Source organism: Synechococcus sp. A15-44 (assembly GCF_014280115.1).
Lineage (GTDB): Bacteria > Cyanobacteriota > Cyanobacteriia > PCC-6307 > Cyanobiaceae > Parasynechococcus.
Genome location: NZ_CP047938.1, coordinates 601,706 through 657,366 on the forward strand (window position 1 = coordinate 601,706; position 55,661 = coordinate 657,366).

The window sequence follows — 55,661 nt, forward strand, 5'->3', positions numbered from 1 at the left end:
GCAGGTCCATCACTCTGGGAATGCCGAGATCGGCCGTGCGTTCCTCAAGAACCTGCTCAAGGTTGAAGCTTTCGGAGGCGTCTCTGGTTTCATTGGCGCACCCTTCGAAATTGCCAAATGCCAGACCCGCCAGGCCCTGCAAGCTGCCATTCAGCCTCCACTGAGTGAGCATCCGATCAATGCGGTAAGGCGCTTCACCCACGTCCTCCAGCACCAGAACGGCTCCCTTGAGGGGGGGCACGAACCGGCTTCCCAACAGGTGGGTGGCCACGGTCAGATTGGCCACGAGCAGGGGACCGCTTCCAACCCCGCCGCCGCCACGCCGACCTTGCAGGTCAGGAATGGTGTTGCCGAAGAGCAGGTTGCGCAAGCGGTCACGGCTCCATGGCGGCTCCTCCGCAAGTGTTGTGAGCAAGGGGCCATGGATGCCCCCCGCAAACCCTGCTGCCTGGCGGGCCCAGAGCAGAGCTGTCACGTCGGAAAAGCCCAACAGCCAGCCGCTCTGCCAGCGGATGGGCTGCTCCAGCAGCCGAGCAGCCCCCCATCCACCGCGGGCACAGGCGAGCAGCGCTGCCGGTTCTGCCGGATGCAGATCGGCATGGCGCGTGTCATCGCGCCCTGCGAAGTAGCCCCAACGTCGGCTGGCCAAGGTCTGGGGTTGAACATCGAGGCCCCAGCTCTGCAGGACCGCAATGCCCTCCTGCAGCTTGATGTCGTCCTGCAGGGCTGAACTGGCGGCCACACAGGCCACACGGTCTCCAGTGCGGAGCGGAGGAGCCGGGGTGATGCACATCAGGCTCCCCATCCCCTGGCCAGAACCAGGCCGAGCCAGAGCAGCGTCCCTGCCTGCACCTGCTGGGCAAAGTGCTTCCCGTAGGTGCCCATGGAGGCATCCTGTTTGTTCAAGGGGTTGCAGCTGAGCTGCATGAAGACGGCGGCAAGCAACCAGAGAGGCCAGAACGGTGCTGGGATCTGAGCCGACCATGCCGCTATGGCAAGGGTGATGGCTGTCACGAGGTAGCAGCCCCGAACCACAGGAACCACGCGGGATCCGAGGCTCAGGGCGCTGCTGCGCAGGCCGAGGTTGGCATCGTCACGTCGGTCGGCCATGGCATAGACCGTGTCGAAGCCGAAGGTCCAGACCACGGTTGCCAGCCAACTGCACACCAGTGCAGGACTCCCGCTCAAGGAGGACGTTGCTGCGGCCCAGGGGATCAGCACCGCGAAGCCCCAGCACAGCGCCAAGACCGCCTGGGGGAAGGCGAACCACCGCTTTGCCGATGGATAGCCGAGGATCGGCAGCACGGCCGTGCATGCCAAGGCGAGACAGAGCCCGAGGCTGGTGGCCGGCAGACTCAGCACAACAGCCAGGCTGAGGCCCAGCAGGATCAGCAGCAGAGCGAAGGCTGGCCCTCGCTGCAGCGCACCTCTGGCCAGAGGCCGATGTTGTGTGCGTTCCACCTGGCCGTCGAAGCGCTGGTCCCAGAGGTCATTGGCGATGCAGCCTGCTCCGCTCACCGCCAGGCCCCCCAGCAGGATCTGCAGGATCAGCACAACACTGGGGGGAGCGCTTGGATTCAGCCAGAGGGCCCAGCCTGCTGGGATCAGCAGAATCAGCCGGCCGGTGGGTTTGTTCCAGCGGAGCAGTTCGATCCAGGGCTGAAGACGGGCAGAGCTGCTGATCACAATCAACGGGATTTGAAGAACCCTAGTCAGGGTCTGATGGCCTCGGCCGTCAGTGGCAGAGTGGATTTCATTGCCGCTCTGACGTTGATGCTGGATGCCAAGGCCCCAGCCCAGCCAACGGAACAGAACAACAGCGCGTCGCATGCAGTGAACGCTGATCAGCGTCCGATCGCCGCCATCGATATCGGGACCAATTCCTTTCATCTTCTGGTGGCAGCCGTTGATCCGAAGCTGCGCACGTTTCGAATCATCCAGGCCGAAAAGGCCACCACGCGTCTGGGGGAGCGTGATCCTGAGACCGGTGAGCTGACCGCGGCGGCGATGCAACGGGGGCTGGAAACCCTTCGCCAGTTCAGAGATCTCGCCGCCAGTCACCGGGTTGAGCAGATCGTCACAGCGGCGACGAGTGCCGTTCGAGAAGCACCCAATGGTCGCGATTTCCTCCAGACCATCCTTGACGAGCTGGGGATGGAGGTGGATTTGGTCAGCGGCCCCGAGGAGGCACGGTTGATCTATCTGGGCGTCCTCTCAGGAATGCCGTTTGGAGACCGTCCGCATCTTCTGCTCGATATCGGAGGAGGCTCCACGGAACTGATCCTTGCCGATGGTCGTGATGCCCGCGCCCTGACCAGCACCCGTGTGGGGGCTGTGCGACTCCAGCGGGACTTTGTTCGGGATGATCCGATGCCCCCTCAACGGCGGTCATTCCTGCAGGCCTTCATTCAGGGGTCGCTTGAACCTTCGGTCGACAAAGTGCGTCGCAGGATCAAACCCGGTGAAACTCCTGTTTTGGTAGCCACCAGCGGCACGGCGATGGCGATTGGCTCCCTTGCGGCGAGTGAAGAGGAGCGCCCACCCCGCAAATTGCATGGGTACCGCGTCACCCGGCAGAGCCTGAATCAGGTGGTTGATCGTTTGATCACGATGACCCCTGCGCAGCGACGGGAGTTGGCTCCCATCAACGATCGTCGGGCCGAAATCATCGTTCCCGGTGCGCTGATCCTGCAAACCACCATGAAGATGCTGGGTGTGGAGGAGTTCGTGCTCAGTGAGCGGGCGCTCAGGGAAGGTTTGATCGTTGATTGGATGCTTCGCCAGGGTCTTCTGGAAGACCGCTTCAGCTTTCAGAGCAGCATTCGGCAGCGCACTGTGCTCCATCAGGTGCAGCGCTTTGCGGTGAACCAGATCAGGGCTGAACGGGTTGCCAGCCATGCCCTAAGCCTCTACGACGCCACGCGAGGCGTGATGCATGACGACAGTGGCGAAGGGCGTGAACTGCTTTGGGCTGCCGCCATGCTCCATACCTGTGGCCAGCACATCAACATCAGCGCTTACCACAAGCACACCTGGTACTTGATTCGTCATGGTGAACTGCTGGGCTATTCCGAGGCGGAGCACTTGATGGTGGCGGCCATTGCCCGCTATCACCGCCGCAGCCTGCCGAAGAAACGCCATGAGTCCTGGCAGCTTGTGGCCACCCGAGACAACCGTCGCTGTGTTCATCAGATGGCCCTGCTGCTGCGCTTGGCCGCGGCTCTGGATCGCAGGCCTGAGCCGGTGATCTCAGCACTCCGCATTCATGCGGTGAAGGGAAGTCTGGATCTGGAGATCGTGCCTGAGCGGGTCAACCAGAACGTCAGTCTTGAACAGTGGAGTTTGGAAGGCTGCGCTGAGGTGGTGAAGGAGGCGGTTGGCGTGAATCTGCGCGTCAGGGTGCAGGGCTGAGCGGGATCCAGCGGATGTCATCCACAGCGCCAAGGGTGCGTGTCTCGGCGTCGGGAGAACTGAGCTGCACCAGATCGGGCCGGCCGGCGTAGATCTCCACCAGGTCGGGATTGTCAATCCTGCGCTCACCGTTCAGCAGCCCTTCGAATTCCACAACTCCCTCACGCCGTAGGGCGATCCAGCTGGGTTCGCTGCTGCTGATCGTGAGGCCCAGGTCTGCCGTTGGTGGCGCTGGAACGATGAGGGCATCGCGCTCATCTGCAACCTTGGTCACCTCCAGCTCCAGATCGGTTTCGCTTGGCTCAAGGGTTGGATTGGCAGGCTTCAACCCCTGGGCGAAGCGCGTCAACTCGGAGGCGTTGCTCCACACAACAAAGCCAAGGCCAGCAAGCCCGGCGAGGGCCACGAGGGGAAGTGGATTGAATGTTCTCCGGTTCTGAGGAGCGATGCCCCGCGGTGTTGCCCCGGGAGTCGCCCGTTTGGGCGGTCTGGTGGTGAGGGGGCCGAGGGTTTGAACCATGGCATCAGCATCCAAACCCAGATGCGAACTGATCCGGCGCACCATGGCCTTGATGAACACGGGTTCAGGCAGTTCGGTTTGATCGCCCCGTTCCAGTGCTGCCAGTTGCTCCTCGCCCATGTGCAGCTGGCTGGCGAGTTGGTTCTGGCTCAGGCTCGCAGCAGCCCGCGCCTCGGCCAACTGTCGCCCTGCTTCAACCAGGCCCGTGGCTTTGCCTTGGTCGTCCGCAAGACTCCGCTGGTTCATCAATGGGTCGATCGACCTCGTTCAAAGCTGAACCTAGGCCGATCCAACAGTGCAGTCAGCAACTAAGGGAATAAATCCCACCAAAAAATATGGGCGATACTGGATTCGAACCAGTGACCCCTTCCGTGTGAAGGAAGTGCGCTACCACTGTGCTAATCGCCCGCACAAATCGATCTTAAACCACCGCCTATTGGGGTTTCGGACGGAACAGGTGGTCGTGGTCAGGCGAGTAAAGCCGTGAGCGCTGGGGACCACCGGCAAGGGCCGGACTCACCACATAAAGCGTTGTGCGAATCAGATTGCGTTCCCGACTCACCGCAGCCATCTCCCTGAGAGGGACAACGGTGAGCATCTGATCAGGCCAGCTCACCCGATGTCCGATGGCTACGGGCGTGTCGGCGGGGTAGTACTCCAGAAGGGTGGTTTGCACCTCTTCAACGTGTCGTGCACTCAAATAGATGCAAAGGCTGGCGCGCAGGGCGGCCAGCCGATCCAGCTGTTCCCGTTCCGGCACGCCGGTGCGACCCCCAGCGCGACTGAGAACAATGGTTTGCACCACGCCTGGCAGGGTGAGTTCGCTGGCGAGTCCGGCGGCTGCCGCTTGGTAGGCGCTGATCCCGGGAATCACTTCCACAGGGATGTCGGCGTCGCTTAGGGCGCAGATCTGTTCATTGATCGCGCTGTAGAGCGCCGTATCTCCATCGTGGAGCCGCACCACCCTTTTGCCCTGGCGCTGCCGTTCGATGAGCAGCGGGATCAGCTCTTCAAGCGTGGTCGTGCTGGTGCGGATGCGTTCGCAATCCGCCGGCGCCAGATCGGCGATGGCTGGACAGACCAGGGAATCCGTCCAGATCAGCACGTCGGCTTTGTTCAGACGGTCAGCCGCGCGAAGAGTGAGCAGGTCTGGAGAACCGGGGCCTGCGCCGACGAAACTGACAACGTGACTCAACTGCGTTGGCCTGATGGATCAGGCAGGGGTCGCTTCCGTTGATATAGCCACCAAAGCCCCAGGACGCCGAGCGCGACCAGGGTGCAACTCATCAATTGGGCGATGCGGATTCCCCCGTTGCAAGCCGGTGGAAGCGAACCGATGCAGAGAGGATCAATGCGCAGACCTTCGATCCAGACACGGCCAAGGCTGTAGCCCACCAAGTAAACACAACTCATGGCGCCCGATGGGAGCATCCCAGGAGCTTTGAGTCCGCGGCGAAAGAGCAGCATCAACAGTCCGAAGAGCAGCAGGTTCCAGATCGATTCGTAGAGGAACGTTGGGTGGAAAAATTCCGACGTGCTGTACATCACAGGGCGGCTCTGCGCCGGGATGAACAGCTTCCACGGCAGGTCAGTTGGAACCCCGAAGGCCTCGGAATTGAAGAAATTCCCCCAGCGACCGATGGCCTGTCCCAAGGCCACGGAGGGAACCAACACATCCAGCACATCCCAGAAGGGTTGCCGGCGCCAGCGGCAGAACAGGATCAGCGTGATTGTTCCTGCCAGCAAAGCACCGTGGATGGCGATCCCTCCTTCCCAGATGGCGAGGGCTTTGAGCGGGTTCGAGGCGTAGTTGTGCCACTCGAAGGCCACGTAGTAAATCCGTGCTCCGATCACGGCAAACAGCACGAGCACGGGCAGCAGATCGCTGACCAGGTTGTTCTCCAGCTGTCGAAGCTTGGCCAGTCGGCTGGAGAGGTTCAGTCCAATCAAGACGGCTGTTGCAATCAGCAGCCCGTACCAACGCAGGGGAAGGAACCAGTTGTGGGTGTGAGGCAAAAATTCCCCTGGCGACTGGAAGGTCGCCAGGGGAAACAGGGCTTCAACAGCCATAGCGATCAGAAGTTGCCCTCAGCGGCCTGAACCTTTTCGATCTGCTTCTTCTTCAGCACCAGCATGATCTGAGCCAGAGCCACCGCCGCGAAGAAGGCGAGCAGGCCGTAGATCCGAACGGGGTTCTGCAGAACAATCTCTGCGTCCACCTGGCCGAAGCCGCCCACGTTGGGATCGTTGGTCAGGGCAGCACCGGCTTCGATGCTGTCGCCAACGCTGACCAGAACTTCAGGACCAACCGGAATGGTCTCGCTCACGCTGCTGCCGTCAGCAGCCTTGATGCTGACCACGCTGGCGCCGTTGTCGCCGGGTTCGATGGAGGCAATGCTGCCGCTGGCAGGAGCCGTATAGACGGTGTTGTTGCTCTTCTCACCGGTGGGATACACCTGGCCACGGCCGCGGTTGCCACCCACGTGGATCTGGTATTTGCCGAAGTGGATGTTGCTATCGGTGGCGGGATCAGGAGACAGCACAGGGAAGACGATCTCTTGGTGCTCATCACCAGGGATCGGTCCCACCAAGAGGATGTTGGGCTGGTCGTCGCTGTACTGGGTGAAATAGACGCCTTCTGTTTCTTCCTTGATCTCGTCGGTCCAGCGCTCTTGAGGAGCCAGGGTGAAGCCGTCAGGAAGCATCACAACGGCGCCCACCTGCAGGCCCACATCGCTGCCGTCCGCACCGATCTCCTGCAGGCCCTTTTCGTAAGGGACCTTGACGCTGGCGGTGAAGACGCTGTCGGGGAGGACCGATTGGGGAACTTCAGCCTGGGTCAGCTTTTTGGCCAGGTGGCAGTTGGCGCAAACAATCTTGCCGGTGGCTTCCCTGGGGCTGTCGTAGTTCTGTTGAGCCCAGAAGGGATATGCCCAGCTGGCAGCCGGAGCGATCAGCAGAGCCAGTCCGATGACCAGCGATCCAAGGAAAAGCGAGAGGTGACGACGCATGGGACGGTGAGGGTATGCAGGCGTAGGGAAGGGAAAGATCAGGCCCACCAGGGCTTATCACCAGTTCGGAAGTCGGTCTCGGTCCACTGGCTTACGAACACGTTGTCGTTCTCCACGCTGACGTTCGCCAGGGCCAGGGAGAGAGGGGCAGGGCCACGGACCACTTTGCCGGTGGCGTCGTACTGACTGCCGTGACAGGGGCACATGAACTTGTTGGCGCCGCTGTTCCAGGGAACAACGCAACCGAGGTGGGTGCAGATGGCGTTGATGCCGTAGCTGCCGATGGCGTCTTCACCCTCAACGATCAAATAGGTGGGATCGCCTTTGAGGCCCTGCACCAGGCTGCGATCGCCCTCGGGGTGGCTGGAGAGCCAGCCGCTGGCTGTGATCGGGTTGCCCAGCTCATCCTTGGCGCTGGTGCCACCGCCACTGCCTGCGGCCTTGGGGGGGATGAAGTAATTCGCCACCGGGTAGAGGGCTCCCAGGGCCACACCGGTGACGGAGCCGAACGTCAGCAGATTCATGAACTGCCGACGACCCATTCCGGGCACATCGCTCGAGGAGAGTTGGGTCATGGCGGACGTTCATCCAGCTCGGATTGGCGACCATTATGGATGCTTAAGTGCCTGTCAAGCTTTGCAACGACAGGCGTCTTCCTGCCCCTGCCGCCCCTGCTTCTGTGCTTGATATCGCCAACGCCGTGCCCGAGCCGCCGCTCAGTGTTGACGAGGTGATGGCCTGTCTACGCCAGCGCTGGCGGGCGACTTACGACCTTCAGCTGGTGGTTCGACGCCGTCGTTTGTACCTCCAGGTGATGTGGGCCTATCTCGAGCAACAGTCGTTTCCGATGGACCTTGAGGCCTATCGGCAGCATCTCGGTGAGGTGCTGGATGTTGTGAATCGTCTTGGTTTGGCGGGTGAGGTGCGCCAATGGCTCGGTTCCACCCGTGACAAACCCCGTCTTGGCAAGGCATTGAGTCTTCCGCTGGAGGCGACAGGGCCGGAAGCGGAAACGCTGATCAAGGAGTTTCTGGTCTGAAGGATTCGGTCAGGGCCACCAGGCCGACGCCGATCAGGAACAGTGCTGTGATCGCTCCAGCCAGCAGCAGCATCGTGATCGGATCGGTGGATGGCGTCAGCACAGCTCCAGCCAGGGCTGAACCCAGCACAACCCAGCGCCAGGCCCCAAGCATCGGCCTCCAGCGCACCAGCCCCAGGGCCCCGAGGAGCAGTTGCAGAACAGGGAGCTGAAACGCCAGCCCGGTGGCCAGCATCAGCAGCAGAACAAAATCCAGATAACGCTCGATCGACCAGAGCGGCTCCACCACATCGGCGCCGTAGCTCACCAGAAAACGAAGGGCGGCTGGCACCAGGGCCCACCAGGCAAAGGCCAGGCCCGCCATGAACAGAACCGCGGAGCCGGCGACGGCAGGGGCGATCAGGCGTCGTTCGCGGATCGTCAGGCCCGGCAGCACAAAGGCCAGGATCTGAAACAGCACATAGGGCAGGGCCAGGGTGAGGCCGGCGTAACCGGCCACCTTCAGCGAGACGAATAAAAACTCTCCCGGTGCCAGTTGAAGGAAATGAATTCCGCTGGCTGGCGCTTCCAGCAGGCGCACCAGAGGTTTAACTCCCAGCAGGCAGGTCAGCGCTGCAACAACAACGGCCAGCAAGCTGCGCAGAACCCGTTGACGCAGTTCCTCAAGGTGATCCACCAGAGGCATTTCCACCTCATTGGGCAGATCGGCATCACCAGGTGCCCTCCCAATGCGAATGGGCGGTGGTGGCTGCAGAGCTGGGGGACCTTCGGGGCGCTCAGACACGGACGCAGGGCGGGCGGCGCAACAGGTCAGCCCGAATGTGGGCTCAGGCTAGGGGCAAGCAGCCGCTCTTCCGCACCCTGGGGATCCCCCCAGCGGATTTCAGCTTGTCCATGACGCACGGTGCCCGGGCCGGCACCGGGAATGCGCTGCAGCTGATCGGTGGGCACCATCACCACCGCCACCCGCGTGTTGCCCCGTGCGCGGCTGAAATAGGCCGCCAGATCCGTTGCCATCGCCAGGTCGGATTCCTCGGCCAGCCCGTTGGAGCTCTTCAACACCACGTGACTGCCTGGGCATTCCTGGGCGTGAAACCAGAGGTCACCACTGCGGGCCTGGCGCAGCGAGATCCAGTCGTTCTGGCGGTGATTCCGCCCCACCTGCACCTTGAGACCTCCGGGTGTGTTCAGTTCCAGCGGCTTGGGCTGGTCCCGTTGACGCTGCTGACGCGTGCTGCGACGGCGTTCCTTGGGCTGTAACAGCTCATCGAGTTCCTCCCGCAGATCATTCAGGGCGGCGAGGCGCGCCGGGCCGTCCTGCCAGGTGGCACTCAGTTGATCTTCGATGAAGGTTTCGCTCGCGCTGATCAGCTCAAGCCGTTGCTGATGGTGCTCCAGCCGCTGCTCAAGGATCGGGCGCGATCTCCGCAGTTTTTTGGCCCTGCGATAGAGCGACTGGGCTTCATCGACCTGGTCGCGGCTTGGGTTTCCGAGGCAGAGGAGAGCGTCCGCCTGGCGTTGAAGAGCCTCGTGCCCTTCGGTGGCCTTCAGGCGCTGGTGTTGGTCCTGCTGGGCTGCCTGTTCTTTGCTGCGCCAACGCTCCAGGCGTTGACGCAGATCTTGGCTGACCCGTGCCAGGGCCCGTTGCTCTTGGGATTGCTGGTGCAGGGATCCCAGGGTGAGCGCCAGAGCGGGCTGTGGATGCACTTCACCCTGGGGACACCCCCAGACCCGGTAACGACCGTCGTTCTCCACCACCAGGGCGAACTGCTCATGCTCGAGCTGGTCCAACCAGAGCGACCAGCGTTCAAACAGGTGGCACCAGTGGTGTGCATCCAGGCTGTCCACCGGGGTGTTCAGATGGTCGCCGGCGAGCTGTAGAGCAAGGGCTGGGCTGATCCCCTGATAGGTCTGCTGCAGGGCCTTGCGCAGCGCGATTGGAACGAGAGAGAGCCGCTCCTTCCAGCGTTCAAAGCCCTCCGTTGGATCCGGTGCCAACCCCTGCAGCATCGGGGGTGGGCTGTAGGAATCACCGGTGGAGAGAGGGCGCACGCGGGACTGATGGTCGCGGACCTGTCGCCCCAGGGCAATGATCCGGCGCTGCTCATCCAGCAGCAGCAGGTTGCTGTGCCGTCCCATCAGCTCCAGCACGAGCACCCGCTGGATCGGTTCCCCAGGGCGTTGGGCAAAGCGGAATTCCACCACCCGTTCAAAACCGCTCTGGTGGAGCTCCACCAGGGCCAGCTGGCGGAGGCTGTGTTGCAACTGCTGGGCGAAGGTGCTGCCGCTGCCGCTGCGCGGGGGAGGGTTGACCTCCACCAGCCGAGGGGCCTCGGCTTGCCAGCTCAGTTCCAGCCACACCATCCCCTTGAGGCTGCGGCATCCCAGTTGAATCGTTGCCGGGTCCGGTTGTTGGGCCTTCTCGAAGCGGCTGGGCACCAGCTTTGGGCGCAGATCCCAGAGCACCGCGCGCAGCGTGGTGAGATCCATTGGCTGCAGGCTGGTGGAGGCGATCACCTGGAGCACCGGGTGGGGCATTGGGGCTTCCTACTCTGCTGACCCACGCAGACGCCGCGATGTCCACCAGTGGAAAGCTCACCTTGATCACCGGCCCCAGTGGAGTCGGCAAGGGAACGCTGGTGAACCAGCTGCTGGAACGGCACCCCCAGATCTGGCTGTCGGTGTCGGCCACCACCCGTTCTCCGCGCCAGGGCGAGCAGAACGGCATCAACTACTTCTTCCACAGCCGTGCGGGGTTTGAGGCCTTGGTGGAGCAGGGAGGTTTTCTCGAGTGGGCGGAATTCGCGGGGAATTGCTACGGCACCCCCCGAGGTCCTGTGGAAGAACAGATGGCGGCGGGGCGCCCCGTGCTTCTGGAGATTGAGTTGGAAGGTGCCCGCCAGGTGCGTCGCAGTTTTCCGGACGGTTTTCAGATTTTTCTAGCTCCCCCCAGCTTTGAAGAATTGGAGCGCAGGATCCGTGGGCGCGGAACCGATGCGGAGGATGCCATTCAGCGCCGCTTGACTCGCGCTCGCGAGGAACTCGAGGCCCAACAGGAATTCGATGCTGTCGTGATCAATGACGATCTCGAAGCAGCGTTGAACCAGGTGGAGACGCTGATGGGTCTGGGATAAAGCAGAGCTGCTTTTTGCAACGCTGATCGTCGCAACCCTGACTTTCGCAACGGGGGCAGCCACAAAAAAAGGGAACCCGAAGGTTCCCTTGCCTCATGATCAACCCAGATTTACATCGGGTGGAAGAGAAGATCGGGGAAGAAGCGGTTCCACTCGATCAGGATTCCTGCGGTGGCGGTGAACCAAATGGCTGCAACCACTGGAGCTGCGGTCAGAAACTTGTTCATTGTTGAGGGAGCAATGGTTGAAGTCGTTTGAATCAGCGTGGTGAAACAGTCACCTTGCTGTCGTCTTCGAGCAGCTTGCCGCTGGTGAATTCACCGAAGGCAGCCAGGGGCCAAGTGGCAGCAGCCAGAAGGCTCTTGATGGCGATGCTGCGATCGATGAAGATTTCGTACTGGGCAGCATTCTTGCCGCGAGTTGCTTTCAGGTACTCACGACCGGCCCAGCCGATGCAGCCGGCGACGTACAGGAACATGATCCCGGGATACACAAAATCACCGGCGTGGCTCCAGCGGCCATCGACGATCAGGTGGGGAAGGCCATCCTCACCACAGGAGGCCTGGCTGTACATCTCGAAGCGAGCTTTGGCCTGAGGCGTGGTGGCAGCGGCAGCACGCTGCTGGAAGCGGGCGCTTTCTGAGCAGGGGGTGAGGCCAGCCACATCCGCCTTGGCGACGGGGGCGAAGCCGAACACCAGGAGTGCTGAAAGCACGACGGCGAAGAGACGACGCATCGGAACAATTCCTCTGAACGGTGCCCCGAAAGGGCAAGATGTCACAACTCGGACAGTAGGGGAGGCGCATCGCTTCGATGCATGCAGTGCTTGCCCTCGAAACAAGTTGTGACGAGTCCGCTGCAGCGGTCCTGCGCCGTCACGCGGATGGGCGAATCGAGGTTCTGGCGTCGCGGATTGCATCTCAGGTTGAGGAGCATGCCCGTTGGGGTGGTGTGGTGCCCGAAATCGCTTCGCGCCGCCACGTTGAGGCCCTGCCGGGGCTGGTGGAGACCGTGGTTGACGAGGCGGGTGTCGCTCTGGGGCAGCTGGATGCCATCGCGGCCACGATCACTCCAGGTCTGGCCGGGGCTCTGATGGTGGCCTCGGTGACGGGTCGCACCCTTGCTGCGCTGCATCAGCGCCCCTTTCTCGGCGTTCATCACCTGGAGGGCCATCTGGCCTCGGTGATGCTTGGAGACGCCCCACCGCAAGCTCCTTACCTGGTGTTGCTTGTGAGCGGGGGGCACACGGAGCTGATTCTGGTGGCTGACGACGGCGGGATGACGCGGCTCGGCCGAAGCCATGACGATGCCGCTGGAGAGGCTTTCGACAAGGTGGCCCGCCTGCTTGGTCTGGGATACCCCGGAGGTCCTGCCATCCAGGCTGTTGCCGAAACGGGTGATGCAACGCGCTTTCGCCTGCCCAAGGGGCGGATTTCATTGCCGGGCGGCGGTTTTCACCCCTACGACTTTTCCTTCAGTGGTCTGAAGACCGCCATGCTCCGCACTGTGGAAACTTTGCGGCAAAACCCTGATCCGCTGCCTCTTGCCGACCTGGCCGCCAGTTTCGAACAGGTGGTGGCCGATGTTCTGGTGCAGCGCAGTCTTCGCTGTGCTGAAGACCACGGTGTTCAGCAACTGGTGATGGTTGGGGGCGTCGCAGCGAACCGTCGCTTGCGCCAAAGCATGCTCGAACAGGGGAAGCCGCGGGGCATAGCGGTCTCCATCGCTCCCCTGGCCTTCTGCACCGATAACGCCGCCATGATCGGAGCTGCGGCCTTGCTGCGTCTGGGCCAGAACACGGAATGCACCTCTCTTGAATCAGGTGTAGCCGCCCGCTGGCCCTTGGATCAGGCCGATGCGCTTTACACACCAGACCCACCCTTCTAGGTAAGCCTCTTAGGCTTGAAGGGATTCTTCGGTCTCTGCGTCGTGGACCAACCGGAAACCAGACCCGATGCTCCGGAGCCCGTGGAGGCTGATGAGCTGAACGCCTGGAAGCGTGGCTTCACTCCACAGGCCGAAATCTGGAACGGCCGTCTGGCGATGATCGGCCTCTCCGCAGGGATCGCTGTTGTTCTTTTGGTGCGTGTGTTCAGCGGTGGCTGATCAGCTTCGGCCCCGCAGGGCCTGAGCCAGCTCGTTGGGTTTGAGGCTGACGGCAACCGCTTGATCGCCGTCAATGCGACCCGCCTCCACCAGGGCCAGCAGCGATTGATTGGTGGTCACCATCCCATCGAATCCGCTGCGCTCCATGATCTCTTCCACCTCATCGAGCGCCCCCCGCTGGATGTAGTCCTTGCAGGCGTCGGTGTTGATCAGGATGTCGTGAAACGCCGTCCGTTTTGCATCTGTTGTCTTGATCAATCCCTGGGCGACCACCCCCAGCAGCGACTCGGACAACGAACGGCGCACACTCTCCTGCTCTTCAGGCGGATACAAGCCGAGAACCCGTTCCACGGTCTTCACTGCAGAGTTGGTGTGCAGCGTTCCGAACACCAGGTGGCCGGTCTGGGCCGCTTCCAGGGCCGTTGAAAGGGTTTCCTGATCCCGGATTTCGCCAACCAGAATCACATCGGGGTCTTCCCGCAGAGCAGCCCTCAGGGCGTTGTGGAATCTGAGGGTGTGCAACCCCACTTCCCGGTGCCGGATGAGGGACTTGCGGCTCTCGTGCACGAACTCGACGGGATCCTCGATCGTGAGGATGTGGCGTGCCTCGTTGCGGTTGATCCAATCGATCATGGCCGCCAGGGTTGTGCTTTTGCCGGACCCTGTCGGACCGGTGACCAGGATCAGTCCCTTCGGACGGGCCGCGAGGCTCTCCAGCACGCTGGGGAGATTCAGCTGCTCCATGGTGAGGATCGTCTGCGGAATCAGACGCAGCACCATCGCCGGCCCCCGCAGTGAATCCATCAGGTTGATGCGCACGCGCACGAAGGGGAAGGCATGGGAGCCGTCAAATTCCTTGTCGCGGTTGAAGCCATCGATCTGCTGTGGCGTCAGGATTTCCTGGAGCCATCCCTGAAAGACTTCGGCGCGGGTGACCGGCCAATCCGTGCCCTGCATGTCTCCCCGGGCCCGGTAGCGCGGCACTTCCCCAACCCCTAGGTGGACATCGGAATGGCCGGCATCATGGGCGATGCGCACGATCTCCTCGAGGCTTGGAGAGCCATCTGCAGCGGATCGGGGCGCCGGGTTGTGAACCTCCCGAAGTCCTTCTGGGCTACGGGCGGCGGTTGCGCGCGGCGGGAAGCTGGGGGGGAAAACCGGCTGAGCCACGTTGATGGCGAGGGATCTGTTTTCAGGATCGTCTCGATGCCGGAACTGGCAAGGATTTCTCACTGTTCTCTCCGGGTTAACGCCCGTAAACTCCAGCGGTCCGTCTGGATGGAATGGCTGAACAGCCCCGCGTCACGATCGTTCTGGGAACGCGTCCGGAGGCGATCAAGCTGGCTCCGGTCATCCGGACGTTCCAAGCCTGTGATGCATTGCAGACCCGTGTCGTCCTGACCGGTCAGCACCGCGAAATGGTGGGCCAGGTGATGGATCTGTTCCATCTCCAGGCGGATCAGGATCTCAATCTGATGGCACCCCGTCAGACCCTGACCCATGTCACCTGTGCTGCGCTGCAAGGGCTGCGGGAAGACTTTCAGGCCTACCCCCCGCAGCTGGTCCTGGTGCAGGGCGACACCAGCACGGCGTTTGCCGCTGGTTTGGCTGCGTTTTACGAGCAGATCCCGGTTGGTCATGTGGAGGCCGGCCTGCGCACTGACAATCTTCTGGATCCCTTCCCGGAAGAAGCCAACCGTCGGCTTCTTTCTCAGATCGCAACCCTTCATTTCGCGCCGACGCTCAAGGCTGAATCCAACCTGAAAGCATCCGGGGTGGTCGGGGAGATCGCCGTGACCGGCAACACCGTGATCGATGCCTTGTTGTTGATGGCGGAATCGGCGCCGGATGTTCAGTTTGATGGCCTCAACTGGGATCAACAGAGGGTGATCCTCGCCACGGTGCATCGCCGTGAAAACTGGGGTGAGCGGCTGCACGACATCGCTGCAGGAATGCTGCAGGTGCTTGAGCGCTACCCCGACACGGCGCTTCTGCTGCCGATGCACCGCAACCCGACGGTGCGTGAACCGCTGCAGGCCCTGCTTGGAAGCCATCCCCGAGTCGTTCTGACCGAACCTCTGGACTACGACCGTCTCGTTGCAGCGATGAAAGGTTGCTGCCTGTTGCTCACCGATTCCGGTGGTCTCCAGGAGGAGGCCCCTGCGCTCGGCAAACCCGTGCTGGTTCTGCGGCGAACCACAGAGCGGCCGGAGGCCGTTGATGCGGGCACCGCCCGGCTGGTGGGCACCGATCCCGATGTGATCCTGGAGGAGACCTCGCGGCTGCTTGGGGATGCCACGGCCTATCAAGAGATGTCCCGCGCCGTTAACCCCTTCGGCGATGGTCACGCCAGCGAACGCATCCTTGAACGCTGTCGGCGACAGCTCGGGGTCTGAAGCGTCCCTGAGCAGCGATGGCTGTTACCGCTGGTGGCTGCGGCGCTGCCTGGGTGCCGGCGAAGGGTGCCTCCTTTTCGTGGGTCTGAATCCCTCGCGAGCTGATGGCCAGCGTGATGATCCGACCCTGCGCCGTTTGATCGGCTTCGCCAGGCAATGGGGATATCGGGAGTTGCTGGTGCTGAATCTGTTCGCCCGGATGTCGCCGTCTCCGGCGGCGCTGCTGCGGGTGAAGGACCCCATCGGTGAGCAGAACGACGCGATCTTGAACCGCTGGTTCAACCACTGGTCCCGAACATCTGGGGTTGATCTCTGGTGTGGATGGGGGGCGAATGGGGCGCGATGGGACCGGGCTCAGCTGGTTCTTGGAACCATTCAGCGTTTGCTGCCGCACCGCCGACGCTTCGTTCCCGACTCGCCGCATCCTCTGATGCTCGGGCAGACGGCCTCGGGGCAACCGCGCCATCCGCTTTATGCCCCGCGTAACGCCTGTCTTCGCCCTCTTCTCTGGGCAGACCCGGAACCGATCCGTCATCCTGTGGGGACCGTGATGGATGTCTTTCCGCGCTGATGTCCCGTACGCCCCGCCGCTACGCCGTCCATCTCCACCTTGTGGGAGGGCAAACCGAACGGGTGTTTTTTCCGAAACTCGAGACCTTCCAGGAGTGGTACCAAGGGGTGGTCAATGCCGAGAACCAGGGCGGTTTCGTCAACGTTCCCCTCAGTGATCTGGAGGGCGAATATCTGGTCGTACGCCCCCAAGCGGTGATCGGCGTGCGCGTGGAACCTCAGTTCTCCTCTGTCGATGACGCCTGAGCGTCTGGGCCTCCTCTGGGGCGTCACGGTTTCCTCGGGTGCTGCAGCCCGTTTTCTGGCGGCCAAGTCGGAATTTCCTGGGGTGGTGTTGCTGCTCCTGTCGGGGCTGCTGATCGGTCGCTCGGGTCTGGGTTGGGTGGAACCCCTTGATCTCGGCTCCGGGCTTGGAACCGTGGTGGGTCTTCTTGTCAGCCTGGTGCTGTTCGATGGCGGACTGAATCTGCGTCTGCCTGGAGACACGATCAAGGCCACGGTGCAGCGCATCGCAGCTCTGCGTCTGTTGATCTCCCTGGGAGGCGGTCTGTTGGCGGCCCATTGGCTTGCGGGCCTCAGCTGGTCGCTTGCGGCTGTGTTCAGTGCCATCGTGCTGGCCACGGGGCCAACGGTGGTCACACCCCTGGTGCGTCAAATTCGGCTCGCACCTCCTCTGGGCGAAGTCCTGGAGGCTGAGGGACTGGTGCTTGAGCCCATCGGCGCCGTTTTAGCCCTGCTGCTGTTGGAGCTTGTCCTTGGCAACCTGCATGGCTGGCGGGAGGTGATGCTCGGCCTGCTGTATCGATTGGGCGGTGGTGTGCTGATTGGCGCGAGCGTCGGCTGGCTGCTTTCAGAACTGCTGCGACGGCTCAAACCCGATCAGTTGAAGGGGCTCCCGCTTCAGCTCAGTCTGGGTTTGCTGTTTCTGATGTATGGCGTCAGTGAGTGGCTTCTGCCGGAATCCGCCCTGCCTGCTTCGGTGGCGGCGGGCATCGTTGTCGGTCGACGTCCAGGCCCCCACACCGCTGAATTGGATGGTTTGATTCAGGAACTGGCGCAGTTGGCGATCACGATGCTGTTTCCGCTGCTGGCTGCTGACGTCTCCTGGGTTGAACTCAGTCCGCTGGGTTGGGGCGGCATCCTCTGTGTGCTGTCGTTGATGCTCGTGGTGCGTCCGATCGGCGTAGGTCTGGCCACCATCGGGTTGCCCTACAAACTTGAACAACGGCTGTTCCTGGGTTGGCTCGCTCCGCGAGGCATCGTCACCGCAGCGGTGGCCTCTCTCTTCGCGATTCGCTTGGAGCAGGCCGGCATCCTGGGGGCAGGACGCCTTCAGGGGTTGGTGTTCCTGACCATCCTGATGACCGTTGGTCTTCAGGGCCTCACGGCTCAGCCGTTGGCTCAGGCTCTTGGCCTGGTCAAAGCTGAGGATGACGAGCCTGCCTCAGCCGAGGCAGCGGCGCAGACGCGGCAGGTCCTCACCGATTCGGGCCAGCAATGACCAGGTGGTGATCAGATCGGGGCCTTGAAGACGCCCCAGCAGAGCGGCGCGCATGGACTTCATTACAACCCCTTTCTTCACACCGGCTGCTTTGGCGGCATCCCCCAGCCAAGCCTTGGCTTGATCAACGTCGCTGCCGTCCCAAGGGTTGTTCTCGAGCCGCTGAAGCAGGTCTGCAATGGCTGCCTTGGCTCCGTCGATCGCGAGTTGCTCGAGGGCATCGTCCTGGAGCTCCGGACGATCAAAGAACGGTTCCGCCTGATCGACGCCATCTTTGAGCAGGGTGAGGGATGGCCCCAGCAAGGCGCAGAGGTCCAGGCACCAGCTCTTGTCGCTAGGAGCGGTCCAACCCCGTTCGGTCCAAAGCGGCGTCAGTTCTTCCAGAAGATGGTCCGCCGTCCAGCCGTGCAGAACCTGGGCATTCAGCCAGTTGAGCTTGTCCCAGTCGAAACGCGCCCCGGCTTTGTTGACGCGGTCGAAACCAAAAACGGCTGCGGCTTCACGCAAGCTGAACCGTTCCTCCATGCCCTCCGGTACGGACCACCCCAACAAGGTCATGTAGTTGGCGATGGCGTCAGGGGTGTAACCCATGGCGCGGAAGTCGTTGATGGAGGTCACCCCATCCCGCTTTGAGAGCTTGCGTCCCTCGGCATTGAGGATGAGAGGAGCGTGGGCAAAGGTCGGCAAGGGCAGGCCCAGCGCTTCGTAGAGGAGCAGTTGCTTGGCGGTGTTGGCAATGTGATCTTCACCGCGGATCACATGGGTGATGTCCATCGCGGCGTCATCCACCACCACCACAAGGTTGTAGAGGGGGTCGCCGATTTGATCCGCCGGGGCGCGGCGGGCAATCACCATGTCTCCGCCAAGGTCTGAGCCTCGCCAGCTCATGGCGCCACGCACCAGATCATTCCAGCGAATTTCGGCAGCGTCATCGATGCGAAAACGAATCACCGCTTCACGGCCTTCTGCCTGAAACGCCTGCTCCTGCTCGGGGGTCAGAGACCTGTGGCGGTTGTCGTAGCGCGGGGCTTGATTGGCCGCTTTCTGCGCATCGCGCATGGCCGTGAGTTCCGTTTCGCTGGCGTAGCAGCGGTAGGCCAGTCCCCGATCGAGCAGGGTCTGTATGGCATCACGGTGCTGCCCCACCCGTTCGCTCTGGATGACGGGTTCCTCGTCCCAATCGATCCCGAGCCACTGCAAGCCTTCGAGAATGTTCTGGGTGTACTCGGGCTTGGACCGCTCCTTATCGGTGTCTTCAATGCGCAGCACGAACGCGCCTTGCTCGTGCTTGGCGTAGAGCCAATTAAAAACAGCGGTTCGCGCCGTTCCAATATGGAGCGTGCCCGTCGGGCTGGGGGCCAATCGAACGCGCACCATCGTGGCTCTTGGTGGTGAGAACGGGACCGACGGGATTCGAACCCGCAACTTCCGCCGTGACAGGGCGGTGCTCTAACCGGTTGAACTACGGTCCCAGATCTGATTCAGAACTCGCGAGACGCGCTCCGAAGAATCTGATCTGAGTCGCTTTCGCGACCTGATCAGTATCAACTGTCGCCCTGCCCTCCGTCAACAACTGAGCCATGGATCAGCCTGGTTTTGTCATCCGGGCGCCGCCACAAAAAAATCCCGACGACAGAGTCGCCGGGACATGAGGGAAAACATCGGCTCAACGCCGAACGTCTAACGATTCAGGGACGGAATCCTGCAGGTTCGATGAGCCGAACCTGATTGCCGCGGGCTGTGAATTCACGCCCTTGATCACTCTGAACGACCACACGGCCGCCGGACTTGACGCGTATCACTCGGGCACGGACCCAGCCGAGGGCGGCTGACTCCAACACCTTCACAACATCACCAGGTTGAAGATCCAACTCCATGCTCAGAACCGGGAAACTGCACGAGGGGAACATCGGACGCGCCGTGGAGGACTCGAACCCCCGACATCAGGTTTTGGAGACCTGCGTTCTACCAACTGAACTAACGGCGCAAGGCGATGTACCCCTCAGCCAACGTTGAAGTTGGCAACTGATTGAACGAGGTCGAAACCTCAGCGATCGAAGCGCTGCTTCACGCGGGTGGCCTTGCCCACCCGTTCCCGCAGATAGAAAAGCTTCGCCCTGCGCACTTTACCGCGCCGTTCCACCTTGATGGAAGCCACCTGGGGGCTGTGCAGCATGAACACTCGCTCAACGCCGATGCCCTGGAAAATCCGGCGCACGGTGATGGTCTGGTTAAGGCCACCATGGCGCTTGGAAATCACCACGCCTTCGTAGGGCTGAACACGCTCCTTGTTGCCCTCGCTGATGCGAACACCAACGCGCACGGTGTCGCCCACGTAGATCTCAGGGAGATCATCCTTCTGCTGAGCCGACTCAAAGGAGCGAATCAGAGCTTCAGGGCTCAGTTTCTTGGCAGGGGCACCGGAAGCATTGCTGGCCTTTGCCGCTGCCTCAGGTGCTGTTTCCACAGCCGTTTCAGTGTTGTCGTCGGTCACCGCTGTGTCCTTCGAATCGGCTGCCATCCCAGCTCCGCGTTGAATCGCCAAACTATGAGTGTACCTTTCGACGCCATCGCTCCATCAGGAGCCCTATGCCTGTGATCAGCATCCACATCAGGCCGATGGCGTTGAGAAGAACGACGACCGGTTCCAGGGTGGAACCAAGCCATTCCCCCTCGTGCACGACCATTAACCAGTGAACCTGGTCCCGGCTGGCTCCGAACCAGTCCCGGGCCAGGCGGTAACTGACACCGGAGAACACCGTCACCAACAAGGGCGCCAGAACGAAGGGTGCAACGCTTCGATGCAGTTCCCGCAAGCGCGCAAGCAGCGACATGACCGGCATCAATTCGGTTGCTGTTGATAGCGTGACGGATATTGGGCTGAGCCATGAATCTCTTTGCTGATCTTCTGGCATCCACCCAGGCAGCGCAGGGGCAAGTGACGGCGACGGGCCCGCACATTCAGAAGCGTCGCGGCGTTGAGATCAAATCAGCCCGTGAAGTGAAGATCATGCGCCAGGCCAGCCACATCGTCGCCACCGTGCTGCGGGAGGTGATGGGATTGGTGGAGCCAGGTCAGACGACGGGAGATATTGATGCCTATGCGGAAAAACGCATTCGAGAGATGGGGGCGACCCCAAGTTTCAAGGGCTATCACGGTTTTCCGGCGAGCATCTGCGCCAGCATCAACAACGAAGTGGTGCATGGCATCCCCAGTCCGAAGCGTGTGATCCGCCAGGGCGATCTGCTGAAGGTGGATACCGGTGCCTATTTCGAGGGTTACCACGGCGACAGCTGCATCACGATCTGCGTGGGAGATGCACCCCAGGAAGCACAGACCTTGAGCCGTGTTGCCAAGGAAGCCTTGATGGCTGGTCTGAGCCAGGTCAAAGCAGGTAACACCCTGCTGGATATCGCTGGAGCCGTTGAAGACCACGTCAAGGCCAACGGGTTCAGTGTTGTGGAGGATTACACCGGCCACGGTGTCGGCCGGAACCTGCACGAAGAACCTTCCGTGTTCAATTTCCGCACCGACGAGCTCCCCAACGTCACCCTGCGTCCTGGCATGACCCTGGCGATTGAGCCCATCCTCAATGCCGGCAGCAAGGCCTGCCGCACCTTGCGTGATCAGTGGACTGTCGTCACTCGCGACGGCTCTCTCTCGGCGCAGTGGGAGCACACCGTTCTGGTGACCAGTGATGGATGCGAGATCCTTACCGATCGGGGCGACTGAGGATCCGGCTGTAGATCCGCCGTCCAAGCTCGGTCAGAGGCATCAAGACATACGTCAGTGGGTTTGGTGTCACGATCACCAGGCGAAATCCCCAGCTCGCCTGGCGAAGCACTTGGCTTGCGACGAAATCGGCGCCCATCACCCCAATCGGATTGAGCGATGAGCGAAAGGGCCCGAGCACCAGCTTGCGCAGGATCAGGGCTTCTCGTCCGGTGGCATCAAGCACCGCACCGCGGATGCTCACAAGTTGCCCCAGCATTCGCTTGGTGAGTTCATACACGGGACTGACGGCAGGCTGAATTTCAGCCTCTGAGGTGTTGATCCACACCTCCCTCGGATCAGCCTGCGGCGATGCTCTGCTGATGGCCTCAAATCGCTGCATCAGCCTCCAGCTGCTCAAGGTGTTGATCTCCAGCGCCTGATTGATCACATCAGGGCTTTGGCCGCCTTGAGGATTGATCCCGTGGTTCAGCACCAGAACATCGAGCTCCTCCAGATCGGCGTCCAGGCTGGCTTCGTCTCCGCAGCTCCAGCTCACCCAACGGTGTGGGCCGTCCGCTTGCTCTGGAGGTATGGATCCGTGGGTGAAACCGACGACGTGGGCGCCTGCGGAACGGAAGCAACGGGCCAGGGCTGCGCCGAGGGCTCCACGAGCGCCTGTGATGCCGATCCGTTTGCCGAGAAAGGGGGACTGGGCCATGGGGCCAGCTTGGGGCATCCTTGAAACGAGCGGAGCACGAATCAAGCACCAGCTGTGTCAGATGCCGCCCAACTGGTTCTGTTCGCTCCCTACTGCGGTGGCGTCAGTCGCGAGCAGGATCTATCCGCAGCCCTGCAGATCCTGGGGCGGGGCGCACTGCAGGGGCGGCGTCCGGTGGCCGGAAGCGATGGACACCCCTACGAACTCCGCTGGAATGGGGTTGCTGCACCGATGGAGAGGCTGGACTGTCAGCTTCGTTTTCTCGGTCATCCCGAGGGAGATTTTGATTTCGCCGTTACCACCCATCAGCTGGTGGTCTGGTTGATGGATTGTTCCCATCTGCAGCCATCGGAGCCCGATTTGCCCAATGGGTTCTGGCAGTGGTTGTTGATCGAGCGCGGAGATGCTCCTGAACAGGCCTAGATTCAGTGGTGTCAGCAATCACCTCCATGGGAACGACACTGTTGATCGGATCGTGTGAGCCGTTCAGTGGGAAGTCGGCCCTTGTTCTTGGAATTGCTCAGCAGCTCGCCCGTGCCGGACAGCAGATCAGGTTCGGAAAGCCCCTGGCCACAAGCCTGGACTGGGACCCGAACCAGGGACCGTTGCCTCAACCACTCATCGACGACGACGTTCGATTTGTTGGTGAAACGCTGAATCTGCCGCCTGAGCGTTTGATTCCTTCGATGCATCTGCTGTCGCCGACAACAGCTGCCCAGCGGCTTGGCCAAGGCGAGTTGGACGCTGGCCAAGGTTTTGCGGAGCTGCGCCAGTGCATTCAGTCTGACGATGGACTCACACTCTTGGAATGTGCGGGAAGCCTCCAGGAGGGTTTGCTGTACGGCCTCAGCCTTCCGCAGCTGGCCACAGGTCTGGATGCCAAGGTCGTTCTGGTGCACCTCTGGCAGGACAGCCGCAGTGTGGATGCGCTGCTCGCGGCCAAGCAGACCCTGGGTGACCGTCTGGTTGGAGTGGTGCTGAACGCCGTCACTCCAGAAGAGGTCGACAGCTTGGAGCGACAGGTGGTTCCTGCCTTGCAGGGCCTGGGCTTGCAGGTGTTTGGCGTTATGCCCCGCTCTCCTTTGCTGCGCAGCGTCACCGTCGGCGAGTTGGTGCGGCGCCTCAATGCCCGGGTGATCTGTTGCCAGGAACGGCAGGAACTGCTGGTGGAAACCCTGAGCATTGGCGCGATGAATGTGAATTCCGCCATGGAGTTCTTCCGCAAGCGACGCAACATGGCTGTTGTGACGGGAGCTGATCGCACCGACATCCAGCTGGCCGCCCTTGAGGCTTCAACCCAATGTTTGATTCTCACCGGGGCAGGGGAACCTCTCCCTCAATTGATCAATCGCGCCGAAGAATTGGACGTGCCCTTGCTCAAGGTGGAGCACGACACCCTGGCCACGGTGGGGGTGATTGAGCAGGCTTTCGGCCACGTGCGCCTGCATGAAGCCGTGAAGGCCACCTATGCCTTCCGTCTTGTGGAGGAGCATTGCAAGCTTGATCAGCTCTTCAATGCATTGAATCTGACGGTTCAGCACGCCTGATGGTTGCTAACTTCCGATGAAATCAGGCGGCAAGTTTTCCTTGGGTCAGTCACTGGATCTGCCGGCTCTTGATCGGGTTGACACGCTTGCGCAGGAACTCGCTCTTCTGCAGGACAAAAGCCAGCGAAGGATCGCCATTCTCGGCAGCCGCCATGTGCCCGTCGTGGCGGTTCACCTGATCGAATTGGTCGCCCGGTCCCTGGTGCAGGAAGGCCATTCCCTGATCACATCCGGATCTCAGGGGGTGAATGCTGCAGTGATTCGAGGGTGTCTTGAGGTGGATCCCTCCAAGCTCACCGTGCTTTTGCCCCAGAGCCTCGATCGGCAGGTGCCCGAAATCCGAGATCTTCTCGATCGGGTGTTGCACCTTGTGGACAAGCCTGAACAGGACGACCTGCCCTTGCCGATGGCCAGCAGTTTGTGCAACCAAGAGATCATCAACCGCTGTGATCAGTTGATCTGTCTCGCATTTCACGACAGTGAAACCCTGCTGGCGAGTGCACGAACTGCTGAGGACATGGGAAAGGTGGTGAGCCTTCTGTATTTCGACTGATCAGCCGGCGGCGCTGATCACGGCCCGCAGTCCCTCCACGTAGCAGATGCCAACGGCAGTCACCCCCGTAGCCCAGCAGAGTCCTCTTAGGGGTGGGACGTTGCCGACATAGGCAAACAGATAAACAAATCGGATGCCTGGCCAGATCCACGCTGCTGCGATGGCCGTGGGGCTGCTGACTCCGCTGATCAGACACAACAGCATGGCCGGTGCCCCCAGGGTCAGTGCTTCCCAGCTGTTCTCCTGGGCCCACACGGCGCGCTGCCCGAAGGCGGGCAGCCGTTCAAACATTGCACGAGGCGCCTGAAGATCCGCCATGGTGAAGTTGGCTTTGGCCCGTCCGGCACCGGTGAGCACGATGCTCACCATCACGACGGCTCCCATCAGGCAAAGGGCCCAGGCAAACGCAGGGGTCATGACATCCAATCAATCTCCGGGACCTTAACGGGCTTGGGTGGACAGCACGCTGCTGGAGATCGGTGGGTTTCTAAACTGGAGGATCGACAGGTTTGCGACATGGCCAGCACTTATTCCTTCGATGTGGTCTCTGACTTTGATCGTCAGGAGCTGGTGAACACCCTTGATCAGGTTCGTCGTGATGTTGGCAACCGCTATGACCTCAAGGATTCCGGCACCGAGATCGATCTTGAGGAAACGGAGCTGGTGATCACCACGGCCAGTGATATGACGCTTCAGGCGGTGGAGGATGTGCTGCGAACCAAAGCGACCAAACGCAACCTCTCCCTCAAGATTTTCGAATTTCAAACACCTGAAACCGTCGGAGGCAACCGGGTGAAGCAGGTGGTGAAGCTGCGTAAGGGCCTCAGTCAGGAGGTTGCGAAGAAGTTGAGCAAGATGGTGCGCGATGAGCTCAAAAAGGTGACGGTGGCGATCCAGGGTGAAAGTGTGCGGATCACCGGCAAGAGCAAAGATGACCTGCAAGCCGCGATTCAGCTCGTCAAGAGTAAGGAAGATGAGCTTGATGTTCCTCTGCAGTTTGAGAACTATCGCTGATAAGGAGATCGCAAGGTTTGGTTTTGGGCGGTGTAAACCTAAAAGTGGTTCTGATATTCAACAGGTTCTGTGCTGTTTTTTGTGGTAGCTTGAATCAACTTATTTGGTTTAAGTGAGCAGCTTCGCTATTGCGGTTCGTGTTTTTGATGGCGAAGCTCCTTATTTGCAGTCTTTCATTGATCACCATCGCCGCCTAGGAGTTGATGCTTTCTATCCGGTGCTTGCCCCGGGAGGTGCGCCGTTATGTCGCGAAATTTTTGCGCGAAATGGAATCGCATTTCATGAGTCGGATGGTCAGAGGATCAGCTCTGTTCAGAATCTGATTCGTGAGGATTATGTCGCCGTTATTGATGCTGATGAATATTTGCATCCGGATCTTTTCTCGTTTCTTGGTCAGGAGAAGGTGGAATCGCTCCTGATGCCCTGGAGGTTGACGGCATCAATGGATGATGGTTTTTTTGAAGCTCCGAAAAAGAGGTTTTTTGTTTTCCCTCAAGTGAAGTCGATCGTCAAAACATCGGCCCTTCAACGGCTTCGCCTTCATGCATCAGCCACGTCTGGCTCAGGGAGGTGTCTGGGAATTGAACAGGGGCAGCAATTTCCTGTGCAGCACTACTACCTTCGTGGTCTCGATGACCTTCTGCTGAAAGAGGGTGGTGTGGTGAAGCGAACCTTGGCGCAAAGTTCAGGACGGAAGCAGGTGAATCTGAACGCTGATGAGACTTCGATGGATTTCCCCAGCCGCCATGCTCGTGTGGCCTTCCTTCTGAATGTTCTCAAGTTCATGCCCGAGCAAGCTGACCCCTTCAGCATGTCGTTGGATCGTTCCATGTTGGATCATCTTCGGGGCAATGTTGAGGGTGACCCAGGAGCCGCCAAGCAAGTACTACGTGACAGTGTGGTGAAGATTCAAAATATTTATCGGAATCGCACAATTCGTCGAGAAATTAGAGCCACGCAGCAGCAGCTTGCTGCAGATCCTCTCAAGGTGAGTTATCAGAAACGGGTTTTGAAATTGCTCCGGCAGGATTTTCAGTCTCGTCGCTCATGGTTGGCACGTTTTTTTCGCTGAGAGCTGACGTTTAATTGCTCTGGTCCCGGGCCCGTCGGGCATCGATGATCTTTGCCAGTTCCAGCACATAGCCGGCGGTGCACCAGCGCCCATGGCTGCGGGATCGGTTTTCAGGGTCCGAACGGATTTCAGCGGTCTCGGCCATCACGAGATCCAGCTCTCCCTGTGGCAGGTCATAGAGCTCCTGTAATTCCAGTTCCCGGCTGAGCAGATGGCTGCGAAACCATTTGCGATTTTGTTCCTGGGGCGGGATGTCTTGGCTCAAGGGGCATCACAGCGTGGATGTAATTCAGTTTGACTCCGTGAGTCAGGCAGGGAGTCGCAATGCCTTGTACTTGCAGGGATTTTGAAGGTGACGCTCAAAGATGCTCAGGACCCTCCTGATTGCATAAGCCAGAACCCAAGCCAGAAGGGCGCTGGATCTCATGTTGAGACTTCTTAGGGCTACGAAGGGCTACAGGCTCAATAGATCTGGCTTGGCTTTTCAGGGGTGTCAGATCTAAGCCCGAATCCCATGTAAGGGAGAGGGATGCTGAAGAAGCCACCCAGGGTGAGGGACAACAACGGTGCTCTCCAAGTCAGGTTGAGGTTGGGTGGACGAGACCATTTCATCAATCGGATCGGTCGTTTCGACGATCCAGTTGCCCAAGCGAGGGGGCAAGCCATCTGTGCCGAGATCTGGCGAGATGCCCAGCAGGGGGATTTGGACTTATCCCTAAATCGATATCGCCCACTGGTGGAGGGTCGAGACCAGGATTTGCTCAATGCCCTCAGGTCATTGGCAGATGACAAGAGGCAGGCAAGGGTCACGCATGCCTATCGAGTAGTGAAGAGGTTTGGCTTGCCGCTTAGGACCAAAGCCGAGGTTGATCGCTTTCTTGCGTGGATGAAGGCAGAGGGGTTAGCGGCATCCACTCAGTCCACGATCCTTTGCACGATTCGATCTGTGCAACCAGGCAATGAGCCATTGCGGTCGGTTCAGGTCAAGGTGCCAGCCAGGTCAGTGCAGGCGGAGGTGCTGAGTAGGGAAGAGATCAAGAGTGTGCTGGACGACCTCAGAAGCAATGAGGAGTGGTTTTACCCCTGCTTTGCCTTGTGGCTAGGCACAGGTCTCAGGAATGCAGAAGTCATTGGTCTGACCTGGGACTGTGTGCGCCTGGAAGAAGGCGAGCTGTTGATCAGCAAGACGCTGAAGCGTATTGGCACTGCCACACTTCAACGGGTGTGGTCAGGCACCAAGACAGGCAAGGCGCGTGTGGTGCCGTTGAGCAAGCAGGTCGTTGAGGTTCTGAGGAAGCACAGAGAAACCATGCAGTGCTTGGGTCTGAATACGAAGGATGGCTTGGTGTTTGTGACGCCAAGAACTCATGGGCATCTGTATGACTCAGGGTTAGAGAAGGTCTGGAAGCGGTCGCAGCGGCGTGTGGGACTAGCTCCAAGGCGTCTATATGCCCAAAGGCATTCATTCCTGAGCCATGCCTTGGCGATGGGAAATAGTCCTGCTGATTTGGCAGCAGTGGCAGGACATCGCACTGAGGAGCTGCTCAGGACTTATGCGAAGCCCACAGGGCGAGTGAAGGTGCCGACATGGTGAGGCAGAGCAAAGATCAGTGGATTGAGGAAAGGCGGGAGAAATTCAGATGCCCTCATTGCGGAGAAGTCGTTGCCTGCTCTCAGGAGGGAGTCCTTGGTTTGTATTCAGCCAAGATTTTCAGAAGGCATCAGCATGCGTGTGAGCGAGAAAAGATGATCTACCAATGATTTGACCAGTGCCCTTGCTTTAGGGGGCTTCTGCTGGCTGATAAGGCAGGGTGTGTGCCAATTTTTGGGGCTATATCAGGGGTCTTGAGCTTGCCGATTTTATGCTCCAGAACCATTGGTTTCACTGGCTTTTCTGAGCCGTTTTTTGTCTAGATATGGGGTGCAAAATTGCTGTCACACACAAGGCGGTATTCGCTTCTACGTGCCATATAATATGTGTATCGAAACGAGGGCAAGACGCCTCCTCTGCGATACGAAAATAAAATACTCGCCACCGCATATCTGCTCTGGCGAAGACGATAAACCGTCTTTAAACCCTAGCGGTGAGAAACACCGAGAACAAACAATCTGTACTGTATTGGAGTCTGCTATGAAAAGCTATCAGAAGTTGCATGAAGCGCTGAGCGGAAGCAATAGTCTTATTAAGACGAATGTTTCTGGGACTGGTTTTGCCTTTACTTGTTTTAGTAAAGATTGCCTGAGTTATCGATCTGTTGCTACCGCAATGCGTGTTTGGCTGGAAAGTGAATCGATCAATGTGCATGTTGGCGTTGCGTCTAGTTGTACGTTTGCCGATGTTGAATCTTTTGTCGCGAGCCAACCAGACAAGCATGTGCTTACTTTCCCTGGGTACCTATTTGTGGTTGAAGCAATGCCCCTCTTGACTGGTTTTGATCAGTTTATGGATGGTGTTGTTTTCAGCTGGAATCGACGGGCAGCCCGCCTTGCAGGCGCTTCCCGTTGATGCACCCCCCAGAGCAACTGCTGCAGGGTCTCTCAGTGACTTTGCAGCATCTGGGATGGAGAAAGACTGACAGTGGGGTGTATCGCTTTCGATGCCCCTACTGCCAACACGACAGTCATGCCCCTGGGTACATCCATAAGGGGTATCTCCATCCTGAGAAAGGATCTCCAGGTCGATGGAGGTTTAAGTGCCATCGCTGCGGCATGGCAACGACCTTGCTGGACTTCGTGAGGGAGCATGCAGCTCACCTGCTGCTGCCCTCTCCAAAGGTCTTAGAGGTGTCCTCACCAGAGGCTGTTGATGCTTGTGGTGATGTGGAGAGGTTTACTCGCCTTCCACCTCAGAAGGGCATCTCCGATACTCTCTGGAGGTCACAGAATCTACCGAGACATCTCTACAGGGGTAATTCAAGGATTATTAGCGATGAGCACTATTAGTCCTTATTCCCTTGAGATAAGCCTCAGTTTAATATGACAGCAGGCTACGCATAGCTGTTTCTGACTGAAAACTCTTATACATAGTGGTGAAGATATAGGAAATTCAGACTCAGGACCTCTCTGAATGTGAATCGATTGGATCTTGGTTATTGAGCTTTGATTCCGCACTGCTTCCGCTTTAAGTGCGCTTGAGACCGCTTTAGAGTACTTCTTAATTCAAAAGTGATTTGTTTTAAGGTAGAAACCATATAAATAGATTTAAATACCTTCCATAAGTCAAGTGTGCTTGTTGTCTGAGGCTTCATCCTCTTGGGTTTAGTTTGATTCCTGATCAACTGACATCACTATCTTTTCTATTCAAAAACTATGTATATCACTAAGACCTCCTCTACTAATGTCTCCTTCAATAGACGAGAAGTAAATGCTTTTCGTCAGATGGAGGAAGCCTTGATGCGTAAGACCAGACTGACAAGGTCTGGTTGCTACAAGGTGGCAATGGAAGACTTTTACTTCAAGCACTTCCCAAGAAGATGAATATCAAGCTAGATAAGAAGAGTGAGGCTCGTCTCAGGGAGATGCTGAGAAAGAACTCTCGTTATGGATCAGTAGATCTCATTCTCAATGAGGCAGTAGGAATGTTCTATGCTTCAGAAAGGAAGAAGGGTTTTCGTTAATCCTCCTCGGCAACAGGAGGTTCGAAGCTTAAAAGCTCCTCAATCGCCTGTGGAAGATCAATATCTCTAGAAAAGCAATCAATATATTTCAGAGATTTTGGCAACAGCCACGACCATTTACCGGAAGATGGAGTGACAGCGCTCTCAAGAGTAGTCGAGAAAAACGCAAGCATTTGCTCCTCTACCTCCTGAAGAGAAAGCGCTAGTAGCTTTTCCTTAGCCTCTAAAAAGGAAGAGCATTTTGCTGTAACACCCAATTCCCTCGAATGAACAGTAGGAGAGTCATCCGTTAAAGCAGTGAGAAGAAATTGAATACCACTCACAGAGCGAGACCCTGACCAAGGGAACCAGGTCACCAAACCATCATGGAATCCAAGCACTGAAGTGTCATGGAGACCCAAGAGGTGATATCTCTCTCTAGCCTCAGACAAAAGTTTCAAAGAGGTCTCATCGACATATCCTGGTATTGAATTTGATTCAAGAATCTGCTTCATCTTTTTACGGATCCGAGTATGAATCCTGAGCCTTCCAGCTCCACCAGGTGTGATCCCTCGAACTTGAGCTTGAACAACAGAGATTGACTGAGAAGCCTCGTTGATAGATTTAATTATCCACCTTCTACCAGCAAGCAGCAAATAATCACCTTCAGCCAAAAGGCTGCTAATAGGTATTCTTGCAATCAAATTCCCTGAGTTGAAAACACTGAACTCTCGCTCGGTGTCAAAGACAGTATAAAAATCCATTGAGTGAGTCATTCGCTCACCACGTTCGCTAAGCGTGAGCATTCCGTTCGACAATTGAATTATCAGTTCTTTATCGCCCAATGAATTAAGAATCTCCTTAAAGTAATCCAATGAGCACGAATATGCTTCGGCGGACTGAATCTGGCGCCACAACTTTGAAGCACTCGTGCCACCAGTTTGAGCAAGTATGGATAATATTTGATGAGCAGTAATACAGAGCGATATGCCTTCTATCTCAGGTGGCTCATACCAATCAGAAGCTATGAGCTCTAGGCATGCCATTGAGCGTAAAAGGGACTCTCTAAACATGACCGAATAGTCATTTTGAGCAGCAGGACTTTCTAAAGACTTCTCATTAATATATGCACGTAATACTGGCTGCTTACCACGCCTTCCAGACCGACCGAGCCTTTGTCTGAGTGAAGACACAGATTGGGTAGGACCGACTTGAAATACCGAGTCAACAGCTCCAATATCTATCCCCATCTCAAGAGTTGAAGTGCAAGAAATAGACATCGGCTTGGCTCCCTCTCTCGCCCTTTGCTCCACGTCTTCGCGCACGTCTTTGGACAGAAGACCATGATGTGCCCAGAAACATTTAGGAACGCCAGCTTCAGTACACAGTTGATTCCCAATATCGACAATCACTTCTGTATTGCTTCTGGAATTTGGAAATATCAGATTGGTTGAATTGCGATGTTCATAAATTTGACGCCCAACGTAATGCAGAAAGTCAACAGGCTCCTTGTCGTCTTTATCAGGAATATTTTCATCTGCTTCAGGATCCATCTGAATCTGAACCTCACCTGACTCAAACCCAAAAACTCGAAGCCGAATAGATTGCCCTTCCTGCGATGCCTGGATGTGCTGAACACGGCTTGGCTTGGTCGGAGATAAAAGACGAGCGACAGCACTCCTATCGCCAAGAGTTGCCGAAAGTGCTACTCGCCTCACATACCTCTCTGCAAGAAGCGAGAAACGATCTAAAAGAGACACGAGCTGCTCACCACGATGCTCACCAACAAAAGAGTGGAATTCATCGAGAACAAACGATGTGAGCTTTTTAGCTATCGAGCGAGCCAGCTGAGGACGATTGACTAACATTGCCTCAAGCGACTCAGGAGTAATAAGAATTACCGAACGAAGGGATGAAGAAACTCGTCCCTTAGTAGCTGCAGAGATATCCCCATGCCATGGAATTATCTGAATATCAACCTCCTTGCAAAGGCTCTCTAGACGCTTCCATTGGTCGTTAATGAGAGCTTTGAGAGGTGAGACATAGACAATCAATCCACCTGTTGGAGAATCAGATGCAAGCAATTCCGAGATCAACGGAAGAAAAGCAGCTTCTGTCTTCCCCGATGCAGTCGGAGCAGAGATAACTAGATCATTTTGAGTATCTAAGATTGCATGAATAGACTGAACCTGAGCAGGATTTAATTGCGTCCAACCACGTGAGTAGATCCAACTCTGGATCTTTGGATGAAGCAACGAATACGCAGAGTTACTTCCCGCAGCCATCAACCATTTAGCTGAAAGTCAACAAGATCATCATCAGTGTCTTCATTGAGATGGAGATCAGGGTCCAAGTCAGGTTCAATTTCTGAAGACTGCAAAAGCTCAGTTGTATTGCATGAGGGGTTCCCTTCTATGACATCCCTAAGATTAAGATATCCCCTAATAACATTCCTGGGTGAGGTAAAAAGCTGACTACCAAGTTTACTCCGGCAATGAGCAAGATAGTCGACAACAAGTTGATCATCTCCTTTGTTGGAGATACTATCCCCAGAATCATATATATCTCTTACCCTAGATACCAAATTAAAAATCTCCTCGCTTGTTAGGGGCTTGAGCCTTATTACAGGATGATTGGGATCAAAGAAGCCTTCTTCAAGAAACTCATTCTCTTGCAGTCGACTCTTCAGTGCTTCATAGGTGTATAAGCCCTTACGTTCATCAGTCAAGAAGTCTGGGGTTCCTGAAAGCATCACAGCCATATGACTGCAACTTCCTTGAAGCAAGTCGTTTAGGATCCTCAACAACTGTTCGTAATTATTCTTCCTAGATGAAGTTTGTGTGATTCGCATAAGATTAATCATCTCATCAATACATATCACCAGTCCCTTGTATCCAACCTCGACAACAAGAGAGCTAATCGCTTTTAAAGCATCGAAATAGTTGTCATCATTAATTATGATCCTAACGCCAAGCTCCCTAGAGGCTTCAGTTTTAGTGGAGTATTCACCCCTAATCCACTTCAATGCGCTGTAGCAGACCGAATTATCTCCCGACTCGAAACCAGATTTATACGAACGGAGTACGGATATAAGCTCAAACCCAAGCGAATACTTACTAACACTTTTTTCTAGTTGCTTGAAAGAATTTTCCGTACAAGTCTCAAGAAATTTTTCGACAATAGTTTGGAGCGCATCACCATCAGGCTTGGTCTTGGTTGACAAATTCCTGACAAGTTCAGAGTAAAGAGAACGTGCTTGACCAGAAGTGCTATACAAACGTTTCTCGGGTGCAAGATCTGCATTCACAACACAAAGATCTTTTTGATGCGCGATCTCCTTATTTAAACCTAAAAAGAAGCTCTTGCCCGATCCATATTCACCAACAACAATCCTGAATGAAGTGGATCCGTCCACTACATTATCAAGCTCACTGATTAGTGATTTTATTTCCTTTGCGCGACCTACCTGAATATGGTGCATCCCCTTGCGTGGCACAACACCAAATTTGAGATTGTTCAGGAGTTTCTTACGGTCACGGTTACTAATTTTCAAGGCGAGCAAAAAACTCTAAGCTCTACTCTATTACTAGCTTGAGTAAGTTGTCTAGCGCAATAGGATTGACATATAAGTTGGTGGAATCCTCCTCCTCCAGCAGGTTCTCTCCACACTGGGCAATTGACAGCTCGTTGAGCTTATCCACAAAAGATGCGTACATCACATTTTCTTGTACTGCATAGGTCTTCAGAACTGAAATCAAGATAAGTTCGTCAGTAATATTAGCTCTTAGGAGCGTTACGATGGCTTGCAAATCCAGACCAGCAGATCGCGAAGTTTCAGTTATCGCTGTAACGTCAGACTCATAGGAAATATCATCCTCTTTTTCATCCGAGAAAATTTGATCAAGCTCACGCTTGAGCTCTTGATCCTGAATTCTCATTTTTGCGGCAACTTCAGTATCAAACGAAAAGTCTTTTACAGCAGAAGTTTCAGAAGTTTGACCATCCAGTGCTCGTGGTATCGACTCAGACTCTCCAATTGAAGGCGCCGTCGAATTAATATTTAAGGTGCTAAGATTATCACTATTTTCTTCTGACAGCTTAATATCAAGCCTTGCAAGAGCCGCAAAAAATGAGTTAATTTTTTTGCCCTTAACCTCTTCATCATTAGACCGTTCAAAATAGCGTCTAACACTTTCTTTCGTAATCTCTTCCGTAGAAGCCAACTCAAAGAACTCTTTAATTCTCAAAAACAACTGATCGACTCTTTCTTGATCCCAATAAGTCCGTCCTCCCGGTCCCTCAGCAACTAGCTGATCTTGATAATTCAGACCAATTTTCTGAGCCACATAGCTCTGTCCGCCAAACCTCGTGACAGCACCTCTCACAGCATCTGGAAGAGATACCTGTTTTGGCATGACCTTTGGATTACCATCTGCAAATGCATGACGATAAAGATACTGACTGAGCCTCTCAATATCATTCCAATATCCAGGTCCAACGGAAACTAAACCAGAGCGTATCTGTTCATATTGATAGTCATACTCTTGAGTCGGAATATACCCAAGCCGTCTCTCGACAATCTCTAGTCTTTCTCTAAGGGTTGTGGACTCCATCTCTACACGCAGGGAGTCGAAGCGCAAAGAATCTAAAGAGTTGAATTCGTCAGATGAGTAGCAGGAGATCAGATTCTCACTTAATGCAGTATCTAGATAGCCATTGACTTCATCAATGAATGTACGTGGCTTCAAAAGAAATATTCGGCAAACCTGATCCACTTTTTGTCGAACTCTCTCGCGAGAAATCGGGTGAGCTAAAGACCCTCCTATTCGCTGTAATGTTTCTCCTGCTACGAGGCGGTAAAAGAGGTGAAGTGGAGAATCATTCGCATGCTCACACTGCTTTCTGATATTCCGAAGCAGCTCCGCTGCATCGCCCCTCAAATAACGTCGTTTCAGGATAGAAGAAAGCAACAGAAGCCTCGATATATTTAACTTAAAGATCTCTTCTTTCTGATAAGAAGAGGGATATGTATAGCAGCTTGAAGCAGTATCAATCTCGATCAAGACTGCCTCTAATCCATTGACGCTATTGAACTCATCCGCAAGTTTTAGCAGCCTTTCAACAAATCTCTGTAATTCCAAAGTGCCCATGGAAAGGGCAAACTCATTGATAATTTGTGAGGATCGTTCTGCTATGTGCTCGTAGCCCATAGCATCTGGATTTAAATCCCTAGATCCATCAAAAATCTCGGGTAGAGCTTTTTCAAGTGGTGCAGAAATCTCTGTTTTTCTGTGGTCCGACTCGATGTATTGATCTCCGGCTAAAATCATCCATTTTCCGCTTGTATCCGAATACCCAAGTGCATGTAGTGCGTCTGAGAGTTCCTTGAGCGACCTTTCGCCAAAGTTCTTTATTCTCAGCAGATCGTCAGCTGTTTTGCCATGAAGTCCCGAGATCTTACTTATTCCAGCTCTGTACAAAGAATTAATTACCCTTATTGAACATCCAAGCTCATCAATTGATAGATCACTTTTTTTGCTTTCTGCTTCACCGTTCCATTGCAGGTCTTCGTCAGACGCTTCAATTGATTCTTCAACAGAATCCTCTACATCCTCTATATCATCAATTCTGAAACTTTGCTCTGCAACTTCCTCGCCAATCCAATTATCAGAATCAGGGAAGGACTCTGAATTCGAAACAATTTCCTCGTATGACTCCTTAGAGGCAATTAGTGCTTCTTCCTCTTGGTCTTGGGGAACTTGAACACCTTTTCTTTCAAGTTCTTTTCCCTGAGCCAAAGGAGATTCACGCTTCGATTGCTCTGGCTTAGTAGGCAAGAACCGAAGAAGGCTCACTGCTAGCTCACTAAGCTTGATCAGCAGATTCTTCACGATTGGCTTTTAAGAGCCCCTTCCAGGAAGTCCTTTGGGGTTAGTAGTGGCGATTTTCGCACCTCATAGCCGATGCCTCCTACGCAGACGCGGATTCAATTGGCTGTTATGACGCTGGAATGAGCGAGAACTTGACCTCATATCGATAGAAGTCGATGCCCTGAGCAACCTGTAGTGCTCTTCTGATCCGCTTGTCATCGTCCAAGGCGATGATCACGCCTCGCACCCTCTGGTGATCTTCAGCAACGTCCTCTTTGACGTAACCCATATATCGCTGGATCTGTCCGACCACCGCATCGCTGGCACGTCCTCTCTTCAGTTCGACGACAAGCAACTCCTGCTTGTCCTTGCTGATGGCGAGTAGGTCAATAGGACCTGTATCCGTAGGGAACTGCTGCCCATTCGATTCCTCCGTTTCATAGAGGTCATGGGTTCTACCAAGAGGAGTGCTGGACCAGTTGGCAACCAGAAAGTCCTCAAGGTGCTTCTCCAGAGCAAAGACGGTGGCGTCCTCAACCGTCGGGTCCTGACTAACGAGTGCCTGGGTCTTCGCCTCACCCTTGATCAGTTGCTCTAACTCCTCTCTGTATTTGGAGATGTTGCTGACCGTTCCGATCGACCCTGCCGAGTTCCGCAGCGATTCGCTCATGTCGGATCGATCGACGAGTTCCTCATGCCAGGAAACAGACCGCTGATGCGGTTGGTCGCTGCCAGCGACGAAGCGGTATCCACCCGTTACTTCGCCAACGAAATAACGCCCCTGACCATTTGGAGACCACACGATGTCGCCAACCTGTATCCCCTTTGAAATCGTCCAGAGAGCTCCACAACTCAGACCTGCTGCGATCTTGCTCTTACTGGGATTCACCTCCAGAAAGATCGGGATGAATTCCTGGTTGAACTCACGCCAATTTTCTGTGAGGGAGTCCTTCAGGTCCTGCGTGATGTCGAACCCAGCGCCGATAAACCCCTGCTGTCGACAGACGTCCGCATACATGCTTCCTCTGCCCAGCATCACTCGGTAATAGTTCCTCATGCCGCCTCCACAAGGTCCTCGCCCAAGGTCTCTGCCTGCTGGAGCACCAGATCAACGGCAGTGACCTGCTGATCTGGCGGGTATTTGTATCGCTTGAGCAGCGTCTTGATCTTGAGGCGTAGTTTCGCTCTGACGTTCTCCTTGAACTGCCAGTCGATGGTGGCGTCCTTACGGAGCATCTCTGCCAGTTCCCTTGCCATGGTCGCCAGCACGTCTTCCTTCATCAGTTCCTGTGCTGATGGGTTGTCTGCCAAGGCGTCATAGAAGGACTGCTCGGCATCGGTCAGACCAAGGGCAACACCACGCTCCAGTTCCTCTCGGAACTTCTTCGCCATCTCTATTAATTCAGCGATCACCTGTGCCGCCTCGACAGCACGGTTGGAGTATTTGTTCAGCGATGCCGTCAGCAGTTCACTGAACCGCTTCTGCTTGACGACGTTGGTCTTGAACTTGGTCTTCAGTTCGTCCTTTATCAGGCGCTGGAGCAGTTCCACCGCCAGGTTCTTCTGGGGGATCTTGGCGACCTCTGCCAAGAACTGGTCCGACATGATGCTGATGTCGGGGTTCTTCAGACCAGCAACCTTGAAGACATCCATGACGCCCTCTGCCACCAGCGACTCAGACAGCAGCTGCTGGAGTTCGTAGTTCACGTTGGCGGTGTTGCCAAACCCGCTGCTATCACCCTTGATCAGCGGTGCTCTTACTGCCTGAAGGAACGCCACTTCTTCGGTGACCGCCATCGCCTCTTCAGTGGTGCCACAGAGGGCGAATGCCTTGGTGACCTTCAGAACGGTGTCACAGAAACGCTGCTTGTCATCAGCAATACCAAGGATGTGGTCCAGGCAGTTGGAGATCAGTTCAAGTGCTTTGCCCTTCTCCCTGAACCCGCTCCAATCCACAGGGTGAAGGATGTCCTTGGCGATCTGGAGTTGCTCCCTGAGGATCCGAACCGCCTCACTGGTGTCGAGGGTGGGTTTGCCCTTGCCCTTTGCTGCTGTGTAAGTCGCGAGTGCTTCCTTCAGTTGAGGAGCGATGCCGATGTAATCGACGATCAGACCGCCTGGTTTGTCCTTGAAAACCCTGTTCACACGAGCAATTGCCTGAGCAAGGTTTGCCCCCTTCATGGGTTTGTCGACGTACATGGTCGCCATACACGGGGCATCGAATCCCGTTAACCACATGTCCCTGACGATCACGATCTTCAAGGGATCAGCAGGGTCCTTGAACCGCTTCTCCAGGTCCTTCTTCTGCTGCTTGCTGGTGTGGTGAGGTTGGAGGTGGGGGTCGTCTGATGCCGATGCCGTCATCACGACCTTGATGGCACCTTTGCTGGTGTCGGGGTCGTGCCAATCGGGGCGTAGAGCAACGATGGCGTCATAAAGGCGGGCACAGATGTCCCGACTCATCGCCACAACCATTGCCTTGCCTGGTTGGGTTTTGGATCTCTGCTCGTAATGGGAGACCAGATCTGCTGCCACCTGCTTCAGTCGTGGTTCAGCACCCACCAGTGCCTCCAACGCTGCCCAACGACTCTTCGCTCGCTCAGCAGCAGGGATGTCGTCTTCATCTCTGAAGAGTTCATCCACTTGGTCGTCGACGCCAGAGAGGACGCTCTCCTTTAACCCCAACTTCGCCAGTCGGGACTCGTAGTAGATCGGGACAGTGGCACCGTCTTCCACTGCCTGCTGGATGTCGTAGACGGAGACGTAATGCCCAAAGACCGCCTGGGTGTCACGGTCGTCTTGGGAGATGGGTGTTCCAGTGAAGGCAAGGAAGGTTGCCTCGGGGAGGGCATCCCTTAGTGCTTTTGCCAGTCCATATTTGATCTCGCCCGTCTTGGTGTCGAGGCGACCCTTGAATCCGTATTGGGTCCTATGTGCCTCGTCACAGATCACCACGACGTTGTGGCGGTCGCTCAGGGTTGGGAACTTGTCTTCACCGTCTTCGGTGCCGAACTTCTGGATGGTGGTGAAGATGATTCCACCGCTGGGTCGGTTGGCGAGCAGATCCCGTAGTTCCTGCCTGCTGTCTGCCTGCTGAGGGTTCTCGCCCAGCAAATCTCCTGCTCCAGCAAAGACCCCAAACAATTGCCCATCAAGGTCCTGGCGATCGGTGACCATCACCAGCGTTGGGTTCTGGAGGCGTGGGTCGGTGAGCAACTTGCCTGCCAGACATGCCATCTCAATGCTTTTGCCAGCGCCCTGGGTGTGCCAGACCACGCCACCCTTTCGGTCACCGCCTGGTTTGCTTGCTTCTGCCACCCGCTCGACTGCTGCCCTTACGGCGTGGAACTGGTGGTAGGCAGCGATCTTCTTGATGATCTTGCCGTCTTCCTCAAACAGGCAGAAATAGCGGATGAAGTCGAGCAGTCGCTTCTGATCGAAGAGACCACGGATCAACGTTTCCAGTTCACGGAACTTGCCCAGCGGGTCCAGGTCTTGCTCGGCGTCGATCACCCGCCACTGCTGGAAACGTTCCTTTGAAGCGGATAAGGACCCCACACGGGCATAGGTGCCGTCACTGATCACCATCAGCACGTTGGAGGTGAACAGGTCGGGGATGTTGTCCTTGTAGGTCTGGAGTTGGTTGAACGCTGCCCAGATATCTGCCTTCTCATCGGCAGGATTTTTAAGTTCCAGGACTGCTATTGGTAGACCATTCAGGTAGACGACAACATCAGGACGGCGGTTGTGCTTGGGACCCTGGATCGCCAACTGATTGACCACCAACCAATCGTTTGAGGCGGGGTCGTCAAACCCGATCACCTTGAGGCGGACGCCTACCTCTTGGTTCCCATCCATGTAGGTGATGGGCAGACCCGTGGTCATCCAGCGGTGGAACTGACGGTTGGATGGCAGCAAACCAGGGGTGTTGGGATTCGCCAGTTGGAGGACTGCTGACTCAATGGTTGCTGCTGGAACCCCTGGGTTGAGTTTCGTCAGTGCCGAACAAAGGCGACCCGTGAGCACCACCTGGCGGAAGTCATCACGCTCTGGGGTTTCTCCATCAGGAGCAAGGAGTGGTCCATGAATGAAGGTGTATCCGATCTCCTGGAACCAATCCAGGGACATCCGCTCCAGATCGTCTTCTGAGATGAATGCCATCAGATACCTGCCTCCTCAAGCATCTTCTCGGCATCAGGGACTCGTAGTTCGCCTGAGATGAGGCGGGGAAGAAGAGTATCTCTAAGCGAAGAAAGAGTTGCCGATGTCGCTTCATTTAACCATCTTTTCTCAAATAGGCAAACTGCTGAGGAATAGAAAGCGTGTAAAAGATCTTCTGGAGGCATAACCAATGCCATATCGCCAAGAACTGTTCTAGATAGTTCAGTTTGACCAGTAGAACCTTGTCCAAGTGCTTCTATTTCTTGCTGGCGATTTAGAAGGGCATTGGTCAAATAGAATGTTGAATGCTCACTTGTCCCTCTAACAATCGTGACATGTGAATCAACAATGACATCTCCGAATTCCAGCTCAGGAACAATTGCTACTCGACCAAGGGTTCCGACTCCTGTTGAATTGACAAGGCAGTCAAACCTTGAGATCGTCCTTCCTTCTATCTTCTTGTAAGAAGGATCGTGCCTTCTCGATTTAGAGAAATCGACAGCACCGCCTCTAATACATTTCTGGTTGAGGACCACTACGCCCTCATCATGCTCACAGTATTTTGGTGAGATTCCCCTGGAAAGATAAGAAGACTGATCTTTGATTGATGAAACGCTCCACCCACTCGGAATCTCTCCAAGTTCCGCCTCCTCCAAGGAATCGGGAAATAACTCGCTGACCTCATCGGGTAGTCCAGTCGGTTGCCCTTCTGCCTTTGCCCTTACAGGATCAAAATCCACAAACCAGGACTTGAATAGCGCCGTCGCTATGCCTTCGAGGGTTTTGTTGATGTTTCGATTTAGTTCAATCTTGTCGTCAAGTGTGCCCAGTATATTGACGATTGCTCTTTGGTCGCCTTCGGGAGGCAGTAGGAACGAGTATTCGGATATCTGCTTGGCACTTATATGTGGAACAGCAGTTCCTGTCTGAATGGATAGGACGTGATGGGTAAATGATTTGCTGCCAATTATATATTTCAGCAACCTCTGCTGGACGCCTCCCTTTGCTCTAAGTCGGGCAACTCGTTGAACAAGAAGACATGGAAGGTCATTTTTATTTATTGACGAGTATTTAAGACCCGCTTCTATCCAAGGGCGGTCCATCGCCAGTACGACATCATCTTCTCTCAGGGAGTATTTCGCCTCCAGCGCTCCATCAAGATTATCGGGATCCCATCTCTTAACGCCATCCCATCTCAGCGACCCTTGAATAATGTTATCGCCTCTGACTAAACGGACTCCCGTTTCGTTATCTATGTAATGAGCACTTTTAAAAGGGAAACCAGTCGTGAGGTCACAGCATTCACCGATAGTGATGGGGAAAAAGTCAGAACTCATATCCAACCCTCCTTAGATTCTCGGTGATTTTTTGATCTAATCTTGTCCCTTCTTCCTGCTGCCGCTTGAGACGAGCAGTAAGGCGCTTCATCTTCTGATCAAAGGGTTCATCGTCCTCTTCTAGATCCGCTGCTCCCACGTAGCGACCAGGCGTCAGAACGAAACTGTTCTTCTCGATCTCCTCGAACTTGGCGGAATAGCAGAACCCAGAAACATCTTCGTAGGGGTTCTCGACCTCATCATCACCACGCCAAGAATGAACAGTGTCAGCAACCTTGGCGATGTCCTCGTCGGTGAGCACTCGCTCCACTCGACTAACCATCGCCCCCATCTGGCGGGCATCGATAAATAAGGTCTCTCCACACCTGTTCCGACCACGTTGGGTCTTGTCGTTAGTAAGAAACCAGAGGCAGACAGGAATGCCTGTGTTTAAGAACAGCTGCCCAGGCAACGCCACCATCACTTCCACCACGTCGCCACGAACCATCGCCTCACGGATCTGCCCCTCACCGCTGGTGTTGGAACTCATCGATCCATTGGCGAGCACTACGCCTGCTTCACCACCAGGGCGAAGTTTCCAGAGCATGTGTTGTAACCAGGCGTAGTTGGCATTCCCAGCAGGTGGACGCCCAAAGGTCCAGCGGGGGTCGCTGTCGTATTTCTCCCCGCCCCAGTCCGAGATGTTGAAGGGTGGGTTGGCAAGGATGTAGTCGAACTTCTGGTCGGGGTGCTGATCACGGGCAAAGGTGTCAGCAGGTTCCTGTCCGAGGTCAGCGGCAAACCCACGAATCGCCAGGTTCATCGCTGCCAACCGCCAGGTGGTGGGGTTGCTCTCCTGTCCATAGATAGAGATGTCGTCCCGTCGACCGCCATGACTTTCGACGAACCGCTCGCTCTGGACGAACATGCCGCCCGATCCACAGCAGGGGTCATAAACACGACCCTTATGAGGTGCCAGCACAGCAACCAGGGTCTTCACCACATGGGCAGGCGTATAGAACTGACCGCCCTTCTTGCCCTCAGCACTGGCGAACTGACCAAGGAAATACTCGTAGACCTCACCCAGGACATCCCCTGACTTCTTCCCTTCGCCAAACCCGATGGTGGAGATGAGGTCCACTAGTTCACCCATCCGCCCTGGTTCCAGTTGGGCAGCACCAAACCGCTTGTCCAACTTCCCCCGAAGAGTCGGGTTCTCGTTCTCAATGGCAACCAGTGCTCGGTCGATCAGTTGCCCGATATCGGGTTGCTTTGCTTGGTTCCTCAGGGATTCCCAGCGAGCATCGGCAGGCACCCAGAACACGTTCTCCTGGGTGTAGTAGTCCCGATCTTCCAGTGCTTCCTGGTGGTCTGCTGGGTCATCGCCCAGGTAGTAGTCGGACTCTGGGTTGCCACCGTCTCCAGCACCTTCTGCTGCTGCTCCACGAAGGTGTCGGAGATGTATTTGAGGAAGATCAGTCCCAGGACCAGATGCTTGTATTCGGCGGCATCCATCTGGGCACGGAGTTTGTCCGCTGATGCCCAGAGCACTGCCTTGAAGTCCTTGGCGGGTGCCTCTTTCTTCGCCCGACCTCTTCCACTGGTTGGAGCGGCAGGCGCTTCGTAGCGACTACCACCTTCTATGCCTTCACCCAGGGCGATGGAACCACCACGACCACGCCCCTTCTTGATGGTGCCGAGCAGCAGTGCCTTGTCCCTGATCTGGTCGTACTGCTCTTCGGAGACCTCTTCGCCTGCTGCCTTACTCAGTGCCTGCCGTGCTGACAGGTTCCCCAGAGTGCTGCCATCTGGCGGCAGGACCTCAAGCAGCAGATCTCCCAGTTCGTTGATATCCATAGGTCAGACAAAATGGTTTTGAATGTATTCAACGAGCTTTGGACCCTCAAGCTTATCCGTCGCCGGATTGGTTCTTACATAGAAGTCTTTACCATCCAGAAAACAAGCCTTAGACGAATTCCTCACTTGAACAATCAATACCTCTGCATGATTCACAAAAGCGATTCTATGATCAATAAAAGGATAGAACTCTTCGCCTATCTTGCTTTTCAACTGGTTCTTGAAATGGAGCAAAAACTTGTCAGTCTTGTCCTTATGAAACATCTTAATCTCGCGCTCAAGACCAGGGACTGACCCGTCGTCACTTACGCCAACCAGCAAAGTTCCACCATCAGTATTTAGAAACGCTACGATTGTTTTGAGGCTGGATATCTCAATATACTTTTCCTGGGTCCCCTTGCGGATATCAAGACTAAAAGACTCTTTAAATTCACAATCACCGGACTCACCTTTCCTAATAAGCGACATTACCTTCTCAGCATCAGTGAGTCCGCCAACCGCAGCAAGCATTTTTGAAGACTGCTCAAGAACAGCGTCAGTGTTCATTGGGCTTAATGCCATATTCTTATCTAATTCATCGATGTGACGCCTAAGAGAATCTAGCCGAGCACTTGCATCAATTATATCTTTTTGATTGCTTAATTTCGGGATTGGAATACTTAAATCAGACAGTCCATTTTGCCAATTAAGCCTCAGCATCGCAGATCCAGATGCAACCGCTTTGAGCTTTACCGTGCCAAGTTCAGATCGCAGGAAAATTTCTACATACTTAGCCAGTACAATGTTTTCGTCGAAAATCAGCTGGTATGCATTTTTATGCGAAATCGCCAGCCCCTCAAGATCACATACTGATCGATGGGAACCAGAAAGCGGCATGTATAGAGCATTATCCTTGGGAGCAAAGCTGGACTTGCTCGAGCACGAGTTAACCGTTGCAACAACATCCTTTAGACAATACATTTCATATTGCTTATACTGCTTTGTAAGCCTTTTAACCTGTACTGCAAATGGGGATATATCGACGTAACGATTAACCGCAAGAGAGAATTCGTTAGCCGCTATCTCGTCGAAACTGAATGCACGAGCAGAAGCCAAACCCTCTCTGCTCTCATCGTACTGATCCTTAAATTCAACATAGTATTTTACGATATTATTAATATCTTCTCGACGCAATACCCTGCTTGCCCTTGAATGTACTGCAAAATCGTGGGCACCATCTATAAACAGAACCTTATTCTTTCGCTCTTCTTTTTTGTTTTTATTGATAATTAGCGCAGCTGCTGATATCATTGTTCCTGGGAATAGCCCAGACGGAAGAGAGATGACTGCTTCAACTAAGTCTTCCTCCAAAAGACGCTTTCTGATTTCGCCTTCACTGCCTCCTTTAAATAAAACACCATTTGGAACTATCGTACACATAATACCGCCATTTTTTAATGAAGCGATCATGTGCTGAATAAAGGCAAAATCTGCGCAAGACCTAGGAGGAACTCCAAACTTAAATCTTTGGAACGGATCGTTGCCTGCAATGTCCGAGCTCCAGCCTGACAAAGAAAATGGTGGCGAAGCTAATACACGGTCAAATTTTACTAACTGATGATTTTTCACATGCAGTGGATTAGTCAATGTATCTCCAAGGCGGATATCAAAGTTTTTAATTCCATTAAAAACCATATTCATGATGCATAGCACTCGTGTGCTTACATTTATCTCCTGACCAAAGACATTAAAATCATCAGACTGCTGCGCAGGACCTGCAACATATTTTTGGCAATGAACTAACATCCCGCCTGACCCACATGTTGGGTCATAAACCTTCATGCCCGAATGGGGATTGGCAAGCGCGACAAGTAGAGCACAAACTTCACTGGGAGTGTAAAATTCGCCACCTCTTCTACCTTCCGAGTCTGCAAAAAGCCTAAGTAGAGAATTAAAAGCAGCGCCAAGTACTTCGTGACTCTCAAGATCCTTGTCCTTAAGACTGATGGTAGAAAAATGAGACAGTAATTTCCGAAGCCTATAGTCTTCATCCTGCTGACCTCCCAACCTGGAGATGCGATGGAAATTAATAGCATCGACTATTCCTTCCAACGATTTATTCTTTACCTCTAATTCTTTGACGGCTTTATTTAATTCCTCTCCAATGCTTTCCTGGATGACTTCAAGGTTCTGCCACCTCGCCTTCTCAGGCACATAGAAGGTCTTGTCGTACTCGTCCTGGTCGTCTGCCAGGTCTTCTGCTTCTGACTGGGATTTGCCTTTGCCCAGGTAGTAGGCGATGACTCCTTCCCGTGCCTCCTCAAAGGCATCGGACAGGCGCTTCAGGAACAGCATCCCGAAGATGTAGTCCTTGAATTCAGAGGCATCCATGCTTCCCCGCAGGATGTCTGCGCTCTTCCAGAGGAACGACTCCAGTTGGGAGAGAGTCAGTTTCTGACCGATCTGGAAGGTCGGTTCTGGTTCGGCAGTCGTTGTTGAGCGGCGTCCTCTTCCTGTTGCTGGCGCAGAGGGTGCTTCGTAGCGACTACCTCCCTCGATGCCTTCTGCCAAGGCAATGGACCCGCCACGCCCACGACCTTTCTTGATGGTGCCAAGTTGCAGTGCCTTGTCCCTGATCTGGTCGTATTCCTCTTCCCCGATCTCTCGCTCTGCTGCCTTGCTCAGTGCCTGCCATGCTGACAGGTTTCCCAGGGTGCTGCCATCTGGCGGCAGGATCTCAAGCAGCAGATCTCCCAGTTCGTTGGCGTCCATCTAGCGGTATTGATCCAGCGGTTTCGTCTCTGAGTGAATTTTGCCCTGAGTCACCGAGGTTTGCCCTCCCTCAGTTGAGGGATAAGCCATCTTTCAAGCCACTTTCCCCATCTCCAAGACCCCTCTGCCCCATCCCCGCATCGGAATCTTTCGATGCTCAAGATTGCGTTGGATGTGCGCTGTGATCCCCGGTTCAGCGCTGTTCCAGAGGAGATCCATTTCACGCGTGAAGTGTTGGGGAATTTGGGGTGAGTGGATCTCCGCGGTCTCTGCCATCACGAGATCCAGCTCTCCCTGCGGCAGGTCATAGAGCTCCTGTAATTCCAGTTCCCGGTTGAGCAGATGGCTGCGAAACCATTTGCGGTTTTGTTCCTGGGGCGGGATGTCTCGGCTCAAGGGGCATCACAGCGTGGATGTGTCATTCTCCGGCTATGCAGGCACTCAGCTGGGCCCAATTCGATCAGGCGGTGCAGCAGTTGGCTTCACGCTTTGCCGGTTCTGCGGTGACCGGCGTTTATGGGGTCCCCCGTGGGGGCCTGTGCCTTGCCGTAGCGCTCAGCCATGCCATCGATCGCCCCTTGCTCTCAGCACCTGAGCCATCAGCCCTGATTGTGGATGATGTCTATGAAACCGGACGCACCTTGCAGGCGTTGAAAGGTCAGGTGCCGCAGGCATCCTTTGCTGTTTGGGTCAGCAAGGTGCGTCCTGATTGGTGGGTGGCAGCCGAGGTTGCCGCGTCGTCGGAATGGCTGGTGTTTCCTTGGGAGAACCTTGAACAGGCCCGTGCCGATGAGCAGGCATACCGCGCCTCACGGGGCCTGTGATGAACAACAGCGCGCGAACGATTTATTTGGCGTCTCCTTATGGCTTCTCGGAGCAATGGAAGCGGCTGTTGTTGCCGGAGTTCATCGGGGCATTGGAAGCCCTGGGATTGGAGGTCTGGGAGCCCTTTGCTCGCAATGGTCAGGTGAATCTGGCGGAACCGGGATGGGCCTATCGCGTCGCGCAGCGGGATCTGCAGGATGTGCGTGATGCCGATGCGCTGTTCGCCATCGTGAATGGAACGCCTCCCGATGAGGGGGTCATGGTGGAACTTGGTGCCGCCATTGCCCTGGGTAAACCCACCTTCCTGTTTCGGGATGATTTCCGCAGGTGCACCGATTCCGAGCAGTATCCGCTCAACCTGATGGTGTTTGCCGGTCTCCCTGAGCGGGAGTGGCAGAAGTACGTCTACAGCGATGTGTCTGACATCAATGATCCCGACAAAGCCTTGGCTTGTTGGGCGCGATCCTGATGTTCGGTTGAATCGTGATCTTTTGATGCTGCGCGCTCTTGGAGGAGCGCTTCAGGGCTGTGATGGTGTTGATCAGTTGATGTTTGGTTGTGTCAGCTCAAAGGGAGCAGGAAGGAGTTGTTCGAGTTGCCTTGTGCCTACCCCGTCGATCTGTATTGCTGCATTGGCTGGAAGCAGTTCTTGCATCACCTGACGGCAGGCGCCGCACGGCATGCGGGATCCTGGAGGCGCATCGCTCTGGGCATCGATGCAGCTCACGGCCAGTTCAATCGGTTGTTTGCCCTGGCTGATCGCTGTGAAAAGAGCGACCCGCTCTGCACAGATGCTCAGGCCATAACTGGCATTTTCCACATTGCAGCCGTCGATCACACTGCCGTCATCACACCGCACTGCAGCCCCCACGTGGAAGTTTGAGTAGGGGCAATGGGCACGGCTGGCGGCCCGGCGAGCCCGCACCAGTAAAGACTCAGCGTTGTTCTTGGCAGGAGCCATGGGCCGTTTCCAAAAGGCTGCTGAGGGTTTTTGTCCCAGCTGATTGGGTCAGCCGGGATTGCTGGCTGAGTTCGAATCCCTTTTGGGAATCAATGACCAGATCTCCGCTGACAGCGACACGACTCTCCTGGGCAGGACTGCTGGAGGCGCCGGAGTCATTGAATGTGAGCGCTCCTAACGGGGCTTCGTAGGACCAGTGATAGGTCATGCGAGAGCCCGTGATCTGTTCAACACCGGAACTGCTGAAGTGCTCCACCAGGGGGGTGAGTCTGCTGTCGATCACCGTCCGAGGTTCAATCGCAGGGTTCTCACCCCGCTCAACCCGAAACTGCTGCTGCTTGAGTTGTCGGATGCCTGCAATGGGATGGCCAGACCACCGGGCCTCCACGGTCTGAATGGTGCAGACCAGTGGAGGTGGAGGTGGTGCTGAGGCCAGCACGGAATAATCAGGCCACAGCCGCGAAGCTTTCGCGGAAGGCGTTAATCGTCGCTTCGATGTCGGCGTCGGAGTGCGCCAGGGACGTAAAGCCGGCTTCGAAGGCTGACGGTGCGAGGTAGATGCCACGCTCGAGCATGGCGCGATGCAGTTTGCCGAAACGTTCCGAATCCGTGGTCTTGGCTTCTTCGAAGTTGCGCACGGGGCCTTCGCAGAGGAAAAAGCCGAACATGGCGCTGACGCTGGCCGCTGTGATCGGCATGCCAGCGGATTGGGCGGCGTCCTTGATGCCCGCCACCAGCTTCTGGGTTGTGGCCGTCAACTTCTCGTAGGTGCCGGGCTGCTTGAGCAGTTCCAGGGTCTTGATGCCGGCGGTCATCGCCAGGGGGTTTCCACTGAGGGTTCCGGCCTGATACATGGGTCCAGCCGGGGCCACCATTCCCATGATGTCGGCGCGGCCGCCGTAGGCGCCCACTGGAAGGCCGCCACCGATCACCTTGCCCATGGTCGTGAGATCCGGGGTGACGCCGAAATGTGCCTGGGCACCGCCGTAACTGATCCGGAAGCCGGTCATCACCTCGTCAAACACCAGCAGAGCGCCGTGCTCTTTGGTGAGTTCCCGCAAACCTTCAAGGAAGCCGGGTTCCGGTTGAATGAAGCCGGCGTTGCCGACGATCGGCTCGAGGATCACGCCTGCGATGGCATCGGGGTTCTCGGCGAACAGGGCCTTAACGGCTTCGAGGTCGTTGTAAGGCGCCGTGAGGGTGTTGGCCGTGGTGCTGCGCGGGACACCGGGAGAGTCGGGCAGGCCGAGTGTGGCCACACCGGAACCGGCTTTCACCAGGAACATGTCCGCGTGGCCGTGATAGCAGCCCTCGAACTTGATCACCTTGTCGCGGCCGGTGTAGGCACGGATCAGGCGCAACACAGCCATGCAGGCCTCGGTGCCGCTGTTGACGAAGCGCACCATCTCAACGCTGGGGACAGCGTCGATCACCATTTCGGCCAGGGTGTTTTCCAGGGCACAAGGTGCTCCGAAGCTGGTGCCCTTCTCGATCGCTTCCTGCAGTGCTGCGATCACCTCGGGGTGGGCGTGGCCGCAGATGGCCGGTCCCCAGCTGCCGATGTAGTCGATGTACTTATTGCTATCCACGTCCCAGGCATAGGGACCCTTCACCCGATCGAACACGATCGGCTGACCGCCAACCGACTTGAACGCCCGCACAGGGGAGCTGACACCTCCGGGCATCAGGGCCTGTGCTGCGCCGAAGATGGCCTGGGAGTGGCTGGTGTTCAACGCGGGAGCTGTCACTGGAACCGACGCCAAAGGGCTGATGCAAACCGTGCAACATCCTGACTCAGGAACGACCGGTTCCGTTTGCTGTGTTTCTTAATTGCCCACTTCTCACGCATTTTGATGCGTAGTCTTTGATCAGATCGAGATCGATGTGGCCCACGACTGGTCAGTGCTGGAGAGGGATCTGCGCCGATGTCTGCCCCCTCGGGCCATCGTGGCGAAGCGTCAGGAACTGCTTAGTTACGACTGTGACGGACTGACGCTTGAGCGCCACTGTCCGCCCCTGGCGGTGCTGCCGGAGACCACCGAGCAGGTCGCTGCGGTGTTGCAGTGCTGCCATCAACACGGTGTGCCGTTTGTGGCCCGTGGAAGCGGCACCGGCCTCTCGGGGGGAGCGTTGGTGGATCAGCAGGCGCTTCTGGTGGTGACCAGTCGCATGCGTCGGGTGCTCGACCTTGATCTGGCCAATCAGCGCGTCACGGTGCAGCCCGGGGTCATCAACAGCTGGGTGACGCGCGCCGTTGCAGGAGACGGGTTCTATTACGCCCCGGATCCCTCCAGCCAGGTGGTTTGCAGCATCGGCGGCAATGTGGCGGAAAATTCTGGCGGGGTGCACTGCCTCAAATACGGCGTGACCAGCAATCACGTTCTGGGGCTTGAGGTGGTCCTGCCCGACGGAACCATCACGCAGTTGGGCAACGGGCTGGCCGAATCCTCCGAACTGGACCTACGTGGTGCGTTCATCGGCAGCGAAGGAACGCTGGGCATCGCGACGGCCATCACCCTTCGCCTGCTTCGGGCTCCGGAGTGCGTGAACGTGCTGTTGGCGGATTTCGCCACGATGGAAGCGGCAGGGGAAGCGGTGCGATCGGTCACCGCGAGCGGCCTTCTGCCGGCGGGGATGGAAATCATGGACAACGTCACCATCAACGCCGTCAATGATTTCTTCGGCTACGACGAGTACCCCCGTGATGCAGCGGCCGTTCTGCTGATTGAGCTTGATGGGCAGGAGGCTGAGGTTCAGGCCTCTTCTGAGCGGGCCGAGGTGCTTTGTCGCGCGGCAGGAGCCCGTGGGCTGCGGCGGGCCCAAGACTCCACGGAATGCGCGGTGCTCTGGAAAGGCCGCAAATCTGCGTTTTCAGCGGTGGGAAAAATCACGCCGACCTATTACGTGCAAGACGGTGTCGTTCCCCGCAGCAGCCTTCCGTCGGTGCTTGCGGCGATTGAACGGCTCAGCCAGGAGCACGGCCTGCCGGTGGCCAATGTTTTCCATGCCGGCGATGGCAACCTTCATCCACTGATCCTGTATTCACTGGACCAGCCCAATGTGGAGCGGAGCGTGAAGGAGCTCGGTGCCGCCATCCTGCGGGTGTGTCTTGATGCCGGTGGCAGCATCAGTGGAGAGCACGGCGTCGGCGCCGACAAGCGCTGCTACCTCGACTGGATGTTCAGCCCCGACGACCTTGAAACGATGGGGCTGTTGCGGTCTGCCTTTGATCCAGACAACCGTGCCAATCCCGGCAAGGTGCTCCCCACGCCGCGCACCTGCGGTGAATCGGCCAAACGGATGGTGACGCTCCCCGCCGGCGTCGAGGTCTACTGAACAGGATCAGAAGAACGGTTCATCCCCGTCGTCGTCGGTTGGAGGCCAGTCCAGGTCGACGCTGACAGGGGCGTGGTCGCTGGGTTGTTGGTTGCCGCGAATGCCTTTGTGGATGACGCAGCTGCGGGCGAGTCCCAGCAGCTCGTCGCATAAATAGATGTGGTCGATGCGCCAACCGCGGTCTCGATCCCAGGCACCGCTCCGGTAATCCCACCAGCTCCAGTGACCGGAGTCCGGTTCGAACACGCGGAACACGTCCTGAAGCCGTTCACCGAGGGCGTCACGAAGGGCCTGGCGTTCGGCATCGCTCGCCATGATTCCGCCGGTCTGGCGGTCGGGGTCAGGAAGATCGCGTGCTTCGAGGCCGATGTTGAAGTCGCCGACCATGCAGAGCGGCTCGCCGCGTTGCTCCTGAGCATCGAGATAACGCTTCAGGCAGCCGAGCCAGGCCAGTTTGTAGGGGTATTTCTCCGACTTCAGGCTCGATCCATTCGGGACATAAAGGTTGAGCACGCGAACGCCATTCAGCAGTGCGCTGATCACGCGCTTCTGTGCGCCGAGCTCGTTCGCTTCCGCATCATCCGGGAGCTCCCCAATAAAGCCGCAGCGCACATCCTCCAAGGGCTCGCGGCTGATCAGGGCGACGCCGTTGTAGGCCTTCTGCCCATGGATGTGCACGTGCCAACCCGCAGATTTGAAGGCTTCCAGCGGGAACAGGGGGTCATCCACCTTGGTTTCCTGGAGACAGAGCAGATCCGGTTGCTCGCTCTCCAGCCAGCTGAGCACCTGATCCAATCGCGTGCGGACCGAGTTGACGTTCCAGGTGGCGATCTGCACGGCTGATCCAGTGGCGTCAAAGACCCTTAGCATCAGCCAACTCCGGATTCCGCTGATGTCTCGCCGTCTTGCGGCTGTCGCTCAGGCTCTGCTGTCTTCCCTTGTGGTGACGATGGTTCCGATGGGCGCAGGGGCCCAGGTTGAAGCTCCCTTTCAGAACCGCGAGGAACGCGAGATCTACGGCGACACCAACGGCAGCGGCTCAATTCTGGATGCCGCCAACCCCATGGATTTGTTGAACCAGATCCGACGGGCGACGGCCATGGACGACGCCACGCCTCCCTCCGATGCTATTGATGCGGCCCTCAAGGCCTATCAGAACCCTCCAGCGACGCCGTAGCGCTGGAGGGTTCTGATCCGGTGCTGCGGGCTGCGCTCAATCCCAGCTGTGCTGCCACAACATCGATCAAGGGATGGAGCCTCCCATTGGCATCCCGCCGTTCTCGGGCCTGCTTGAGCAGGGTTTGAACCGCCTCTGAATTGCCTTGCTCTTGTCGCAATAGGGCCAAGGCCAGCAGGGGCCTTGCATCTGTCTTGTTCTCCGTGGCCAGCTGGCCGTACAACCTCATCGCGGTCTGATCGGAACCGCTTTGTCGCAGCAGATCAGCCAAAAGCAAACCGATCTCCAAACGCTGGCCAGGCTCCAGGCCCCTGAACCGGGCCGTGAGCTCTGATGTCACCTGATGCTGACGTCCCTGCTCTTGGTCCAGGAGCACCAGCAGCTGCAGAACCTGCAGATCATTCGGATGCAGCCGCAGCAGATGTTGGAGGCTGCGCCGGGCGGCCTCGGGCTGGCCATTGCGACGTTGCAGATCGGCTTTGAACAGGGTGAGTTCGCGCGGCGTCGAGCGGCCAGACAGCCACGGTTGCAGCACCACTTCGGCCTCTTGCAGGCGCTCCAGTGTCACCAAGCGTTCCAACAGCAGGCCCCGTTCTGCTTCGCTGAGTTCGTCATGATCTTGAAGCTGTTGCATCAGCAGCTCAACCTGCAGATCTTCAGCCGAGCGAGTGCTGCGCGCTCGCGTTTCCGGGGCCATGGATGCCGCGGCGATCCAACCGACCAGTGCAGCCCCCACCATGGACGCCAGCAGCAACAGAATCCGGCGCGGGCTGGGCATCCGATCTCGAATCAGCCACTTCAGTCTGAGGAGATTGCAGTGGGCTGGCTACAGTCTTTACAAGGGCTTTTGACTCCGCCCGGTTCAGCATCAATGCGCGCCCATCCGATTCCCCCGGTCACAGAGCCGTTGCAGTACCGGGCCATCGGTCTTGTGCGCGGCACTTACGCCCCAACCGACCCCGAGCAACTCACCCGGGGCACTTTGACCGATGCCCAGGGGGTCCCCCTGGAAACAGTCGTGCTCGGTCGTGTGCTCACCCTGATGCGGCGGCATCTGCCCCTGGATCAACCCCACCTCTGGGTCGTGTATCCCAGAAGCCGTGAAAGTGATCATCTGCATCTGCAGATTGCTGGGGTCTGGGAACCCAGCACCCTGGCTCCAGACCAAGCCGATGCCTCCGACACCCTGCCGGAAGGGGACGACTTCTTTTCCGTTCGAGGCGAGCTGATCTTCACCAAGCCTGAAACCGGCGAAATGGTGGTGAAGGTGCGGCAGCAGGCCCGTGCCGACGGCCACCGTCCGCTTCCCTTCAAGCTCCAGATCAAGGGAGAGCTTCCCCTCGAAAACCTGCGTCACTTCGTCAGCCTTGACCTGCGCCGCCAGGGCCAGGAACTGCACCTCGAAAATCACGACGTGATTGCTCCGATGCCGACGCGTGGCGGCAAATCCAAGGGAGGTCGTGGCCGTGCCACCTCCCGCGCTCGCAGCTGATGGCCGAGGGGGGGCAGGGCTCCACGGGGGCACTTCGGGCTGGCATTGCCGTTGCCGGCATCACCGCCCTCGGCGCTTTTGGTCCTGCCCTGGGTCTGTCTGCTGCCTGGATCGTTGTGGCGGTTGGGGGTGCCCTGGTCACCCTCAGCGTTGATGCCGCCACCTGGGAAGGCATGGGCGGACACATCCTTGCCGAAGCTTTGCCCGGTGGGCAGGAGCGTCTGCGTCGGATTGCGGTGCATGAGGCGGGCCATGTTCTGATCGCGGAAGCGGAGCAACTTCCGGTTCAGCAGGTGCTGGTGGGAACCCTGGCCTGTGTGCGTGCAGGACTGCGCAGCAGCGGCGCCACTGAGTTCGCCGTGCCGGACAGCGTCCGCATGCCGCTTGAGGATCTACGCCGTTGGAGCCGGGTGCTTCAGGCCGGCATCGCCGCTGAGACCGTGGTTTTCGGCAAGGCCCGTGGTGGGGCCGATGACCGCGCTTTGCTGGGACGACTTTGGGGACTGTCGGGCCATGACGTGGCCACCGCTCAGCGGGAGCAGCGCCGCGCCCGGCGGGAGATTGAGCAGCAGTTGCGTCAGCAGCGGGAGGTGCTTGATCAGCAGGCCGTTGTTCTGTTGGAGGCGGCTCCGCGTCTAGGGCGATGAGCGCGCTTTGGATTGATGCACCAACAGGGTTGGCAGGGGACATGCTCCTGGCCGCACTGTTGGATCTGGGTGTGGACCAGGCCGTGGTGGAGTCGCCTCTGGCGGCCCTCGGTTTGACGGGGCGCTATCGCCTCACTCAGCAGGAGGCGCGCAGTGCTGGTCTCCGAGGCATCCGCGTTGATGTGGAGGGTCTTGAGGATCAGCCGCCCCACCGCCATTGGTCGGGGATCCGTGATCAGATCAATGCAGCTGCTTTAGCGCCATCGCTCAAGCAACGGGTGCTCGCCGTGTTCACCCGTCTGGCGGAAGCCGAAGCCACCGTGCATGGAACTCCGGTGGAGGCCGTTCACTTCCATGAGGTTGGAGCCATCGATGCCCTCGTGGATGTGGTGGGTGTCTGTGCGGCGATTGACGACCTCAATCCAGCCAGGATCGTCTGTTCTCCGTTGCCTGTGGGGAGCGGAACGGTGGCAACCGCCCATGGCCTATTGCCCGTGCCCGTGCCCGCCGTGCTTGAACTGGCACGACGTCACCGCATTCCTCTGCTTCAGGGCGGAGATCTGCCCACAGGAGAGTTGGTGACGCCCACGGGCCTCGCCCTGGTGTCGGTTCTGGCGGATCAGTTTGTCGCTCCTGAACGTTTGGTGGCTGACAAGGTTGGTGTTGGCCTCGGCCACCGCCAACTGGATCGCCCCAACCTGGTGCGCCTTGTGCTGCACACCCCAGCCGTTACTGCGGAGGAAGGTCCCCGTTGGGAGTCGTTGGTGGTGCAGGAAGCCTGGATCGATGACGCCACTCCAGAGGAGATTGCGGTGTTAATGAATCGCTTGCGTGATGCGGGAGCGATTGATGTGGCGGTGCAGCCGTTGCTGATGAAAAAGGGCCGCAGTGGTCAGTTGCTCACGGCGCTGGTGCGGGATGGGGATGCCGACCAGCTCCGCAGCCTCTGGCTCAGTGCTGGCAGCAGCATCGGCCTGCGGGAGCGGCGCCAGGGACGCTGGGTGTTGCCGAGGCGGCAGGGTGTGCTCGAAACCCCCTGGGGTCCCGTCGCCGCCAAACAGGTGCGTCGCCCCGATGGCCGTTGCACCGTCAAAGCCGAGGCGGATGCCCTTGAGGCTCTTCAGGCCAGCACTGGGTGTTCCTTTGATGAGCTGCGGGCTGCTGTTGCAGTAGCGCCGTTCGTCAGCACGGACGACTGGGACTGATGGGCAAGGTTCTCCGGCAACCCAAGCTCTGGATCACGCTGGCCAGCTTGATCTTCATCGCTGTGGCTCTGGCCCAGCAGGCGGGCCAACTTCGCCAGCTGAGCTTGGTGGCCAACGGTTGGTGGTGGCTGGTGCTGGGGCTGGGCCTCACCTGGCTCAG

Annotated in this window: 59 protein-coding genes and 3 tRNA genes (2 of these 62 running past the window's edge); 25 read left to right on the forward strand and 37 right to left on the reverse strand. The window is 57.0% G+C overall.

The window, feature by feature from the left end:
- Positions 1-793, reverse strand: the 5' portion of a protein-coding gene (locus SynA1544_RS03325) for an LD-carboxypeptidase (RefSeq protein WP_186514828.1). The gene continues 92 nt to the left of window position 1, outside the view; the window shows 793 of its 885 coding nt (coding positions 1-793); it begins with the start codon at positions 791-793; its stop codon lies beyond the left edge, outside the window.
- Entirely contained in the window at positions 793-1,686 is an 894-nt protein-coding gene (locus tag SynA1544_RS03330; protein ID WP_255477696.1) for a 4-hydroxybenzoate polyprenyltransferase, read from the reverse strand. The genes SynA1544_RS03325 and SynA1544_RS03330 overlap by 1 nt, the downstream gene beginning before the upstream one ends.
- 87 nt (positions 1,687-1,773) lie before the next feature.
- Between SynA1544_RS03330 and SynA1544_RS03335 the strand changes: the two genes are divergently transcribed.
- Positions 1,774-3,411, forward strand: coding sequence for a Ppx/GppA phosphatase family protein (locus tag SynA1544_RS03335; protein ID WP_186515427.1), 1,638 nt, complete (start codon positions 1,774-1,776; stop codon positions 3,409-3,411).
- On the opposite strand, the gene SynA1544_RS03340 is transcribed toward SynA1544_RS03335, so the two are convergent.
- From SynA1544_RS03340 to petC, 6 genes are all read right to left on the reverse strand, one after another.
- Positions 3,395-4,177 (reverse strand): RodZ family helix-turn-helix domain-containing protein, encoded by a 783-nt coding sequence (locus tag SynA1544_RS03340; protein WP_186514830.1) that lies wholly within the window; start codon positions 4,175-4,177, stop codon positions 3,395-3,397. The two genes, SynA1544_RS03335 and SynA1544_RS03340, sit on opposite strands and share 17 nt — an antisense overlap.
- Positions 4,178-4,267: 90 nt before the next feature.
- Positions 4,268-4,339, reverse strand: a tRNA-Val gene (locus SynA1544_RS03345).
- A 25-nt stretch (positions 4,340-4,364) separates the two neighbouring features.
- Positions 4,365-5,126 carry a precorrin-4 C(11)-methyltransferase gene (cobM, locus tag SynA1544_RS03350; protein WP_186514831.1) on the reverse strand — a complete coding sequence of 254 codons (762 nt, stop codon included), beginning with the start codon at positions 5,124-5,126 and terminating at the stop codon, positions 4,365-4,367.
- Positions 5,123-6,001 (reverse strand): prolipoprotein diacylglyceryl transferase, encoded by an 879-nt coding sequence (gene lgt, locus SynA1544_RS03355; RefSeq protein ID WP_255477698.1) that lies wholly within the window; start codon positions 5,999-6,001, stop codon positions 5,123-5,125. The genes cobM and lgt overlap by 4 nt, the downstream gene beginning before the upstream one ends.
- A 5-nt stretch (positions 6,002-6,006) precedes the next feature.
- Positions 6,007-6,942: a cytochrome f gene (gene petA / locus SynA1544_RS03360; protein WP_186514832.1), complete on the reverse strand. Its 936-nt coding sequence runs from the start codon at positions 6,940-6,942 to the stop codon at positions 6,007-6,009.
- Positions 6,943-6,980: 38 nt separating this feature from the next.
- A complete protein-coding gene (gene petC / locus SynA1544_RS03365; protein WP_006850760.1) occupies positions 6,981-7,517 on the reverse strand; it encodes a cytochrome b6-f complex iron-sulfur subunit in 537 nt (178 codons plus the stop codon).
- A gap of 47 nt (positions 7,518-7,564) precedes the next feature.
- Between petC and SynA1544_RS03370 the strand changes: the two genes are divergently transcribed.
- Positions 7,565-7,981, forward strand: a complete 417-nt coding sequence (locus SynA1544_RS03370; RefSeq protein ID WP_115081687.1) for a DUF3067 family protein — start codon at positions 7,565-7,567, stop codon at positions 7,979-7,981.
- On the opposite strand, the gene tatC is transcribed toward SynA1544_RS03370, so the two are convergent.
- Positions 7,962-8,666 (reverse strand): twin-arginine translocase subunit TatC, encoded by a 705-nt coding sequence (gene tatC / locus SynA1544_RS03375; RefSeq protein WP_170950543.1) that lies wholly within the window; start codon positions 8,664-8,666, stop codon positions 7,962-7,964. The two genes, SynA1544_RS03370 and tatC, sit on opposite strands and share 20 nt — an antisense overlap.
- A gap of 125 nt (positions 8,667-8,791) precedes the next feature.
- Positions 8,792-10,519: an NFACT family protein gene (locus SynA1544_RS03380; protein ID WP_255477699.1), complete on the reverse strand. Its 1,728-nt coding sequence runs from the start codon at positions 10,517-10,519 to the stop codon at positions 8,792-8,794.
- A 38-nt stretch (positions 10,520-10,557) separates the two neighbouring features.
- Here SynA1544_RS03380 and gmk point away from each other — a divergent pair, with 38 nt between their 5' ends.
- On the forward strand, positions 10,558-11,115 hold the full coding sequence (gene gmk, locus SynA1544_RS03385) for a guanylate kinase (protein ID WP_186515429.1): 558 nt from the start codon (positions 10,558-10,560) through the stop codon (positions 11,113-11,115).
- Between the two features lie 110 nt (positions 11,116-11,225).
- Here the strand turns inward: gmk and psaJ are convergent, their stop codons facing one another.
- Positions 11,226-11,342: a photosystem I reaction center subunit IX gene (psaJ, locus tag SynA1544_RS03390; RefSeq protein ID WP_006850741.1), complete on the reverse strand. Its 117-nt coding sequence runs from the start codon at positions 11,340-11,342 to the stop codon at positions 11,226-11,228.
- A 32-nt stretch (positions 11,343-11,374) separates the two neighbouring features.
- On the reverse strand, positions 11,375-11,851 hold the full coding sequence (locus tag SynA1544_RS03395; RefSeq protein WP_114988265.1) for a Photosystem I reaction center subunit III: 477 nt from the start codon (positions 11,849-11,851) through the stop codon (positions 11,375-11,377).
- Positions 11,852-11,928: 77 nt separating this feature from the next.
- Here SynA1544_RS03395 and tsaD point away from each other — a divergent pair, with 77 nt between their 5' ends.
- On the forward strand, positions 11,929-13,002 hold the full coding sequence (tsaD, locus tag SynA1544_RS03400) for a tRNA (adenosine(37)-N6)-threonylcarbamoyltransferase complex transferase subunit TsaD (protein ID WP_186514833.1): 1,074 nt from the start codon (positions 11,929-11,931) through the stop codon (positions 13,000-13,002).
- 42 nt (positions 13,003-13,044) lie between these two features.
- Positions 13,045-13,221, forward strand: a complete 177-nt coding sequence (locus SynA1544_RS03405; protein ID WP_114988300.1) for a chlorophyll a/b-binding protein — start codon at positions 13,045-13,047, stop codon at positions 13,219-13,221.
- On the opposite strand, the gene SynA1544_RS03410 is transcribed toward SynA1544_RS03405, so the two are convergent.
- Complete coding sequence (locus tag SynA1544_RS03410; RefSeq protein WP_370594090.1) at positions 13,222-14,391, reverse strand: type IV pilus twitching motility protein PilT; 1,170 nt, start codon at positions 14,389-14,391, stop codon at positions 13,222-13,224. It lies immediately after the preceding gene.
- A gap of 113 nt (positions 14,392-14,504) precedes the next feature.
- Between SynA1544_RS03410 and wecB the strand changes: the two genes are divergently transcribed.
- Genes wecB through SynA1544_RS03430 form a run of 4 tightly spaced genes read left to right on the forward strand, consistent with a single transcriptional unit; the run spans position 14,505 to position 17,688 of the window.
- Positions 14,505-15,617, forward strand: coding sequence for a non-hydrolyzing UDP-N-acetylglucosamine 2-epimerase (wecB, locus tag SynA1544_RS03415; protein WP_186514836.1), 1,113 nt, complete (start codon positions 14,505-14,507; stop codon positions 15,615-15,617).
- Positions 15,586-16,188: a DUF1643 domain-containing protein gene (locus SynA1544_RS03420; protein ID WP_186514837.1), complete on the forward strand. Its 603-nt coding sequence runs from the start codon at positions 15,586-15,588 to the stop codon at positions 16,186-16,188. The genes wecB and SynA1544_RS03420 overlap by 32 nt, the downstream gene beginning before the upstream one ends.
- A complete protein-coding gene (locus SynA1544_RS03425) occupies positions 16,188-16,433 on the forward strand; it encodes a hypothetical protein (protein WP_115010390.1) in 246 nt (81 codons plus the stop codon). Before SynA1544_RS03420 ends, SynA1544_RS03425 begins: the two co-directional genes overlap by 1 nt.
- A complete protein-coding gene (locus tag SynA1544_RS03430; RefSeq protein WP_186514838.1) occupies positions 16,423-17,688 on the forward strand; it encodes a sodium:proton antiporter in 1,266 nt (421 codons plus the stop codon). The genes SynA1544_RS03425 and SynA1544_RS03430 overlap by 11 nt, the downstream gene beginning before the upstream one ends.
- Here SynA1544_RS03430 and gltX read toward each other — a convergent pair.
- The 6 genes from gltX to SynA1544_RS03460 form a co-directional block, all read right to left on the reverse strand.
- Positions 17,632-19,065, reverse strand: coding sequence for a glutamate--tRNA ligase (gene gltX / locus SynA1544_RS03435; RefSeq protein WP_186514839.1), 1,434 nt, complete (start codon positions 19,063-19,065; stop codon positions 17,632-17,634). The genes SynA1544_RS03430 and gltX overlap by 57 nt on opposite strands.
- 21 nt (positions 19,066-19,086) lie before the next feature.
- A tRNA-Asp gene (locus tag SynA1544_RS03440) sits at positions 19,087-19,160 on the reverse strand.
- A gap of 216 nt (positions 19,161-19,376) precedes the next feature.
- Positions 19,377-19,565 carry a hyperconserved protein Hcp gene (locus SynA1544_RS03445; RefSeq protein WP_006043540.1) on the reverse strand — a complete coding sequence of 63 codons (189 nt, stop codon included), beginning with the start codon at positions 19,563-19,565 and terminating at the stop codon, positions 19,377-19,379.
- A gap of 37 nt (positions 19,566-19,602) precedes the next feature.
- A tRNA-Trp gene (locus SynA1544_RS03450) sits at positions 19,603-19,675 on the reverse strand.
- 60 nt (positions 19,676-19,735) lie between these two features.
- Complete coding sequence (rplS, locus tag SynA1544_RS03455) at positions 19,736-20,209, reverse strand: 50S ribosomal protein L19 (RefSeq protein ID WP_115081695.1); 474 nt, start codon at positions 20,207-20,209, stop codon at positions 19,736-19,738.
- 25 nt (positions 20,210-20,234) lie between these two features.
- The gene (locus tag SynA1544_RS03460) at positions 20,235-20,522 is read right to left on the reverse strand and encodes a PepSY domain-containing protein (RefSeq protein ID WP_186514840.1); all 288 of its coding nucleotides are present in this window, start codon (positions 20,520-20,522) and stop codon (positions 20,235-20,237) included.
- A 53-nt stretch (positions 20,523-20,575) separates the two neighbouring features.
- Between SynA1544_RS03460 and map the strand changes: the two genes are divergently transcribed.
- Positions 20,576-21,421 carry a type I methionyl aminopeptidase gene (gene map / locus SynA1544_RS03465; protein ID WP_186514841.1) on the forward strand — a complete coding sequence of 282 codons (846 nt, stop codon included), beginning with the start codon at positions 20,576-20,578 and terminating at the stop codon, positions 21,419-21,421.
- On the opposite strand, the gene SynA1544_RS03470 is transcribed toward map, so the two are convergent.
- Positions 21,402-22,139: an SDR family oxidoreductase gene (locus tag SynA1544_RS03470; RefSeq protein ID WP_186514842.1), complete on the reverse strand. Its 738-nt coding sequence runs from the start codon at positions 22,137-22,139 to the stop codon at positions 21,402-21,404. The genes map and SynA1544_RS03470 overlap by 20 nt on opposite strands.
- 36 nt (positions 22,140-22,175) lie before the next feature.
- Here SynA1544_RS03470 and ebsA point away from each other — a divergent pair, with 36 nt between their 5' ends.
- The 3 genes from ebsA to SynA1544_RS03485 are packed head-to-tail and all read left to right on the forward strand — an operon-like array spanning position 22,176 to position 24,221.
- Positions 22,176-22,544, forward strand: coding sequence for a type IV pilus biogenesis protein EbsA (gene ebsA, locus SynA1544_RS03475; RefSeq protein WP_186514843.1), 369 nt, complete (start codon positions 22,176-22,178; stop codon positions 22,542-22,544).
- Positions 22,545-22,570: 26 nt separating this feature from the next.
- Positions 22,571-23,668, forward strand: coding sequence for a phosphotransacetylase family protein (locus SynA1544_RS03480; protein ID WP_114988302.1), 1,098 nt, complete (start codon positions 22,571-22,573; stop codon positions 23,666-23,668).
- Between the two features lie 16 nt (positions 23,669-23,684).
- Positions 23,685-24,221, forward strand: coding sequence for a hypothetical protein (locus tag SynA1544_RS03485; RefSeq protein ID WP_006851763.1), 537 nt, complete (start codon positions 23,685-23,687; stop codon positions 24,219-24,221).
- Here SynA1544_RS03485 and SynA1544_RS03490 read toward each other — a convergent pair whose 3' ends face one another.
- On the reverse strand, positions 24,222-24,638 hold the full coding sequence (locus SynA1544_RS03490; protein ID WP_186514844.1) for an MAPEG family protein: 417 nt from the start codon (positions 24,636-24,638) through the stop codon (positions 24,222-24,224).
- 99 nt (positions 24,639-24,737) lie between these two features.
- On the opposite strand from SynA1544_RS03490, the gene SynA1544_RS03495 reads away from it, so the two are divergent.
- Both SynA1544_RS03495 and SynA1544_RS03500 read left to right on the forward strand, forming a co-directional pair.
- The gene (locus tag SynA1544_RS03495; protein WP_186514845.1) at positions 24,738-25,235 is read left to right on the forward strand and encodes a YajQ family cyclic di-GMP-binding protein; all 498 of its coding nucleotides are present in this window, start codon (positions 24,738-24,740) and stop codon (positions 25,233-25,235) included.
- A gap of 112 nt (positions 25,236-25,347) precedes the next feature.
- Complete coding sequence (locus SynA1544_RS03500; protein WP_186514846.1) at positions 25,348-26,307, forward strand: glycosyltransferase family 2 protein; 960 nt, start codon at positions 25,348-25,350, stop codon at positions 26,305-26,307.
- Positions 26,308-26,317: 10 nt separating this feature from the next.
- Here the strand turns inward: SynA1544_RS03500 and SynA1544_RS03505 are convergent, their stop codons facing one another.
- On the reverse strand, positions 26,318-26,572 hold the full coding sequence (locus SynA1544_RS03505) for a hypothetical protein (protein ID WP_115010399.1): 255 nt from the start codon (positions 26,570-26,572) through the stop codon (positions 26,318-26,320).
- Between the two features lie 324 nt (positions 26,573-26,896).
- Here SynA1544_RS03505 and SynA1544_RS03510 point away from each other — a divergent pair, with 324 nt between their 5' ends.
- Entirely contained in the window at positions 26,897-27,901 is a 1,005-nt protein-coding gene (locus SynA1544_RS03510) for a tyrosine-type recombinase/integrase (protein WP_370594091.1), read from the forward strand.
- Positions 27,902-28,438: 537 nt separating this feature from the next.
- Complete coding sequence (locus SynA1544_RS03515) at positions 28,439-28,813, forward strand: hypothetical protein (protein ID WP_186514848.1); 375 nt, start codon at positions 28,439-28,441, stop codon at positions 28,811-28,813.
- A 1,107-nt stretch (positions 28,814-29,920) separates the two neighbouring features.
- On the opposite strand, the gene SynA1544_RS03520 is transcribed toward SynA1544_RS03515, so the two are convergent.
- The 10 genes from SynA1544_RS03520 to SynA1544_RS03560 form a co-directional block, all read right to left on the reverse strand.
- Entirely contained in the window at positions 29,921-32,188 is a 2,268-nt protein-coding gene (locus tag SynA1544_RS03520; protein WP_186514849.1) for a DEAD/DEAH box helicase, read from the reverse strand.
- The gene (locus SynA1544_RS03525) at positions 32,188-33,465 is read right to left on the reverse strand and encodes an ATP-binding protein (RefSeq protein WP_186514850.1); all 1,278 of its coding nucleotides are present in this window, start codon (positions 33,463-33,465) and stop codon (positions 32,188-32,190) included. The genes SynA1544_RS03520 and SynA1544_RS03525 overlap by 1 nt, the downstream gene beginning before the upstream one ends.
- Positions 33,466-33,478: 13 nt before the next feature.
- The gene (locus tag SynA1544_RS03530) at positions 33,479-35,794 is read right to left on the reverse strand and encodes a DNA-directed RNA polymerase subunit alpha C-terminal domain-containing protein (RefSeq protein ID WP_186514851.1); all 2,316 of its coding nucleotides are present in this window, start codon (positions 35,792-35,794) and stop codon (positions 33,479-33,481) included.
- 106 nt (positions 35,795-35,900) lie between these two features.
- A complete protein-coding gene (locus SynA1544_RS03535; RefSeq protein ID WP_222930162.1) occupies positions 35,901-36,791 on the reverse strand; it encodes an endonuclease NucS domain-containing protein in 891 nt (296 codons plus the stop codon).
- 35 nt (positions 36,792-36,826) lie between these two features.
- Entirely contained in the window at positions 36,827-39,934 is a 3,108-nt protein-coding gene (locus tag SynA1544_RS03540; protein WP_186514853.1) for a type I restriction endonuclease subunit R, read from the reverse strand.
- The gene (locus SynA1544_RS03545; protein WP_186514854.1) at positions 39,934-41,271 is read right to left on the reverse strand and encodes a restriction endonuclease subunit S; all 1,338 of its coding nucleotides are present in this window, start codon (positions 41,269-41,271) and stop codon (positions 39,934-39,936) included. Before SynA1544_RS03545 ends, SynA1544_RS03540 begins: the two co-directional genes overlap by 1 nt.
- Positions 41,261-42,574: an N-6 DNA methylase gene (locus SynA1544_RS03550; RefSeq protein WP_370594092.1), complete on the reverse strand. Its 1,314-nt coding sequence runs from the start codon at positions 42,572-42,574 to the stop codon at positions 41,261-41,263. Before SynA1544_RS03550 ends, SynA1544_RS03545 begins: the two co-directional genes overlap by 11 nt.
- Positions 42,535-43,107, reverse strand: coding sequence for a type I restriction-modification system subunit M N-terminal domain-containing protein (locus SynA1544_RS14630; protein ID WP_255477701.1), 573 nt, complete (start codon positions 43,105-43,107; stop codon positions 42,535-42,537). Before SynA1544_RS14630 ends, SynA1544_RS03550 begins: the two co-directional genes overlap by 40 nt.
- A 3-nt stretch (positions 43,108-43,110) precedes the next feature.
- Positions 43,111-45,858 (reverse strand): N-6 DNA methylase, encoded by a 2,748-nt coding sequence (locus SynA1544_RS03555; RefSeq protein WP_186514855.1) that lies wholly within the window; start codon positions 45,856-45,858, stop codon positions 43,111-43,113.
- Between the two features lie 93 nt (positions 45,859-45,951).
- Complete coding sequence (locus SynA1544_RS03560) at positions 45,952-46,254, reverse strand: hypothetical protein (RefSeq protein WP_186515620.1); 303 nt, start codon at positions 46,252-46,254, stop codon at positions 45,952-45,954.
- A 35-nt stretch (positions 46,255-46,289) separates the two neighbouring features.
- Between SynA1544_RS03560 and SynA1544_RS03565 the strand changes: the two genes are divergently transcribed.
- Complete coding sequence (locus tag SynA1544_RS03565; protein ID WP_186514856.1) at positions 46,290-46,682, forward strand: phosphoribosyltransferase; 393 nt, start codon at positions 46,290-46,292, stop codon at positions 46,680-46,682.
- Complete coding sequence (locus tag SynA1544_RS03570; RefSeq protein WP_115160505.1) at positions 46,682-47,152, forward strand: nucleoside 2-deoxyribosyltransferase; 471 nt, start codon at positions 46,682-46,684, stop codon at positions 47,150-47,152. Before SynA1544_RS03565 ends, SynA1544_RS03570 begins: the two co-directional genes overlap by 1 nt.
- A 72-nt stretch (positions 47,153-47,224) precedes the next feature.
- On the opposite strand, the gene SynA1544_RS03575 is transcribed toward SynA1544_RS03570, so the two are convergent.
- Genes SynA1544_RS03575 through hemL form a run of 3 tightly spaced genes read right to left on the reverse strand, consistent with a single transcriptional unit; the run spans position 47,225 to position 49,392 of the window.
- A complete protein-coding gene (locus SynA1544_RS03575; protein WP_186514857.1) occupies positions 47,225-47,644 on the reverse strand; it encodes a cytidine deaminase in 420 nt (139 codons plus the stop codon).
- Positions 47,619-48,083: a hypothetical protein gene (locus SynA1544_RS03580; protein ID WP_255477702.1), complete on the reverse strand. Its 465-nt coding sequence runs from the start codon at positions 48,081-48,083 to the stop codon at positions 47,619-47,621. The genes SynA1544_RS03575 and SynA1544_RS03580 overlap by 26 nt, the downstream gene beginning before the upstream one ends.
- 7 nt (positions 48,084-48,090) lie before the next feature.
- Positions 48,091-49,392, reverse strand: a complete 1,302-nt coding sequence (hemL, locus tag SynA1544_RS03585; protein ID WP_186514858.1) for a glutamate-1-semialdehyde 2,1-aminomutase — start codon at positions 49,390-49,392, stop codon at positions 48,091-48,093.
- 136 nt (positions 49,393-49,528) lie between these two features.
- Here hemL and SynA1544_RS03590 point away from each other — a divergent pair, with 136 nt between their 5' ends.
- A complete protein-coding gene (locus SynA1544_RS03590) occupies positions 49,529-50,980 on the forward strand; it encodes an FAD-linked oxidase C-terminal domain-containing protein (protein WP_186514859.1) in 1,452 nt (483 codons plus the stop codon).
- A gap of 6 nt (positions 50,981-50,986) precedes the next feature.
- Here the strand turns inward: SynA1544_RS03590 and xth are convergent, their stop codons facing one another.
- Entirely contained in the window at positions 50,987-51,817 is an 831-nt protein-coding gene (gene xth, locus SynA1544_RS03595; RefSeq protein WP_186514860.1) for an exodeoxyribonuclease III, read from the reverse strand.
- A gap of 55 nt (positions 51,818-51,872) precedes the next feature.
- On the opposite strand from xth, the gene SynA1544_RS03600 reads away from it, so the two are divergent.
- On the forward strand, positions 51,873-52,157 hold the full coding sequence (locus tag SynA1544_RS03600) for a hypothetical protein (protein WP_255477703.1): 285 nt from the start codon (positions 51,873-51,875) through the stop codon (positions 52,155-52,157).
- Here SynA1544_RS03600 and SynA1544_RS03605 read toward each other — a convergent pair.
- A complete protein-coding gene (locus SynA1544_RS03605; protein WP_255477704.1) occupies positions 52,123-52,935 on the reverse strand; it encodes a hypothetical protein in 813 nt (270 codons plus the stop codon). The two genes, SynA1544_RS03600 and SynA1544_RS03605, sit on opposite strands and share 35 nt — an antisense overlap.
- A 93-nt stretch (positions 52,936-53,028) precedes the next feature.
- Between SynA1544_RS03605 and SynA1544_RS03610 the strand changes: the two genes are divergently transcribed.
- The 4 genes in view from SynA1544_RS03610 to SynA1544_RS03625 are tightly spaced (each overlapping or abutting the next) and all read left to right on the forward strand, a layout consistent with a single transcriptional unit that may run on beyond the window.
- Positions 53,029-53,649 (forward strand): hypothetical protein, encoded by a 621-nt coding sequence (locus SynA1544_RS03610; protein WP_115081712.1) that lies wholly within the window; start codon positions 53,029-53,031, stop codon positions 53,647-53,649.
- Positions 53,649-54,296: a hypothetical protein gene (locus SynA1544_RS03615; RefSeq protein ID WP_115132139.1), complete on the forward strand. Its 648-nt coding sequence runs from the start codon at positions 53,649-53,651 to the stop codon at positions 54,294-54,296. The genes SynA1544_RS03610 and SynA1544_RS03615 overlap by 1 nt, the downstream gene beginning before the upstream one ends.
- Complete coding sequence (gene larC / locus SynA1544_RS03620) at positions 54,293-55,501, forward strand: nickel pincer cofactor biosynthesis protein LarC (RefSeq protein WP_186514861.1); 1,209 nt, start codon at positions 54,293-54,295, stop codon at positions 55,499-55,501. The genes SynA1544_RS03615 and larC overlap by 4 nt, the downstream gene beginning before the upstream one ends.
- Positions 55,501-55,661 carry the beginning of a lysylphosphatidylglycerol synthase domain-containing protein gene (locus SynA1544_RS03625; RefSeq protein WP_186514862.1) on the forward strand. The gene runs 754 nt beyond the window's last position, so the window shows 161 of its 915 coding nt (coding positions 1-161); it begins with the start codon at positions 55,501-55,503; its stop codon lies beyond the right edge, outside the window. The genes larC and SynA1544_RS03625 overlap by 1 nt, the downstream gene beginning before the upstream one ends.

Excerpts from the sequence above, each read along its gene's own strand:
- petC (WP_006850760.1), bottom strand. The coding sequence starts at position 7,517 with ATGACCCAACTCTCCTCGAGCGATGTGCCCGGAATGGGTCGTCGGCAG.
- SynA1544_RS03445 (WP_006043540.1), bottom strand. The coding sequence starts at position 19,565 with ATGGAGTTGGATCTTCAACCTGGTGATGTTGTGAAGGTGTTGGAGTCA.
- SynA1544_RS03470 (WP_186514842.1), bottom strand. The coding sequence starts at position 22,139 with ATGCCCCAAGCTGGCCCCATGGCCCAGTCCCCCTTTCTCGGCAAACGG.
- petA (WP_186514832.1), bottom strand. The coding sequence starts at position 6,942 with ATGCGTCGTCACCTCTCGCTTTTCCTTGGATCGCTGGTCATCGGACTG.
- SynA1544_RS03575 (WP_186514857.1), bottom strand. The coding sequence starts at position 47,644 with ATGGCTCCTGCCAAGAACAACGCTGAGTCTTTACTGGTGCGGGCTCGC.
- SynA1544_RS14630 (WP_255477701.1), bottom strand. The coding sequence starts at position 43,107 with ATGGATATCAACGAACTGGGAGATCTGCTGCTTGAGGTCCTGCCGCCA.
- SynA1544_RS03380 (WP_255477699.1), bottom strand. The coding sequence starts at position 10,519 with ATGCCCCACCCGGTGCTCCAGGTGATCGCCTCCACCAGCCTGCAGCCA.
- map (WP_186514841.1), top strand. The coding sequence starts at position 20,576 with ATGAATCTCTTTGCTGATCTTCTGGCATCCACCCAGGCAGCGCAGGGG.
- tatC (WP_170950543.1), bottom strand. The coding sequence starts at position 8,666 with ATGCCTCTGGTGGATCACCTTGAGGAACTGCGTCAACGGGTTCTGCGC.
- SynA1544_RS03460 (WP_186514840.1), bottom strand. The coding sequence starts at position 20,522 with ATGTCGCTGCTTGCGCGCTTGCGGGAACTGCATCGAAGCGTTGCACCC.
- SynA1544_RS03395 (WP_114988265.1), bottom strand. The coding sequence starts at position 11,851 with ATGCGTCGTCTCTTCGCCGTCGTGCTTTCAGCACTCCTGGTGTTCGGC.
- SynA1544_RS03610 (WP_115081712.1), top strand. The coding sequence starts at position 53,029 with ATGCGCGCCCATCCGATTCCCCCGGTCACAGAGCCGTTGCAGTACCGG.
- larC (WP_186514861.1), top strand. The coding sequence starts at position 54,293 with ATGAGCGCGCTTTGGATTGATGCACCAACAGGGTTGGCAGGGGACATG.
- gltX (WP_186514839.1), bottom strand. The coding sequence starts at position 19,065 with ATGGTGCGCGTTCGATTGGCCCCCAGCCCGACGGGCACGCTCCATATT.
- SynA1544_RS03615 (WP_115132139.1), top strand. The coding sequence starts at position 53,649 with ATGGCCGAGGGGGGGCAGGGCTCCACGGGGGCACTTCGGGCTGGCATT.
- SynA1544_RS03515 (WP_186514848.1), top strand. The coding sequence starts at position 28,439 with ATGAAAAGCTATCAGAAGTTGCATGAAGCGCTGAGCGGAAGCAATAGT.
- SynA1544_RS03545 (WP_186514854.1), bottom strand. The coding sequence starts at position 41,271 with ATGAGTTCTGACTTTTTCCCCATCACTATCGGTGAATGCTGTGACCTC.
- SynA1544_RS03425 (WP_115010390.1), top strand. The coding sequence starts at position 16,188 with ATGTCCCGTACGCCCCGCCGCTACGCCGTCCATCTCCACCTTGTGGGA.
- SynA1544_RS03485 (WP_006851763.1), top strand. The coding sequence starts at position 23,685 with ATGAAATCAGGCGGCAAGTTTTCCTTGGGTCAGTCACTGGATCTGCCG.
- SynA1544_RS03535 (WP_222930162.1), bottom strand. The coding sequence starts at position 36,791 with ATGTATGCGGACGTCTGTCGACAGCAGGGGTTTATCGGCGCTGGGTTC.
- tsaD (WP_186514833.1), top strand. The coding sequence starts at position 11,929 with ATGCATGCAGTGCTTGCCCTCGAAACAAGTTGTGACGAGTCCGCTGCA.
- SynA1544_RS03495 (WP_186514845.1), top strand. The coding sequence starts at position 24,738 with ATGGCCAGCACTTATTCCTTCGATGTGGTCTCTGACTTTGATCGTCAG.
- SynA1544_RS03570 (WP_115160505.1), top strand. The coding sequence starts at position 46,682 with ATGAACAACAGCGCGCGAACGATTTATTTGGCGTCTCCTTATGGCTTC.
- rplS (WP_115081695.1), bottom strand. The coding sequence starts at position 20,209 with ATGGCAGCCGATTCGAAGGACACAGCGGTGACCGACGACAACACTGAA.
- SynA1544_RS03490 (WP_186514844.1), bottom strand. The coding sequence starts at position 24,638 with ATGACCCCTGCGTTTGCCTGGGCCCTTTGCCTGATGGGAGCCGTCGTG.
- SynA1544_RS03600 (WP_255477703.1), top strand. The coding sequence starts at position 51,873 with ATGTCTCGCCGTCTTGCGGCTGTCGCTCAGGCTCTGCTGTCTTCCCTT.
- lgt (WP_255477698.1), bottom strand. The coding sequence starts at position 6,001 with ATGGCTGTTGAAGCCCTGTTTCCCCTGGCGACCTTCCAGTCGCCAGGG.
- gmk (WP_186515429.1), top strand. The coding sequence starts at position 10,558 with ATGTCCACCAGTGGAAAGCTCACCTTGATCACCGGCCCCAGTGGAGTC.
- SynA1544_RS03520 (WP_186514849.1), bottom strand. The coding sequence starts at position 32,188 with ATGGCTGCGGGAAGTAACTCTGCGTATTCGTTGCTTCATCCAAAGATC.
- SynA1544_RS03565 (WP_186514856.1), top strand. The coding sequence starts at position 46,290 with ATGCAGGCACTCAGCTGGGCCCAATTCGATCAGGCGGTGCAGCAGTTG.
- SynA1544_RS03605 (WP_255477704.1), bottom strand. The coding sequence starts at position 52,935 with ATGCCCAGCCCGCGCCGGATTCTGTTGCTGCTGGCGTCCATGGTGGGG.
- SynA1544_RS03430 (WP_186514838.1), top strand. The coding sequence starts at position 16,423 with ATGACGCCTGAGCGTCTGGGCCTCCTCTGGGGCGTCACGGTTTCCTCG.
- SynA1544_RS03555 (WP_186514855.1), bottom strand. The coding sequence starts at position 45,858 with ATGGACGCCAACGAACTGGGAGATCTGCTGCTTGAGATCCTGCCGCCA.
- psaJ (WP_006850741.1), bottom strand. The coding sequence starts at position 11,342 with ATGAACAAGTTTCTGACCGCAGCTCCAGTGGTTGCAGCCATTTGGTTC.
- SynA1544_RS03340 (WP_186514830.1), bottom strand. The coding sequence starts at position 4,177 with ATGAACCAGCGGAGTCTTGCGGACGACCAAGGCAAAGCCACGGGCCTG.
- SynA1544_RS03480 (WP_114988302.1), top strand. The coding sequence starts at position 22,571 with ATGGGAACGACACTGTTGATCGGATCGTGTGAGCCGTTCAGTGGGAAG.
- SynA1544_RS03335 (WP_186515427.1), top strand. The coding sequence starts at position 1,774 with ATGCTGGATGCCAAGGCCCCAGCCCAGCCAACGGAACAGAACAACAGC.
- SynA1544_RS03540 (WP_186514853.1), bottom strand. The coding sequence starts at position 39,934 with ATGGCATTCATCTCAGAAGACGATCTGGAGCGGATGTCCCTGGATTGG.
- wecB (WP_186514836.1), top strand. The coding sequence starts at position 14,505 with ATGGCTGAACAGCCCCGCGTCACGATCGTTCTGGGAACGCGTCCGGAG.